This is a genomic window from Arachnia rubra (assembly GCF_019973735.1).
GTDB classification, from domain to species: Bacteria; Actinomycetota; Actinomycetes; order Propionibacteriales; family Propionibacteriaceae; genus Arachnia; species Arachnia rubra.
On record NZ_AP024463.1, the window covers coordinates 1,935,833 to 1,992,263 of the forward strand.

Annotated in this window: 55 protein-coding genes and 2 riboswitches (1 of these 57 only partly in view); of the genes, 14 read left to right on the forward strand and 41 right to left on the reverse strand. The window is 64.0% G+C overall.

All coding sequences use genetic code 11. The annotated features are described in order from the left end of the window. Window positions 1-77 precede the first annotated feature (77 nt). The 5 genes from coaD to SK1NUM_RS08870 form a co-directional block, all read right to left on the reverse strand. Window positions 78-554, reverse strand: a complete 477-nt coding sequence (gene coaD, locus SK1NUM_RS08850; RefSeq protein ID WP_212321243.1) for a pantetheine-phosphate adenylyltransferase — start codon at window positions 552-554, stop codon at window positions 78-80. Continuing rightward, entirely contained in the window at window positions 551-1,129 is a 579-nt protein-coding gene (locus tag SK1NUM_RS08855) for an RsmD family RNA methyltransferase (protein ID WP_212321244.1), read from the reverse strand. Before SK1NUM_RS08855 ends, coaD begins: the two co-directional genes overlap by 4 nt. Continuing rightward, on the reverse strand, window positions 1,126-3,336 hold the full coding sequence (locus SK1NUM_RS08860) for an ATP-dependent DNA helicase RecG (RefSeq protein WP_212321245.1): 2,211 nt from the start codon (window positions 3,334-3,336) through the stop codon (window positions 1,126-1,128). The genes SK1NUM_RS08855 and SK1NUM_RS08860 overlap by 4 nt, the downstream gene beginning before the upstream one ends. Before the next feature lie 76 nt (window positions 3,337-3,412). After that, a complete protein-coding gene (rpmB, locus tag SK1NUM_RS08865; protein WP_212321246.1) occupies window positions 3,413-3,598 on the reverse strand; it encodes a 50S ribosomal protein L28 in 186 nt (61 codons plus the stop codon). 139 nt (window positions 3,599-3,737) lie between these two features. Next, a complete protein-coding gene (locus SK1NUM_RS08870) occupies window positions 3,738-5,414 on the reverse strand; it encodes a ribonuclease J (protein WP_212321247.1) in 1,677 nt (558 codons plus the stop codon). 44 nt (window positions 5,415-5,458) lie between these two features. Here SK1NUM_RS08870 and SK1NUM_RS08875 point away from each other — a divergent pair, with 44 nt between their 5' ends. Continuing rightward, a complete protein-coding gene (locus tag SK1NUM_RS08875; protein WP_212321248.1) occupies window positions 5,459-6,007 on the forward strand; it encodes a GNAT family N-acetyltransferase in 549 nt (182 codons plus the stop codon). Between the two features lie 17 nt (window positions 6,008-6,024). Here the strand turns inward: SK1NUM_RS08875 and dapB are convergent, their stop codons facing one another. The 13 genes from dapB to SK1NUM_RS08940 form a co-directional block, all read right to left on the reverse strand. Further along, window positions 6,025-6,765, reverse strand: coding sequence for a 4-hydroxy-tetrahydrodipicolinate reductase (gene dapB, locus SK1NUM_RS08880; RefSeq protein WP_212321249.1), 741 nt, complete (start codon window positions 6,763-6,765; stop codon window positions 6,025-6,027). A gap of 99 nt (window positions 6,766-6,864) precedes the next feature. Further along, window positions 6,865-9,078: a polyribonucleotide nucleotidyltransferase gene (locus tag SK1NUM_RS08885; RefSeq protein ID WP_212327653.1), complete on the reverse strand. Its 2,214-nt coding sequence runs from the start codon at window positions 9,076-9,078 to the stop codon at window positions 6,865-6,867. 308 nt (window positions 9,079-9,386) lie between these two features. After that, window positions 9,387-9,650, reverse strand: coding sequence for a 30S ribosomal protein S15 (rpsO, locus tag SK1NUM_RS08890; protein ID WP_212321256.1), 264 nt, complete (start codon window positions 9,648-9,650; stop codon window positions 9,387-9,389). A 156-nt stretch (window positions 9,651-9,806) separates the two neighbouring features. Next, on the reverse strand, window positions 9,807-10,685 hold the full coding sequence (locus SK1NUM_RS08895; RefSeq protein WP_223927458.1) for a bifunctional riboflavin kinase/FAD synthetase: 879 nt from the start codon (window positions 10,683-10,685) through the stop codon (window positions 9,807-9,809). 128 nt (window positions 10,686-10,813) lie between these two features. Then, window positions 10,814-11,464 carry a LutC/YkgG family protein gene (locus SK1NUM_RS08900; protein WP_212321266.1) on the reverse strand — a complete coding sequence of 217 codons (651 nt, stop codon included), beginning with the start codon at window positions 11,462-11,464 and terminating at the stop codon, window positions 10,814-10,816. Then, entirely contained in the window at window positions 11,461-12,951 is a 1,491-nt protein-coding gene (locus SK1NUM_RS08905) for a LutB/LldF family L-lactate oxidation iron-sulfur protein (RefSeq protein ID WP_212321268.1), read from the reverse strand. The genes SK1NUM_RS08900 and SK1NUM_RS08905 overlap by 4 nt, the downstream gene beginning before the upstream one ends. Further along, window positions 12,948-13,706 carry a (Fe-S)-binding protein gene (locus SK1NUM_RS08910; protein WP_212321270.1) on the reverse strand — a complete coding sequence of 253 codons (759 nt, stop codon included), beginning with the start codon at window positions 13,704-13,706 and terminating at the stop codon, window positions 12,948-12,950. Before SK1NUM_RS08910 ends, SK1NUM_RS08905 begins: the two co-directional genes overlap by 4 nt. A gap of 89 nt (window positions 13,707-13,795) precedes the next feature. After that, entirely contained in the window at window positions 13,796-15,502 is a 1,707-nt protein-coding gene (locus tag SK1NUM_RS08915; RefSeq protein ID WP_212321272.1) for an L-lactate permease, read from the reverse strand. A gap of 357 nt (window positions 15,503-15,859) precedes the next feature. After that, window positions 15,860-16,615, reverse strand: a complete 756-nt coding sequence (locus tag SK1NUM_RS08920) for a class I SAM-dependent methyltransferase (protein WP_212321274.1) — start codon at window positions 16,613-16,615, stop codon at window positions 15,860-15,862. A 9-nt stretch (window positions 16,616-16,624) separates the two neighbouring features. Next, complete coding sequence (locus SK1NUM_RS08925) at window positions 16,625-17,389, reverse strand: ABC transporter ATP-binding protein (protein WP_212321276.1); 765 nt, start codon at window positions 17,387-17,389, stop codon at window positions 16,625-16,627. Further along, window positions 17,386-18,393, reverse strand: coding sequence for an ABC transporter substrate-binding protein (locus SK1NUM_RS08930; RefSeq protein WP_212321278.1), 1,008 nt, complete (start codon window positions 18,391-18,393; stop codon window positions 17,386-17,388). Before SK1NUM_RS08930 ends, SK1NUM_RS08925 begins: the two co-directional genes overlap by 4 nt. 89 nt (window positions 18,394-18,482) lie before the next feature. Then, window positions 18,483-19,514, reverse strand: a complete 1,032-nt coding sequence (locus SK1NUM_RS08935; protein WP_212321280.1) for an ABC transporter substrate-binding protein — start codon at window positions 19,512-19,514, stop codon at window positions 18,483-18,485. A gap of 22 nt (window positions 19,515-19,536) precedes the next feature. Then, window positions 19,537-20,535, reverse strand: coding sequence for a FecCD family ABC transporter permease (locus SK1NUM_RS08940; protein ID WP_212327655.1), 999 nt, complete (start codon window positions 20,533-20,535; stop codon window positions 19,537-19,539). A gap of 274 nt (window positions 20,536-20,809) precedes the next feature. On the opposite strand from SK1NUM_RS08940, the gene SK1NUM_RS08945 reads away from it, so the two are divergent. After that, complete coding sequence (locus tag SK1NUM_RS08945; RefSeq protein WP_212321282.1) at window positions 20,810-21,511, forward strand: FadR/GntR family transcriptional regulator; 702 nt, start codon at window positions 20,810-20,812, stop codon at window positions 21,509-21,511. A gap of 11 nt (window positions 21,512-21,522) precedes the next feature. Here SK1NUM_RS08945 and truB read toward each other — a convergent pair whose 3' ends face one another. The 4 genes from truB to SK1NUM_RS08965 all read right to left on the reverse strand — a co-directional run bounded on the left by truB (window position 21,523) and on the right by SK1NUM_RS08965 (window position 26,122). Beyond that, the gene (gene truB, locus SK1NUM_RS08950; RefSeq protein WP_212321284.1) at window positions 21,523-22,386 is read right to left on the reverse strand and encodes a tRNA pseudouridine(55) synthase TruB; all 864 of its coding nucleotides are present in this window, start codon (window positions 22,384-22,386) and stop codon (window positions 21,523-21,525) included. Next, window positions 22,383-22,814 (reverse strand): 30S ribosome-binding factor RbfA, encoded by a 432-nt coding sequence (gene rbfA / locus SK1NUM_RS08955; protein WP_212321286.1) that lies wholly within the window; start codon window positions 22,812-22,814, stop codon window positions 22,383-22,385. Before rbfA ends, truB begins: the two co-directional genes overlap by 4 nt. Window positions 22,815-22,828: 14 nt before the next feature. Continuing rightward, window positions 22,829-25,669 carry a translation initiation factor IF-2 gene (gene infB, locus SK1NUM_RS08960; RefSeq protein WP_212321288.1) on the reverse strand — a complete coding sequence of 947 codons (2,841 nt, stop codon included), beginning with the start codon at window positions 25,667-25,669 and terminating at the stop codon, window positions 22,829-22,831. 216 nt (window positions 25,670-25,885) lie between these two features. Then, on the reverse strand, window positions 25,886-26,122 hold the full coding sequence (locus tag SK1NUM_RS08965; protein ID WP_212321290.1) for a YlxR family protein: 237 nt from the start codon (window positions 26,120-26,122) through the stop codon (window positions 25,886-25,888). A 149-nt stretch (window positions 26,123-26,271) separates the two neighbouring features. Here SK1NUM_RS08965 and SK1NUM_RS08970 point away from each other — a divergent pair, with 149 nt between their 5' ends. Then, window positions 26,272-26,919, forward strand: coding sequence for a hypothetical protein (locus tag SK1NUM_RS08970; RefSeq protein WP_212321292.1), 648 nt, complete (start codon window positions 26,272-26,274; stop codon window positions 26,917-26,919). Window positions 26,920-27,048: 129 nt separating this feature from the next. Here the strand turns inward: SK1NUM_RS08970 and nusA are convergent, their stop codons facing one another. Together nusA and rimP are read right to left on the reverse strand one after the other, a co-directional pair. After that, window positions 27,049-28,017 carry a transcription termination factor NusA gene (gene nusA, locus SK1NUM_RS08975; protein WP_212321294.1) on the reverse strand — a complete coding sequence of 323 codons (969 nt, stop codon included), beginning with the start codon at window positions 28,015-28,017 and terminating at the stop codon, window positions 27,049-27,051. A gap of 1 nt (window position 28,018) precedes the next feature. Continuing rightward, the gene (gene rimP / locus SK1NUM_RS08980; protein WP_212321296.1) at window positions 28,019-28,525 is read right to left on the reverse strand and encodes a ribosome maturation factor RimP; all 507 of its coding nucleotides are present in this window, start codon (window positions 28,523-28,525) and stop codon (window positions 28,019-28,021) included. 72 nt (window positions 28,526-28,597) lie between these two features. Here rimP and SK1NUM_RS08985 point away from each other — a divergent pair, with 72 nt between their 5' ends. Next, window positions 28,598-29,491, forward strand: a complete 894-nt coding sequence (locus SK1NUM_RS08985; RefSeq protein ID WP_212321298.1) for a hypothetical protein — start codon at window positions 28,598-28,600, stop codon at window positions 29,489-29,491. 14 nt (window positions 29,492-29,505) lie between these two features. Here the strand turns inward: SK1NUM_RS08985 and SK1NUM_RS08990 are convergent, their stop codons facing one another. Next, window positions 29,506-30,159: a response regulator gene (locus SK1NUM_RS08990; protein WP_212321300.1), complete on the reverse strand. Its 654-nt coding sequence runs from the start codon at window positions 30,157-30,159 to the stop codon at window positions 29,506-29,508. 516 nt (window positions 30,160-30,675) lie between these two features. Here SK1NUM_RS08990 and SK1NUM_RS08995 point away from each other — a divergent pair. Continuing rightward, window positions 30,676-31,197 carry a hypothetical protein gene (locus tag SK1NUM_RS08995; RefSeq protein WP_212321302.1) on the forward strand — a complete coding sequence of 174 codons (522 nt, stop codon included), beginning with the start codon at window positions 30,676-30,678 and terminating at the stop codon, window positions 31,195-31,197. 18 nt (window positions 31,198-31,215) lie between these two features. Further along, window positions 31,216-31,692, forward strand: coding sequence for a hypothetical protein (locus tag SK1NUM_RS09000; protein WP_212321304.1), 477 nt, complete (start codon window positions 31,216-31,218; stop codon window positions 31,690-31,692). A 774-nt stretch (window positions 31,693-32,466) separates the two neighbouring features. On the opposite strand, the gene SK1NUM_RS09005 is transcribed toward SK1NUM_RS09000, so the two are convergent. From SK1NUM_RS09005 to ispG, 4 genes are read right to left on the reverse strand one after another with little or no spacing between them, the layout of a single operon-like run. Then, window positions 32,467-34,224, reverse strand: a complete 1,758-nt coding sequence (locus tag SK1NUM_RS09005; RefSeq protein WP_212321306.1) for a proline--tRNA ligase — start codon at window positions 34,222-34,224, stop codon at window positions 32,467-32,469. A 32-nt stretch (window positions 34,225-34,256) separates the two neighbouring features. Beyond that, entirely contained in the window at window positions 34,257-35,678 is a 1,422-nt protein-coding gene (locus SK1NUM_RS09010) for a hypothetical protein (RefSeq protein ID WP_212321308.1), read from the reverse strand. Then, window positions 35,626-36,459 carry a GNAT family N-acetyltransferase gene (locus tag SK1NUM_RS09015; protein ID WP_212321310.1) on the reverse strand — a complete coding sequence of 278 codons (834 nt, stop codon included), beginning with the start codon at window positions 36,457-36,459 and terminating at the stop codon, window positions 35,626-35,628. Before SK1NUM_RS09015 ends, SK1NUM_RS09010 begins: the two co-directional genes overlap by 53 nt. 1 nt (window position 36,460) lies before the next feature. After that, on the reverse strand, window positions 36,461-37,603 hold the full coding sequence (gene ispG / locus SK1NUM_RS09020; RefSeq protein WP_212321312.1) for a flavodoxin-dependent (E)-4-hydroxy-3-methylbut-2-enyl-diphosphate synthase: 1,143 nt from the start codon (window positions 37,601-37,603) through the stop codon (window positions 36,461-36,463). 168 nt (window positions 37,604-37,771) lie between these two features. Between ispG and SK1NUM_RS09025 the strand changes: the two genes are divergently transcribed. After that, window positions 37,772-38,515: a cobalt-precorrin-6A reductase gene (locus tag SK1NUM_RS09025; protein WP_212321314.1), complete on the forward strand. Its 744-nt coding sequence runs from the start codon at window positions 37,772-37,774 to the stop codon at window positions 38,513-38,515. Between the two features lie 19 nt (window positions 38,516-38,534). On the opposite strand, the gene cobA is transcribed toward SK1NUM_RS09025, so the two are convergent. From cobA to SK1NUM_RS09045, 4 genes are read right to left on the reverse strand one after another with little or no spacing between them, the layout of a single operon-like run. Continuing rightward, complete coding sequence (cobA, locus tag SK1NUM_RS09030) at window positions 38,535-39,260, reverse strand: uroporphyrinogen-III C-methyltransferase (protein ID WP_212321316.1); 726 nt, start codon at window positions 39,258-39,260, stop codon at window positions 38,535-38,537. Further along, window positions 39,257-41,668: a cobyrinate a,c-diamide synthase gene (locus SK1NUM_RS09035; RefSeq protein ID WP_223927463.1), complete on the reverse strand. Its 2,412-nt coding sequence runs from the start codon at window positions 41,666-41,668 to the stop codon at window positions 39,257-39,259. The genes cobA and SK1NUM_RS09035 overlap by 4 nt, the downstream gene beginning before the upstream one ends. Then, on the reverse strand, window positions 41,662-42,273 hold the full coding sequence (gene cobO, locus SK1NUM_RS09040; protein ID WP_212321318.1) for a cob(I)yrinic acid a,c-diamide adenosyltransferase: 612 nt from the start codon (window positions 42,271-42,273) through the stop codon (window positions 41,662-41,664). The genes SK1NUM_RS09035 and cobO overlap by 7 nt, the downstream gene beginning before the upstream one ends. After that, complete coding sequence (locus SK1NUM_RS09045) at window positions 42,273-44,306, reverse strand: putative cobaltochelatase (RefSeq protein ID WP_212321320.1); 2,034 nt, start codon at window positions 44,304-44,306, stop codon at window positions 42,273-42,275. Before SK1NUM_RS09045 ends, cobO begins: the two co-directional genes overlap by 1 nt. A 34-nt stretch (window positions 44,307-44,340) precedes the next feature. Then, window positions 44,341-44,448, reverse strand: a riboswitch (cobalamin riboswitch). A 24-nt stretch (window positions 44,449-44,472) separates the two neighbouring features. Here SK1NUM_RS09045 and cbiE point away from each other — a divergent pair. The 4 genes from cbiE to SK1NUM_RS09065 all read left to right on the forward strand — a co-directional run bounded on the left by cbiE (window position 44,473) and on the right by SK1NUM_RS09065 (window position 47,771). Continuing rightward, window positions 44,473-45,678 (forward strand): precorrin-6y C5,15-methyltransferase (decarboxylating) subunit CbiE, encoded by a 1,206-nt coding sequence (gene cbiE / locus SK1NUM_RS09050; RefSeq protein ID WP_212321322.1) that lies wholly within the window; start codon window positions 44,473-44,475, stop codon window positions 45,676-45,678. Continuing rightward, a complete protein-coding gene (gene cobM / locus SK1NUM_RS09055; protein WP_212321324.1) occupies window positions 45,675-46,421 on the forward strand; it encodes a precorrin-4 C(11)-methyltransferase in 747 nt (248 codons plus the stop codon). Before cbiE ends, cobM begins: the two co-directional genes overlap by 4 nt. A gap of 314 nt (window positions 46,422-46,735) precedes the next feature. Further along, complete coding sequence (locus tag SK1NUM_RS09060; RefSeq protein ID WP_212321326.1) at window positions 46,736-47,134, forward strand: hypothetical protein; 399 nt, start codon at window positions 46,736-46,738, stop codon at window positions 47,132-47,134. A gap of 79 nt (window positions 47,135-47,213) precedes the next feature. Continuing rightward, window positions 47,214-47,771: a DUF1707 and DUF4870 domain-containing protein gene (locus SK1NUM_RS09065; RefSeq protein WP_212321328.1), complete on the forward strand. Its 558-nt coding sequence runs from the start codon at window positions 47,214-47,216 to the stop codon at window positions 47,769-47,771. 73 nt (window positions 47,772-47,844) lie between these two features. On the opposite strand, the gene SK1NUM_RS09070 is transcribed toward SK1NUM_RS09065, so the two are convergent. From SK1NUM_RS09070 to SK1NUM_RS09105, 8 genes are all read right to left on the reverse strand, one after another. Then, complete coding sequence (locus tag SK1NUM_RS09070) at window positions 47,845-48,078, reverse strand: hypothetical protein (RefSeq protein WP_212321330.1); 234 nt, start codon at window positions 48,076-48,078, stop codon at window positions 47,845-47,847. 99 nt (window positions 48,079-48,177) lie between these two features. Further along, on the reverse strand, window positions 48,178-48,987 hold the full coding sequence (locus SK1NUM_RS09075; protein WP_212321332.1) for an energy-coupling factor ABC transporter ATP-binding protein: 810 nt from the start codon (window positions 48,985-48,987) through the stop codon (window positions 48,178-48,180). Then, window positions 48,975-49,733, reverse strand: coding sequence for a cobalt ECF transporter T component CbiQ (gene cbiQ, locus SK1NUM_RS09080; protein WP_212321334.1), 759 nt, complete (start codon window positions 49,731-49,733; stop codon window positions 48,975-48,977). Before cbiQ ends, SK1NUM_RS09075 begins: the two co-directional genes overlap by 13 nt. Continuing rightward, window positions 49,723-50,037, reverse strand: coding sequence for an energy-coupling factor ABC transporter substrate-binding protein (locus SK1NUM_RS09085; protein ID WP_212321336.1), 315 nt, complete (start codon window positions 50,035-50,037; stop codon window positions 49,723-49,725). The genes cbiQ and SK1NUM_RS09085 overlap by 11 nt, the downstream gene beginning before the upstream one ends. After that, window positions 50,034-50,711: an energy-coupling factor ABC transporter permease gene (locus SK1NUM_RS09090; RefSeq protein WP_212321338.1), complete on the reverse strand. Its 678-nt coding sequence runs from the start codon at window positions 50,709-50,711 to the stop codon at window positions 50,034-50,036. The genes SK1NUM_RS09085 and SK1NUM_RS09090 overlap by 4 nt, the downstream gene beginning before the upstream one ends. Window positions 50,712-50,742: 31 nt before the next feature. Further along, window positions 50,743-50,857: riboswitch (cobalamin riboswitch) on the reverse strand. Beyond that, window positions 50,853-52,358, reverse strand: a complete 1,506-nt coding sequence (cobJ, locus tag SK1NUM_RS09095; RefSeq protein WP_212321340.1) for a precorrin-3B C(17)-methyltransferase — start codon at window positions 52,356-52,358, stop codon at window positions 50,853-50,855. It overlaps the preceding riboswitch by 5 nt. Further along, window positions 52,355-53,002 carry a precorrin-8X methylmutase gene (locus tag SK1NUM_RS09100; RefSeq protein ID WP_223927465.1) on the reverse strand — a complete coding sequence of 216 codons (648 nt, stop codon included), beginning with the start codon at window positions 53,000-53,002 and terminating at the stop codon, window positions 52,355-52,357. Before SK1NUM_RS09100 ends, cobJ begins: the two co-directional genes overlap by 4 nt. 8 nt (window positions 53,003-53,010) lie before the next feature. Next, entirely contained in the window at window positions 53,011-54,141 is a 1,131-nt protein-coding gene (locus tag SK1NUM_RS09105) for a nitrite reductase (protein WP_212321343.1), read from the reverse strand. A 61-nt stretch (window positions 54,142-54,202) separates the two neighbouring features. On the opposite strand from SK1NUM_RS09105, the gene lipB reads away from it, so the two are divergent. The 3 genes from lipB to SK1NUM_RS09120 all read left to right on the forward strand — a co-directional run. After that, window positions 54,203-54,865: a lipoyl(octanoyl) transferase LipB gene (lipB, locus tag SK1NUM_RS09110; RefSeq protein WP_212321344.1), complete on the forward strand. Its 663-nt coding sequence runs from the start codon at window positions 54,203-54,205 to the stop codon at window positions 54,863-54,865. 61 nt (window positions 54,866-54,926) lie between these two features. Then, a complete protein-coding gene (locus tag SK1NUM_RS09115; RefSeq protein WP_212321345.1) occupies window positions 54,927-55,880 on the forward strand; it encodes a lipoyl synthase in 954 nt (317 codons plus the stop codon). Beyond that, window positions 55,877-56,431, forward strand: partial view of a DUF4191 domain-containing protein gene (locus tag SK1NUM_RS09120; protein ID WP_396020909.1) — the 5' portion only. It continues 252 nt past the right edge of the window; 555 of the gene's 807 nt are visible here — the first part of the coding sequence; it begins with the start codon at window positions 55,877-55,879; its stop codon lies off the right edge, out of view. The genes SK1NUM_RS09115 and SK1NUM_RS09120 overlap by 4 nt, the downstream gene beginning before the upstream one ends.

Genomic DNA, 56,431 nt, shown 5'->3' on the forward strand with positions numbered 1-56,431 from the left:
TTCCCTTCGTCCGATCGACCATGACCACGTCATGACCGAAGGATCATCTTACCGACTTGGCAATAATTCACCAAACATCACTGCATCCGAAGTCTGGCGGCGGCCTCCACTACGCATGGGGGTACTTGTCCGGCAACATCGCCACCCAGCCTGATGACCTCGCGAATGATGGTGCTGGACAGGGTGACGTTCTGGGCCGCGGCCGGGAACAGGACGGTCTCTAGGCCCGTCAGCGCGTGGTTCATATTCGCCAGCTGAAGCTCGAAGTCAAAGTCGGCACCGAACCGCAAGCCCTTGACGACGGTGTCTATGCCATGTTCTTCGGCGAAATCGACCAACAAGCCGCCCATCTCCTCCACAGTGACCCCGTCGAGATGGGCGGTGGCCTCGCGGACCAGGCTGACGCGCTGATCCCCGAACAGGTAGCCGGACTTCAGGCTGTTGCGGCCCACGGCGACCAGCACCTCCCCGAACAGGTCCCGGGCCCGGGTGATGATGTCAAGGTGGCCATTGGTGATGGGGTCGAAGGAGCCGGGGCACAGCACCTTGGTCATGATTCTCCTGCCGGTCTCGTGGCTGCGAAGTAGAGACGGGTCTCACCGTAGTCGCGGCACCAATGGTCGTCGAGTTCACCGGGCCACGATGGAGGGGTGGAGCGTTTCGAGCGCTCCACAACGACGAGGGCCTGGGGATTCAGCATCCCGGAACCGAAAAGCGGCGCCAGGGCCCTGTCCAGGCTCGCCGAATCCAGTTCGTAGGGAGGATCCGCGAAAACCAGGTCCCAGGGGCCGGGCGGGAGCCGTCCCTCAACTCTCCCTGCCCTGGCCTCGACGCGGAGTCCTGCTTTGCGGGCGTTCCCCGAGATCAGGGAGGCGGTGCTGGTGTCAACAGCCACCACCTGCGCTGCCCCCCGGCTCGCCGCCTCCAGCGCCACCGCCCCGGTGCCGGCATACAGGTCGAGGACCGCCATGCCCTCCAGATGTTCGGCAGCTGGCTGTTCCGCGGTGCCGAACCAGGTCGCCAGGCTGGAGAACAGAGCCTCCCGGACCCGGTCACTGGTGGGGCGAGTCCCAGAGCGGGGTGAGGCCAGGTGCACTCCCCGGGCCCGGCCGGCAATGATCCGGGTCATCCCTTCTCCAGCCACTCGCCGGCAGCTGCCTGCTCAGCCTGATCAATCAGGTCGGCGAGCAGGGGGTCCTGAGCGGCCCGGGAATCCGCGAGTATCTCGGCTGCCAGTTCCTTCGCCTGTTCGATCACCTCACGGTCCCCCAGCACTCGCAGCAGCTTCAATGACGAGGCTCCGGACTGGGCCGCACCAAGGACGTCGCCCTCACGCCGCAACTCCAGATCCCGCTCCGCGAGGTCGAAACCGTCAGTAGAGGCCACCAGCGCATTGAGCCGTTCGACTGACCCGAGGGCCTCCGGCGTGGGGGCGGCGAGCAGCAGGCACAGCCCGGGATGCGTTCCCCGGCCTATCCGTCCGCGTAGCTGATGCAGCTGGGCGATGCCAAAGCGATCGGCGTCGAGGATGACCATCACTGAGGCGTTCGGTATATCCACCCCAACCTCGATCACGGTGGTCGCCACCAGGACATCCAGCTCCCCTGCTGTGAAGGCCTGCATGGCCTGGTCGCGCTCGGCTGCGGCCTGTCGGCCGTGCACCATCCCGACCCGCAGCCCCTTGAGCGGACCCTCGGCGAGCATGGGGGCGACCTCCATCACCGCGCTCAGCCCAGCGCCAGCCTCCAACTCTCCTTCGGTCTTGTTGCCAGAGATCGCCGGGCAGACCACGAAGGCCTGCCGTCCCTCGGTGACCTCCTCACGGATCCGTTCCCAGGCGCGGTCCACCCAATGCGGATTGCGGGCGGTGTCGACGAAGACGGTCTTGACCTCGGCGCGCCCAGCTGGGCGGTCCCTCAGCTCGATGGTCTCCAGATCCCCGAACACCGTCATCGCCACGGAGCGCGGGATGGGGGTGGCGGTCATCACCAGCGTGTGAGGCTGGCGCTCGGATTTCGCAGCCAGCGCAGCCCGCTGCTCGACACCGAACCGGTGCTGCTCGTCCACCACGACGAGCCCCAGATCGGCGAACTCCACCCCCTCAGAGAGCAGCGCATGGGTACCGATCACCAGCCCTGCCTCACCCGAGGCCACGGCCGCGCGGGCGCTGCGTCGGCCCGCAGCAGTCAGACTGCCGGTCAGAAACGCCACCTGGGTGGCCTGCGGATGGGCTTCCAGCATCCCAGCGGCCCCCAGCTCACCAAGCAGAGCTGTGATCGATGCGTAATGTTGCCTGGCCAGCACCTCAGTGGGAGCCAGCAGCGCGGCCTGGCCTCCTGCGTCAACGACCGCGAGCATGGCGCGAAGCGCGACGAGGGTCTTGCCCGAGCCGACCTCTCCCTGCAGGAGGCGATGCATCGGGCGCTCGGTGGCCAGCTCTGCGAAAAGTGTCTCCCCCACCCTCTGCTGCCCAGCAGTCAGCTGGTACGGCAGCGAGGTATCGAAAGCGGCGAGGATCCCGTCGATGCGGCGCGGCCGGGGAGTGGTGGTGCGTTCGGCGAGGACGGCCCGCCGCCTGGCCATGGCCAGCTGCATACCGAACGCCTCATCGAACTTCAGCCGGGCGATGCCCCGCTTTGCGTCCAGCTCGGTGACGGGCTCGTGGACCTCCCGCAGCGCATCCGGGAAGGCAAGCACACCGGCTCGTTCCACCACCCACCCGGGAAGCGTGTCACCAAGCGGCAACACCTGGGGCAGCGCCAGCGCTATCGCATCAGCGATCTTCCAGGTGACCAGCTTCGAAGTGGCCGGATACAGGCCGACCAGGCGGGCACGCTGGATCACCTTGACCATCGCTGCCCGCGCATCGGCTTTACGGCCTGTGATGGCCCCGAATTCATCAATGATGACGTAATCCGGGTGCGTGAGCTGGAGCTGTCCCCTGAACTCCCCCACCTTGCCGACGAAGATGCCGCGGGCCCCCGGCGCCAGCTGCCCAGCCCAGTAGTTGGCGTACCGCGGGCGTTTCTGGGGCACGAAGAAGGCAGCCCTCAACTCCCCGTGCCCGTCGGTGAGCACGGTCTCCACCCGGGTGGTACGGCCATCCACGATGGTGGTCGCCACCACCTTCGCCACGACAGCAACGTCCTCGCCGGGATGAAGCGCCCGGAAATCGCTCATCTCGGTCCCGGCCAGGTAGCGGCGCGGCACATGCCGCAGGAGGTCTCCCAGGGTGACTAGCCCCAGCCGGGCCATTTCGGCAGCGGAATCCGCACCCACGACGTCCCGTAGCCTGCGGCTCAGCTCGCGATGTATCGGGGTCCGGAATCGGCTCATGGCTTGAGCCTACCGAGATGCGGCGACGAAAAACGGCTCGCAGCCTCAGCCGCGAGCCGTTGCCTGAACTCCTCGGTCAGCGGGTGACCTTCCCTGCCTTGAGACAGGAGGTGCACACGTTGAGACGCTTGGGGGTACCGTTGACGGTCGCACGGACACGCTGGATGTTCGGGTTCCAGCGACGGTTAGTCTTCTTCTTCGACCAGGGCACGTTGTGACCGAAGCCGGGTCCCTTGGCGCAGATATCGCAGACGGCAGCCACTGGAATCTCCTTGTTGCTTGGGCCAGACGCGCCTAGGCAGCGCCTGGTTCGATCATTGGGTTCACCCGCCGCAGCGGGCAACCGGTAGATGATAACCCGAGATGGCACAGATCCTCAAACTGATTGTGTGAGAGAAGCATCAGGTGGCTACCACCACGGGAACAATCATGGGACGGCGGCGCAGCCTACGGGAGACCCAGGCACCGATAGTACGCCGTATCACCTGCTGCAGGCGGTAGATGTCGTCCACACCGTCGTCCAGGGCCCGTTGCAGATCCTCGCGGATCTGTTCCCGGACCGCATCGAAGACCGAAGGCTCCTCCGCGAACCCCCGGGCGTTGATGTCCAGGTCGCCGATCACGGATCTGGTGTGGAGGCTGACCGCGGCCACAACGGAGATGAACCCTTCCTCCCCGAGGATGAGGCGGTCGCTGATCGAGTCGGTGATGTCCCCCACGGTCGAGCCGTCCACGAAGACATAGGAGGCATCCACGCGCCCAACCTTAGAGGCGCGGCCATCGGCCAGGTCCACCACGTCCCCGTCCTCGCAGACCACGGTGTTCTCAGCTGGGACCCCGGTGGAGATGGCCAGTTTCGCATTGGCGATCAGGTGCCGGATCTCACCATGGACTGGCATCACGTTCCGCGGCCTGAGGATGTTATAGCAGTACAGCAGCTCGCCGGCTGAGGCGTGACCTGAGACGTGCACAAAAGCATTGCCCTTGTGCACCACCTGCGCCCCCAGTTTCGTCAGGCCGTTGATGACCCGGTAAACCGAGTTCTCATTGCCGGGAATCAGGGAACTCGCCAGCAGGACAACATCACCTGGCCCCAACTCGATCACAGGGTGTTCCCGGTTGGCTATCCGGCTGAGTGCCGCGAGTGGCTCACCCTGCGACCCGGTGGAGATGATCACCACCTGGTCATCGCGGTACTTGTCGATGTCCTTCATCTCAATCAGGACGTTGGCCGGTACGTGCAGATAGCCCAGGTCCCGGGCAGTTGTCATGTTACGCACCATGGAGCGGCCGACGTAGGCCACCTTGCGGCCATGTTTCACCGCCAGATTCAGCACCTGCTGCACCCGGTGCACGTGCGAGGCGAAACAGGCGACGATCAGTTTCTTCTCCGCCTGGTCAAACACCCGGGCGATGGATGGCTCGATGTCCTTCTCCAACGGCGTGAATCCCGGGGTCTCGGCGTTGGTGGAGTCCGGCATAAACAGGTCCACCCCCTCATCGGCCAAGCGGGCGAAAGCCCGCAGGTCCGTGATCCGGCCGTCCAGGGGCAGCTGGTCCATCTTGAAGTCACCGGTGTGCAGGACGGTGCCCGCGGAAGTATGCAGGGCAACGGCCAGCCCGTCGGGGATGGAGTGGTTCACCGCGAAGAACTCCAGGCCGAAAGCACCGGCCTGGTGGCGCTCCCCCTCTTTCACCTCAATCAGGCGGTAACCGCGGATACGGTGCTCCTTCAACTTGCTTGCCACCAGGGCAAGGGTCAGCTTGGAACCGTAGACGGGGATATCCGTACGCTGCTTCAGCAGGTACGGAACAGCTCCGATGTGATCCTCGTGACCGTGGGTGAGCACCAGCGCACGGATATCGTCCAGGCGGTCCGACAACAAGCCGAGAGCCGGAAGAATCAGGTCAACACCCGGGTGACGGTCCTCGGGAAACAGGACACCGCAGTCGACCAGGACAATCTCACCGCCGATCTCGAAGGATGCACTATTGCGGCCCACATCACCGAGCCCTCCCAGAGGTGTCACACGAAGGGTTCCAGGCTTCAAAGGCGGGGGGGTACGCAGTTCACTCACCTGCCACAGGCTAGTGCACAACCGTCGTCACTACACTGGCGGGCATGCCCGTTCCCGACTCTGTGAGACTCGCCATGCCGGCTGAGGCGGCCGACATAGCGCGGCTCCAGCGCAACTCCTGGTCCCGGCAGCCAGGTATGGCCCCAGCCCTCGCGACGATACCCGCCGATCAGGCAGTGCGCACCTGGCATGAAGCCATCGTCAGGCCTCCGCTCGCACACTGCCGAGTGCTGGTGGCCATCTCCCAGGGGCAGGTGGTCGGTTTCACCGTCACGGGACCAAGCAACGACCCGGATGCCGACGTTGCCGATGGCATGATCGCGGAGTTCATCACGGCGAGGGACGACCTGGGCGACCACGCCGCCCGCCTGGTAAACGCCGCAGCCGACACGCTGCGGGCCGACGGCTATGAGACCGCCACCTGGTGGATACGCAGCGACGACGACGCGCTCCGCAGTTTCCTGATGGAATGCGGCTGGGGAGCAGACGGTGCCCATCGGTCCCTGGGGATGGAGGACGAGGCGGATGCCGTCAAGCAGATCAGGCTGATGACCAGGATCGCAGATGAGGGCTCCTCAACCGGCGACGGCTGACCGATCCCAGATCCCTGTCAGAGCCCAATCACTGTTTCAATGCCCTCGGTCAGGCCAGGATGACCGACGACCCACCGCACCCCCGCCAGGACACCTGGCATGAAGCTTGCCCGGTCAAAACTGTCATGCCGGATCGTGAGAGTCTCCCCGCTGGCGCCCAGCAGCACCTCCTGGTGGGCGACGAGCCCCTGAAGCCGGACACCATGGATGTGGATGCCGTCGACAACAGCTCCGCGAGCCCCGGCATCGTGCACCGTCGCGTCCGGTACCGGCCCCATGCCAGCAGTGGCACGGGCAGCGGCGATCCTCCCAGCGGTGGTCGCAGAGGTGCCCGACGGCGCGTCAGCCTTGTTCGGATGGTGCAGTTCGATGATCTCGGCACTCGGGTAGAAGGGAGCTGCCTTGGCTGCGAACTGCATCATCAGCACCGCGCCGATGGAGAAGTTAGACGCCACCAGCACACCGGTCCCCGGGCTGGCGGAGCAGAGCTCACGCACCCGGGCAATCCGCTCCTGGGTGAACCCCGTGGTACCGATCACCATGCTGATGCCGCGGGGCACACACCACTCGATGTTGCCCATGACCGCGTCGGGATGGGTGAAGTCCACTGCCACCTGGGCAGCCGCGATCTGCTCGCGCTGCCCACCGAGGTCGACGCCCCCGATGACCTCCAGGTCGTCCGTGGCCCCGGCCGCTTTGCGCACCTCACTGCCCATCTTTCCCTCAATGCCGAAGATGCCAACCCGGATCCTGCTCATCGTCTACGTCCCTTTCCCTTTTTTGACACCATACATCTGTACCGGACAGTAGTGGCCAGCCCACTAGGTGGGCCGGCCACTACTGTCTTGCTCAGCGGATCAGGCCTTCTGAGCCTCGGTTTTCTCCTCGGCCTCCTCGATCACAGGGACCAGGCTCAGCTTGCCGCGATCATCGATGTCGGAGATCTCCACCTGGATCTTCTGACCCACCGAGACGACGTCCTCGACATCCTCGACTCGCTTGCCGCCGGCAAGAGCGCGCAGCTTGCTGATGTGCAGCAGGCCATCCTTGCCGGGAAGCAGTGAGACGAACGCCCCGAAAGTGGTGATCTTCACCACGGTGCCGAGGAAGCGCTCCCCCTTCTCCGGCATGTGCGGGTTCGCTATGGCGTTGATGGCAGAGACCGCCGCCTCTGCTGCCTCCCCAGTGTCAGCGCCGACGTAGATAGTACCGTCGTCCTCGATGGCGATGTTCGCACCCGTGTCGTCCTGGATCTGGTTGATGACCTTGCCCTTGGGGCCGATGACCTCACCGATCTTGTCGACGGGAATGCGCAGCGTCACGATGCGGGGCGCGTAGGGGCTCATCTCGTCTGGGACGTCGATGGCCTCGCCCATCACCTCGAGCAACGTGTGCCGGGCCTCGCGGGCCTGCAGCAACGCCTTTTGCAACTCGGCGGCCGGGATGCCGTTGAGCTTGGTGTCGAGCTGCAGGGCAGTCACGAAGTCACGGGTGCCCGCGACCTTGAAGTCCATGTCGCCGAGAGCGTCCTCAGCTCCCAGGATGTCTGTGAGAGCGATGTAGCGAGTCTGGCCGTCGATGTCCTCGCTCATGAGACCCATCGCGATGCCCGCGACAGGCGCCTTCAGAGGCACGCCTGCGTTCAGCAGCGATAGCGTGGAGGCGCACACCGACCCCATCGATGTGGATCCGTTGGATCCGATGGCTTCGGAGACCTGGCGGATGGCGTAGGGGAACTCCTCCCGGGTGGGAAGCACCGGGAGGATGGCGCGTTCGGCGAGGGCCCCGTGACCGATCTCGCGGCGCTTCGGGGAGCCGACGCGCCCCGTCTCACCGGTGGAGAACGGTGGGAAGTTGTAGTTGTGCATGTAGCGCTTGGTCGACTCCGGGGAGAGGGTATCGATCTTCTGTTCCATGTCCAGCATGTTCAGGGTGGAAACTCCCAGGATCTGGGTCTCGCCACGCTGGAACAGGGCCGAGCCGTGAACTCGCGGGATCACGGCGACCTCCGCGGACAAGGTGCGGATGTCGCGCGTACCTCGCCCGTCGATACGGACCCCCTCGGTCAGGGTGCGGTGCCGGACAATCGTCTTGGTCAGCGACTTGAGAGCCGCCGCGATCTCGTTGGCACGCCCCTCGAAACGCTCTGCCAGCGCCTCGGTGACGTCCTGACGGACGGCGTGGGTGGCATCGTCACGGTCCTGCTTGCCCGGGATCCGCATCGCCTCCGAGATACGGCCAGATGCCAGCTCCTCGACGGCGGCGTAGACATCGTCCTCGTAGTCGAGGAAGACGGGGAAGTCGAAGGTCTCCTTGGGCAGCTTCGCCTTCAGCTCGGACTGTGCGTCGCACAGCGTCTTGATGAATGGCTTGGCCGCCTCCAGACCCTGTCCAACGACCTCCTCGGTGGGCGCGACCTTCCCGGCGCGCACGTTCTCCCAGGTGGACTCAGTCCCGCCGGCCTCCACCATCATGATCGCGACGTCCCCGTCCGATAGGACGCGGCCGGCGACAACCATCTGGAAGGAGGACTTGGCTACCTGCTCAACGGTCGGGAAACAGACCCAGGTGTCATCGATCAACGCAACGCGCACCCCACCGATGGGACCTGAGAACGGCAACCCAGCCAGAGTGGTCGACATCGATGCCGCATTGATGGCGACCACGTCGTAGTAATGGGTGGGGTTGAGCGAGAGCACATCGACGATCACCTGGACCTCGTTGCGCAGTCCCTTCACGAAAGCGGGCCTCAGAGGGCGGTCGATCAGGCGTGCGGCGAGGATGGCACCCTCGCCGGGGCGTCCCTCGCGGCGGAAGAAGGAGCCGGGGATGCGTCCCGCGGCGTACATCCGCTCCTCGATGTCGACGGTGAGCGGAAAGAAATCGATGGCGTCCCGAGGGGTTTTCGCGGCAGTGGTGGCGGCGAGGAGCATGGTGTCGCCGTCGAGATAGACGGCGGCCGACCCGTCTGCCTGCTGCGCCAAGACGCCGGATTCGAAGCGAATGGTGTGGCGGCCATATTTGCCGTTATCGATGACGGCTTCAGAGAATTCGAGACCAGGCCCTTCCATGGACAAGACTGGCTCCTTTCGGTGGTTTGGCTGCCGCAGGGCGCGGTGCGCCGCCAGTACCACCGGTCTTCGATCGAGACCCGCGGGAGATTCGGCACCCGAAGGCCACTACCGAGGACCAGGTGAGACCCCCTGGCAAGCAGCAAGATATATAGTTGACTGAAATTGATGTCAATGCTACCGGTTTAGCCCCGGACAGCATAGGAAGCAGCCCCGCGTGTGCGGGACTGCCTCCCATGACATTGTGTTCTTTGCATGCGACAAAGACAGCACCGCGCACGGGGCTGTCTTTGGGCAAGTTGAAGCGGTCAGCGGCGCAGACCAAGCCTCGCGATGAGTTCGCGGTAGTGCTCGACGTCCTGACGGGCGACATAGTTGAGCAGACGGCGACGCTGGCCGACCATCAGCATCAGGCCACGGCGGCTGTGGTGGTCGCCCTTGTGCACCTTGAGATGTTCAGTCAGGTGGGCGATCCGCTTGGTGAGCAGAGCGATCTGCACATCGGGCGAACCGGTGTCACCCGGCTTTGTGGCGTACTCTTCGATGATCCTCGTCTTCTCTGCAGCATCCATTCTGGGGCTCCTTCCGGTTCGCTGCACGGCGCCCCGGTCGCGGGTGCAGTGGGGGCTCTTCCTAGTCCGTGGCCGATCAACGGCAGCTGTGAGAATCTACCACCGCTGCTCGCCTAAAGCCAAAACCGACCGGTAACAGACCCCAGGATCTCGTCCCTACCGGGTGAGGATGTGGCGGCAGTTCTCAACATCGCGGTTCATCTGCGCGATCAGGTCTTCCCGGCCGTCAAAGCGCACCTGGCCGCGGAGCCGCTCGGTGAAGTCAACGTCGATCTGCAGCCCGTAGAGCTCCAGGTCGCTGCGATCCAACACATGGGTCTCAACCCGCCGGTCAACCCCGTCAAAGGTGGGATTCGATCCGACCGAGATCGCAGCAGGCAGGGCGGTGCCTCCCGGAGGGGTGAGCCAGCCCGCGTACACTCCATCCGCTGGGACCGCCAGTTCTGCCGGGATCGCCAGGTTCGCCGTCGGGAATCCCAGCTCTCGTCCGCGCTGATCCCCCACCACCACGACGCCGCTGAGCCTGAACTCACGGCCCAGGTGCTGGGCTGCCAAACCCACGTCACCACGGTCCAGGGCCTCCCTGATGAGGGTGGAGCACGTGGTCTGGGCGTCGATGGCGGAAAGCCCGAGCGCACGCACGTCGAAACGCCCAGCGGCCAGCTCCCTGAGGGTCGCCACATCGCCGGACGCACGGCGGCCGAAACGAAAATTCTCCCCCACCACGACCACCCGCGGGGCAAGTGGGATGACGAAGCGTTCGACGAACTCGGCTGGGCTCATGGCAGCCACTTTCTCGTCGAAACGCACCACGCGCACCTCGTACGCGCCGGCCTGTTTGAGCAGGTCGATCCGGGCAGGCAGGTCGCTCAGTAGGCGCGGGGCCCGTCCCGGAGCAAGCACAGACAGCGGATGTGGCCAGAAGGTGATCACCGCAAGCTCACCATCACCCCGCTCAGCCTGGAGGACACTCCGATGCCCGAGATGCACTCCATCAAAATTGCCGATGGCCACGACCCTGGTTCCGCTGTTCACGATAGAAAGGTTAGCGACGGGCCACGCCGCATGCATAAGACTGCCTGCCAGGCGGCGGCAGCCAGGAAAACAGAAAGCCAGCTGCCTGGCGCCAGTCCTGGCACCAGGAAGCTGCGGGGTTCTGGCTGTCAGTCCTCCTCAAGGATCACGAACAGCTTCCGGGGCCCATGGACCCCTTCCACGCGCGAGAGCTCGATGTCGCTGGTGGCGGAACCGCCACTGATCCATGTGATGGGCCGGCCTGCCTGCACTGATGACTTGAGACGGTGTACGGCCTCCGGCACGTCCGAGACAACACTGTCGGCAGTCACCACGCACACATGACGATCGGGAACCAGGGTCAGGGCACGCCTTCCCTGGTCCTCCGCATGGTCCAGGCAGATGGTTCCCGTCTCGGCCATCGACACCCGCGAACCTGTGAGAACGGCGTCAATGGAGTTCAGCTGCTGATGGCTGAGTTGCTGGTCACGGATCACCTCAAGACCCCCAGCGGTGACCGCCGCCACCCATGAGGCTGGAGCCCCATCGGGAACCACCACCGTCTGCGCCCCAAGTTCCCTGAGGGCTGCGACGATGGCGTCACCAGTGCCGTTCGCCGGCGTGCGCACGATCTTGGCCTTGTAATCGAGAATGTTCTCCACGAAGGTTTCGAGAACGTCGTCCAGCGGTGTGGGCTGATTGTAGGCCCAGGTGATGGGAACGTCCTTGGCCGGATCCTTCTCTTGGATGTCCTGGGTCGCGGCCCGGACACGTGCCAGGATGTCGTCACGCGCGCTCATTTCGAAGCCTCCTCCTGCTCTCGCTTGTCCCACCAGGCACGGAAGGTCTCGCTGGGGGGAACCGGCAGGTCGCGGGACCTGCTCCACGCAGACGCCGGGAACGGCATCGGGCCGAAGTGACTCCGCTTCTTGAAAAGCCTCCCGGCGATCCGGGCGAAGAATTGCACAAACGCCAGGTTCCGGCCACGCGCCATGATCCAGCCGACCACCTTGAAGATCGTGGACTCCATGGTGGGCCGGTGTGCGGTCTTCTTCTGAACCACCTTGTTGCGCATGTGCACCAGGATGTCCGAGATGGGGATCTTGACGGGACACACATCGTTGCAAGCACCGCACAGACTGGACGCGTACGGCAGTGACTTGTCGACCTTGGAGGCGACGCCCCGAAGCTGCGGCGTCAGGATCGCACCGATCGGCCCAGGGTAGACGGAACCATATGTGTGGCCGCCCACGCGCTCATAGACGGGACACACGTTCATGCAGGCTGAGCAGCGGATGCACCGCAGCGCCTCACGGCCAACCGGGTCGGAGAGCACCTTCGTGCGTCCGTTGTCCAGCAGGATCACGTGCAGGTCCTGAGGACCGTCCCCCGGAGTGACACCCGTCCAGATCGAGGTGTAGGGGTTCATCCTCTCCCCTGTCGAACTTCGGGGCAGCAGCCTCAGGAACACCTCCAGGTCCTCCCAGGTAGGCACTAGCTTCTCGATGCCCACCACGGAGATCAGGGTCTCGGGCAGCGTCAGGCACATCCGTCCGTTGCCCTCGGACTCCACGATCACCAGCGAGCCGGTTTCAGCAACGATGAAGTTCCCGCCCGAGACCGCGACCTTGGATCGCAGGAACTTCTCTCGCAGATGAACACGGGCGGCACCGGCGAGTTCCGGCGGGTTGTCGCTGATCCCCTCAGGAGCGGGGGCACCCCACAACCCCATTTCCTCCTTGAAGATCTCCCGGACCTCCGAACGATTCCGGTGGATAGCGGGCACGAGGATGTGAGACGGACGGTCATGCCCAAGCTGGACGATGAGTTCTGCGAGGTCAGTCTCCCAGGCTGCGATCCCAGCATCCTCCAGGGCCTCATTGAGTTCGATCTCCTGGGTGGCCATCGACTTGATCTTCACCACCTCGTTCGTGCCCTTGGCGCGGGCGAGGTCGATCACGATCTGGTTCGCCTCTTCGGCGTTCCGGGCCCAGTGGACGGTGATGCCAGCCTCCGTCATGGCCTTCTCCGCTTGGACGAGATACTGGTCCAGATGCCTCCCAAGGCGGTTCTTGATCTGCTCGCCGGCGACCCGCAGTTCCTCCCAATTGCTCACCTCGGAGGCGCGGATGGCGCGCTTGCTACGGATGACGGTGGTGGCGTGCCGCAGGTTCTTGCGGAGCTGCTGATTCTGCAAGGCACCCTTCGCGGCCTTGGGAAAAGCAGGCATCCCGAGATAGGTACCCTGAGGCGGGGCCGGGGTCAGGCGTTCGCGCGTGATGGTCATGCGTTTGCCTCCTCGGTGTGGGCCAGGATCTCGGCCAGGTGAATGGTCTTGACGCCCATATTCATGCGATGCATGATCCCGCCGATGTGCATCAGGCAGGCGTTGTCGCCGGTAACCAGGTACTCCGCCCCAGTCGACATCACATTGCGGGCCTTGTCAGCTCCCATCGCCACGGACACGTCCGAGTTCTTCACGCAGAAGGTGCCGCCGAAGCCACAGCACTGATCAGAATCGGGCAACGGTACCAGGTCGATGCCGCGTACCGCATTCAGCAGCTGGTAGGGTCGGTCTCCGACGTGGGCGATACGCACCGAGTGACACGTTGGGTGATAGGTGACGCGGTGCGGGAAATAGGCTCCGACATCCGTCAGCCCCAACACATCGACGACGAACTCGGTGAAGTCGTAGGTACGCTTCACCAAGGCCTCAGAGGCTGCCTTCAACCCTTTGTCGCCAGCATGCTCAGCGAGCATCGGATGCTGGTGCCGGACTGCCCCGATGCAGGAGCCCGAGGGACCGACGACATAGTCGTAATCCTCGAAGGCACGCACGTAGCTCTTGACGCTGGGAACAGCTTCCTTGAAGTAGCCGGTGTTCGTCAGCATCTGCCCGCAGCAGGTCTGCTCTTTGGGAAACACCACCTTGCACCCCAGGCGCTCCAGCACTTTGACCACCGCTATGGGCGTTCCGGGGAACATCGTGTCGTTTATGCAGGTGGCGAAGAGCGCCACCGTTTTACCCGTTCCGGGTGCCATGTCTCTCTCCTTAAACGACGAGGCAATCCTTATCGGTTTATTCAGTTCATTCGGTTTTCAGTGATCACAGGTGTCAGGACAGCACCTGGTCACTGGCTGACGGGAACCATCCAGCCAAGCACCGGGGTGGACATCAGTCCAGCCAGCAGGCAGAGCAGGAAAAGCAGGATGAAGCTCCACGCAATAGTCCGGCGCAGGATCGCCGATTCACTGCCTGCCAAGCCGATGGCGCTCGCGGCGATCGCCAGCGACTGGGGCGAGATCATCTTGCCCACGACGCCACCAGAAGCGTTGGCTCCGACCAACAGCTGTCGCATCCCCTCCACACCGAGCATGGAGCCATTGCCGATCTGCTCACCGACACTCGATTGAAGGCCGGAGAACAAAATGTTGGCGGAGGTGTCCGAGCCAGTCACGTAGGTGCCGATCCAGCCGAGCACCGGAGCCAGGAAGGGATAGATCGCGCCTGCCCCGGCGATAAACATGCCCAGCGCCAGAGTCTGCCCGGAGTCGCCCATCACATAGGCCAGGGCAACCACCGATCCGATAGTGAGCATCGCAAACTTCATTTTCACCACGTTCACCCACAGCTCTTTGAGCGCGTCCTTCAGGGAGACCCGGTAGATGGCGGCGGTGAGCAACGCGACGACGGCCAGCAGGATGCCAGGAGTCGAGGCCCACTGGAACGTGAACTTCTGGTGCGCAGACGCCTTTCCGGCAGTGTCCATCAGCTCGCTGAGCCCAGGCCATGCGAAGGAGACATCCCCTACTTTGAGGAAGTCCTTGACTGCAGGTATGGCGGCGATACCGAAGACCACAATGACCAGTAGGTAGGGCACCAGGGCCATGAAGATGCGACCGCCCGTGAGCCCGGAGGTGTCCGCAGCCTCCACCTTGACCTCCGCGGTCTCCAGTTCCCTATCCACAGGCTGCCCGATGCGTCCGACAGCCTCCGCTGCGCCCTGCGGCCTCCAGATCCGGGTGAAGACGATGGCCACGCCGACGCTGACCACTGCTGCTATCAGTTCAGTCAGGTTGTACAGCGGGCTGGCGGAGACGATCCACTTGACAATGCCGAAGGTCACACCGACCACCAGGCCAAACGGCCAGCACTCCTTGACCCCCTTCTTGCCATCCATGACGGCAAGAAGCAGGAACGGCACCACGAGGCAGAGCATGGAGGTCAGCTGCCCGGTGATCGGGGAGATCTTGAGTACGTCGTCGCCGAAACCACCGACCTTCGCAGCCTGGATCACCGGCAGGCCGACCGCCCCGAAAGCGACGGGGACTGTGTTGGCCAGTAACGCGATCAATGCAGACCGGATCGGCGAGAAACCTATTGCCACCAGCATCGCCGCGGCGATGGCGACTGGGGCGCCAAAGCCTGCGAGAGCCTCCAGGAGACCACCGAAACAGAAAGCGATCAGCAACCCCAGGACCCGGGGGTCATCGCTGATGAGGAAGAACGTGTTGCGCAGGTCCTCGAACCTGCCAGAGATGACGGTCACCTGGTACATCCAGATGGCCATCAACAGGATCCACACAATCGGGAACAGGCCATAGACGAAACCGTGGATGCTCGTGGAAATGGCCATCAGAGCAGGCATCTTGAACGCCAGGATGGCGACCAAGAACGCCAGGGCCCAGGACACAGCCCCGGCGATATGCGCTTTCCAGCGCAGTGCCCCGAGAGTAACGAGCATGCACACGATGGGGATGACGGCCACCAGAGCCGAAAGCCACTGTGCACCCAGCGGGTCCGCAGAAGGCTGAAATACCTCCAGGAGGGATGACATGTCGGGAACTCCATCGTCCAATCGGGCCCCAGGTCGGGCCCTCTTTGGTCCGACCATAGCACATCATTGCGACGGGGTGTCCAGGGTTCTACGCAACGGTGTACAGGAATGCAGCCGTCGAGGAATTTTCTGTGAAGGCTGACGACAACCCCTCGTTCTCCTCGGGGGAGGAACGCTTTCAGGGTGAGCGGCGCGGAGAAAGATTTGCCGGCGAGACCATGTCGCCCCGGGACGGATGGTTGCAGCACTGGACAGCTTGCGAAACCTGGTACGACCGCGCCGTGAGCAACACTGGACTCAGGCACGGCCGCCCCAGGGCACGAAACCGCCAAGCGGGATCCGGCATACGGAATCAGCTCAGGGAAGCCGCGCGAAGACCACCACGTCGTCAAACCAGCGGTAGATGTGGCTGGTCTCCACGAAGCCGGCAGCCCGGAGGGCACTGAGATGGAATTCGAGACTGACCTTCACCGTAGGGGACTTGTCAGCCCAGCGCCGCTCCCATTCCCTGGCCTCGGCCTCCCATCCCGGCATGGAGCGCGCCGCATCCCACCAGGCGTCCCAGGTCATAGCGCCCGCTTCGATGGCGGAAAGCCGGAATCGTTCTCGCTCCGTCTCCGCCACCTCCCTCAGGAAGGACTCGGCCGTGTCATCGAAGTAGAGATGATCGGCATTCAGGAACACCCCACCTGGGTTCAGCACCTGTGGAAGCGCGACGTAGAGCGCGGCCAGCTCAGCAGGGCTGAGCCAGTGGAGAGCCGTCGCGCTGACGGCCGCGTCGAACCGCTCCGGCCCCAGCTGCTGAGCCCATCCCGGATCAGCCAGGTCAAGGTCCACAAGACGCATCCTCTCGCCGTGCCGGTTGGTATCCCGGCCAAGGCGTAGCAGGATTGGGTCACGATCCACGCCCACCACCTCAGCATCAGGGAAACGATCCGCCACAGCGTCACAAAGGGAGCCGGGACCGCATCCCAGATCCAGCACCCGTAGCGGCCGGTCCTGAGGCTTCACGGCAGCCAGTACCTCCAGCATCGCCCGCACCCGCTGGTCACGGAACTCGATGAAGGCGGTCTGCTGGGCATGCCAGGCAGCCAGTAGTTCTTCTGGGCTCATTCGTTCTCCTTACTTCTCTGCTTCAGGGGTGAAGATCAGGTGCGGGCGCCCCTCATGTATGAGGCGGTGCACCCGCAGGTGGTAGATGGGCTCCAGAATCTCCGGGGTCAGGACCTCCTCCGGGGTCCCGCTGGCCACAACCTGCCCGTCGTTGATGACGAGCAGCCTGGTGCAGAACCGCGCCGCCAGGTTGAGGTCGTGCAGCACCATCACGACTGCACAGCCAAGCTCAGTGACCAGCCTCAGCAGAGCGAACTGGTGATGCAGGTCGAGATGATTGGTCGGCTCGTCCAAGAGCAGATGGCTGGCACGCTGGGCGATGGCCCGCGCCACCAGCACGCGCTGGCGTTCTCCGCCAGAAAGCTGGGTTATGAGCCGGTCCGCCAGATGCGTCGCCTGGACCTGCTCCAGGGCATCATTGATCAGCACCCGGTCCGAGGCGTCTCCGTATGCCAGCAGGGTACGGCTGGCTAGGCGGCCAAGGCCCACGGCGTCACGAACCTTGAGGGGTAGGGCTGTCTCGGAGTCCTGGGCGACCACGGCGACACGGCGCGCGATCTCCTTACGTGGGAGCCGGGAGAGGTCGTCCCCATCGATCACGATGGTGCCCCCGCTGGCGCGGAGTGCCCGGTTCAGGGCAAGAAGGAGAGTAGTCTTCCCCGAACCGTTAGGGCCCACCACCCCGACGACCTCACCCGGCTCAGCGGTCAGGTGGGCCCCCGCGAGCACCACCCGGCCGCCACGGGCCACACTGACCTGATCGGCGACAATCACTTGCTTGCCGTTTTCTCCGCCAGCATGGCAGCGCCCTCGACAGAGAGCACGTTTGGTGGATCAGTGAGAACAAACGGGACCACGACCACATGGTTGTCGATCACCGCTTTGAGTTGCTCAGCCCCGTTGTAGGACATGAAAGTCTGTATGGTCTCCTCATCGCTGGCCCCAGAAGAAAGCAGCACGATCCATTCCGGATTACGCGCCAGCAGGTCCTCCATGGAGCCGTCGAACACTCTGGAGGTGTTGCTGGCGTAGATGTTGGTCAGCCCGTTGGCCTCGAAGATCGGCTGAACCATCGAGGAACTGCCGTAGGCGCTGAACTTGGTTCCTCCCGCCAGCAGGTAGAGAGCCGCCCCTGTGCCCCGGCCTGAGGCCGCATCCGCTTTGATCTTCTCGACTTTCGCATGGATGTCCGAGATGACGGCCTGCGCCTTGTCCTGAACCCCTAAGATCTTGCCCAGATTGCTGACCTCGGTGTCGATCAACTCCCAGGACGCCTTGTCGACGGAGTACTCGGGGCAGTAGGCCTCGGGTGAGTAGAGCTGGACACCGGCTTTGGCCAGCTGCTCCCGTTCGACTCCCTTGTCGTAACCGATCACCAAGTCAGCATGGGAGTTCAACACCGTCTCGGTGGCTATCCTGACCCCTCCCGTGTCCGTTTTTCCGGCCTCCACGGACTTGATGGCGTCATACTTTGCCTGAAGCTGCGGAGCGGCCGCACCGAACTGAGCCTGCCCGGCACGCAGGGATATCCGCTCCAGCAAGCCGAGCGCATCCAGATTAGAGACCTCGGTGTCCCCCAGCACAAGGACCTTCTTGGGAGGGGCATCAAAATGGAGTTTCTGCCCACAGCTGACGATATCCAGAGGGTAGCCGCCCTCCGCTGAAGCGGCAGAGCTGGATCCTGCGCTCGGGCTCTGGGTCGCACGGTCTGCGGCTGAGGTCCCGCATGCCGTCAATAGGAGGGTAGCGGCCCCCGCCAGGGCGAGGAATCGTCTCATGAATCACCTTTCAGATGGTTGTTGATCTTCGCTTCCCCAGCCACGGTCGGGCGCCCCCTCAAGCCACCCGACCACGCCATGGGACACAATCAGTTGTTTGCGATTTCCTGCGACAGCTGGGTGGCGCCCTTGACCGACAGGGTCGTCGGCGGGTCAGTCAGCGAGAACGGGACCACCACGACCTGGTTGTTGGCCACAGCCTTGAGCTGGTCAGCGCCGTTGAAGGCCTTGAACGTCTCCAGTGTCTGCTCCTTGGTGGCCTCCAGCGAGAGCAGGACGATCCAGTCGGGATTCCGCTTCAGGATGTCCTCCATCGAGCCGTCGAAGACACGTGTCGTGGTGTCGTCATAGGAGTTCTTTAGCCCGTTGGCCTCGAAGATCGGCTGAACCATCGACGAGGTCCCATAGGCGTAGTAGTTGCTCTGGCCAGGAGTGATGTAGAGGGCGATGGCGGTGTTCCCCGCTGCCTTGCCCTTGGCGTCCAGGGCCTCGACGTCTTTCTTGCGCTTCTCGATCACGGAAGCGGCCTGGTCCTTCACCCCGAAGATCGAGGCCAGGTTGTTGACCTCGGTGTCGATCAGGTCCCACGTGGCGTGCTTGACGTCATACTTGGGGCAGAAGGACGCCGGCGAGTACAACTGCACCCCGGCCTTCTTCAAGGCCTCGCGATCCACGCCTTCGTCGTAGCCGATCACCAGGTCCACCTTGTTCTCCAGGACGACCTCAGTCGACACCTTCACACCACCGGTGTCGATGTTGCTGGAGGCCACTGCAGGGATCGCATCGTACTTGGCCTGCAGTTCCTCCTGACCGGTCCCGAAGTTCTTCTCCCCCGCGCGCAGAGAAAGCTTGTCAAGCACTCCGAGAGCATCGAGGTTCGGCAGGCTGGTGCCGTTGAGGATGAGGACCTTCTTCGGCGCGGCGTCGAAGTGAAGTTTCTCACCGCAGCTGTCCACCTCGGCAGGAAAACTTCCCTGCTGCGACGCACCAGCCGATGAGTCCGCCGCCTGGCTGCCGGACGCCGAGGCGGTGGCACTCTGAGAGGCACGTTCAGCAGCGGATGTGCCGCAGGCGGTCAAGGCGAGAGCCGCAACTGCGAAGGGAACCAGAAGTTTTCTCATGAGTTTCCTATTCTTGTTGGGTTCAGAGACTGTGGCCCTGACGTCGGACCAGCAGCACCAGCCAAGGCGCCCCGATCAGGCCAGTGACGACACCGATGGGAACCTCGGCAGGAGCGAATGCAATGCGGGCGAAGGCATCAGCCCAGACGAGGAAAAGCCCTGCCGCGAGAGCTGACCCGAGCACGAGGAGCCGGTGGGCAGGACCTATCAGGGACCGGACAAGATGAGGCACCACAAGTCCGACGAACCCGATCCCGCCCGCGGTGGCAACAGCCAGGGCGATAGCGGCGGAAACCGGGATCAGGAGAAGGATGCGCGCTCGGGCAGGTTCGACCCCCACAGCCTGAGCGGTGCGATCACCACTGGCCAGGGCATCCAGAATCGGCCCGCAGAGGACCATCAGGATGGTGAGCAACAGTGCAGCAACCGTGATCACGGGGATCGACTCCCAGCCGACCCGCGCCAGGGAACCAAGAGTCCAGAACATCACGGCACGGGCCGTCTCCGGCGAATCAGAGGAGAAGATGATGAGATTCGTGAGAGCTTGAAAACCAAATCCAACCCCCAGCCCTCCCAGGATCAGCTGCAGCGGCGACTGGGTACGGCCCGCGACAGCCAGCACGAGCAGGGTCGCCAGCAGCGCACCCCCGAAAGCCAGCAACCCGACAAAAGCCGCGGCGGAAGTTCCCAGGATAATGATAGCGAAGGCAGCGCCAGATGATGCTCCGGCGCTGACACCGAGCACATAGGGCTCGGCCAGAGCGTTCCGGACGACGGCCTGCAGCACCACGCCCGAGACGCCCAGGATCGCGGCGACGGCAACCCCAGCGATAATCCTGGGAAGCCGTGTGTCCCAGACGATGGCGTCAATGGAGCGGTCCCAGGTGATCTGGACATCAAGACCAGGGACATGACTGGCCAGAACCCCGATGACCTCACTCAGCGGCACCGCAGCGGCACCGATCGTCACAGTCAGGGCTGGCGTCAGCACCAGGGCCAGAGCCAGCAGGACAAGACGCAACCCAGCCTTGTCACGAGTCTGGAAACGAGTGGTGCTGGACAATGGGGTGGCTTTCCGTGATGGGCCGTTGCGCGCGGCCGGGTCGCTCGTCCCCGACAGCATTCGGACTCGGAAGAACTTCCTCACCGTTGCGCGTCAGTCCCGGATTCGCACCGGAGTTCCCTGGCGGAGACGGGAGGATTTTAACAAGAATCGAGAATCGCTGTCACCTACCAGCCGGGGATTCACCCTGGCTGGGCTCTGCGCCACACGAAACCAGTGAGACAATGGCCGCATGCTGCAGGAAGACGACCGCAAGGCGCATCAAATAGCGCTGGACCACATTGAGGCGTCGCTGCTAAACGGGGTCTACCAGGTCGGGGCGAAGCTGCCTCCCGAGCGTGACCTCGCCAGGGAACTGGGTGTCAGCCGCGGAGCCGTGCGGGAAGCCATCCGCATCCTGCAGGCTCAAGGGATACTAGAGTCACGCCCCGGGCCTGGGCGTGGTACCCGGATCATCGCCGGTCACACAGAGGCGCTGGGCCGTCTTTTCCGCCTACATCTGGCGCTTTCCCCCACGTCGGCAAGCGACCTGACCGACACCCGGGTGGCGCTGGAGCGTTCCACCGTGGCGCTAGCCTCCCGCCACTGGGATGATGAGGCGCTGAACCGCCTGGGCACCCTGGTGGACCGGATGGACCGCGAAACCACTCTCGACCAGTTCAACGCGCTCGACACCGACTTCCACGTGGAGATCGCCCTGACAGCCCACAACCCTTTCATCGGCGATCTGACGTCCGCCATCCGGCAGGCGATGCGCGCCCCAATCCGGGATGCCTCACTAGCAGTCGACGGCTGGCAGACGCTCCGGACCACCCTGTGCCAGCAGCATCGAGCGATCTTCAACGCGATCGAAAGCCGGAATGGAGATGAAGCGGCCACGCTGATGGAAGCGCACATCCGCACTGCATACCGGGCCCTCAAACTGGGAATCTGAGCCCAGACTCCTCAGACCAGCACGGCAACGGGACGAGAGCCCTCTCCATCAGGCCGGTAGAGGGCGAGCAGAGCACCTTCCGGCGAGATGATCCCAGTCACCCCGGCTGGGACGGAAACATCCAGGCGACGCCCGAATCCCACGTCAGCAGCCCTGCGAGAATCCACCGTGACGCACGGGAAACTGCGCCTGGCCGCTTCGGCCATCGGCATGAGTCCCGGAGGCTCCTCCCCCAGCGTTACAGCCTCTGACAGGTCATAACCGCCGATGCGCACACGCCGGAGCGAGACCAGATGCCCACCGACGCCGAGGCTCTTCCCCAGGTCCCGGGCGATAGCACGTACGTAGGTGCCAGAGGAGCACTCCACATCGATGCCGACGTCGAGAACCCCGTCTCCGGGGCAGCAGGACACCACCTCCAGGCGGGAGACCTCCACCTCACGCGCATTGAGGTTCACCTCGGTTCCCTGCCGCACCAGGTCATAGGCACGCTTACCGCCCACCTTGATGGCCGAGACTGCCGATGGCACCTGCCAGATCTTGCCGCGCAGAGCAGCGAGTGCCGACTCCAGCGCCGTTGTATCCAGGCCGGAGGCATCTGCCACCGCGACGACTTCGCCGTCCGCATCATCCGTCGTGGAGCTCTGTCCGAGGCGCACCGTGGCCAGGTATCGCTTGTCGTGGAGAGCGAGGTGCCCGAGCAGCCGAGTCGCCCGGTTCACCCCAAGGATCAGCACCCCGGTGGCCATGGGATCCAGCGTGCCCGCATGCCCGACTTTCCTGGTGCCAAGCAGTCGGCGGAGGCGCCCCACCACATGGTGGGAGGTCACCCCCGCCGGCTTATCGATGATGACGATGCCGGATTCGGCGCTCACTCGTCCTCGTCGAGACGTGGTTTCCGGTAGGGATCAGGCTCACCCGCAAAGGACTTCCCCACGGCCCGGGCCGCGGCCTCAGCATCCTGAGCCTGTGCCCTGGCGAGAAGATCCTCGATGTTGCGAGCTGACTCCGGAGTGGCGTCCAGTACGAAGGCAAGCGTTGGGGTGTGCCGCAGCTTCAGCTGCGACCCCACCGCAGTGCGCAACATACCTGTGGCCGATGCGAGAGCCGCCGCCGTCCCCGCCCTGGCTGAGTCATCACCCATCACCGTGTAGAAGACGGTGGCTTCCCTGTTGTCGCCGGTCAACCGCACATCAGTCACGGTGATGAACCCCAGTCTGGGGTCCTTGACCCGCCGCTCCAGGGCGGTGGCGAGAATCACCTTGATCTGATCGGCCAGTTTGGCATTCCTAGGATTGGGCATCTTGTCACCTCCGGTCAGGACCGCTCGCGTTCGACCATCTCGAAGGTCTCGATGACATCGCCGATACGGATATCACCGTAGTTGCCCAGCGTCATGCCGCATTCGAAGCCCTCACGAACCTCAGTGACATCGTCCTTTTCCCGTCGCAGGGATGCGATGGAGGTCTCCGCCACCACGACTCCGTCACGCAGCAACCGGGCTCTCTGGTTCCGCTTGATGGAACCATCGATGATCATGCAGCCCGCGATGTTGCCGAACTTGGAGGAGCGGAAGATTTCGCGAATCTCGGCTTGGCCACGAACCTCCTCGGCGAAGATCGGCTTAAGCATACCCTTCAGGGCAGCCTCGATCTCGTCGATGGCGGCGTAGATGACCGAGTGGTAGCGGATATCCACGTTCTCGCGGTCGGCGAGTTGAGCGGCATGAGCTGTGGCGCGGACATTGAAGCCGATGATGACGGCCTTCGACGCGGCGGCCAGCGAGACGTTGGTCTCGGTGATGGCGCCGACACCACGATCGATGACGCGCAGGCTGACCTCGTCGCCGACATCGATCTGCGACAGCGCATCCTCCAGGGCCTCGACGGAGCCAGCCCCATCGCCCTTGAGGATGAGCAGGAGCTCTTGGGCCTCGCCCTTCTGCAGCTCATCGAACAGCTGGTCGAGAGTCTTGCGGCGACTCGTCTTCGCCTGCTGGGCAGCACGCATGCGCGCCTCACGCTTGTCGGCGATCTGACGGGCCTTCCGGTCATCCTCGACGACCAGGAAGTTGTCGCCGGCACCAGGCACCGCGGTCAACCCCAGCACCTGCACGGGCATCGACGGCAGGGCCTCGGTGACGTTGTCGCCCTGATCATTGATGAGGGCACGCACCCGGCCATGCGCTGAACCGGCGACGATGGAATCACCGATGCGGAGCGTGCCGCGATGCACCAGAACCGTCGCAACCGGGCCGCGCCCTTTGTCGAGGTGAGCTTCGATGGCAACGCCCTGGGCAGGCATGTCCGGATTGGCCCGCAGGTCGAGCGCAGCATCAGCGGTCAGCACGATGGCTTCGAGAAGACTCTCCAGCCCATCACCGGTCACGGCAGAGACATCGACGAACTGGGTCTCGCCGCCATACTCCTCAGGCACCAGGCCGAACTCAGACAGTTGCCCACGGACTCGCGCCGGATCTGCTGCGGGCTTGTCGATCTTGTTGACGGCAACCACGATGGGCACATCCGCGGCCTTGGCGTGGTTCAACGCCTCGATGGTCTGAGGCATCACACCGTCATCGGCGGCAACCACCAGCACCGCGATATCCGTCGACTTGGCACCACGGGCACGCATGGCCGTAAACGCCTCGTGGCCGGGGGTATCGATGAAGGTGATAGCACGCTCTTCGCCGTCCACCTCGGTCTCAACCTGATAGGCGCCGATAGCCTGCGTGATGCCACCGGCCTCCCCCGCCACCACGTTGGTGTGCCGCAGAGCATCGAGGAGTTTCGTCTTGCCGTGATCGACATGCCCCATGACGGTGACCACGGGCGGTCGGGGCCGCAGGTCCTCCTCACCACCGATGTTCTCCCCGAACTCCAGGTCAAAGGATTCGAGCAACTCGCGATCCTCGTCCTCGGGGGAAACCACCTCGATGTTGTAGTCCAGCTCGGCGCCCAGCACCTCGAGCGTGTCATCAGCCACTGACTGCGTGGCGGTGACCATCTCGCCCAGGTGGAACAGCACTTGCACCAGGGATGCGGGTTCGACTCCGATCTTCTCGGCGAGGTCGGTCAGGGAGGCACCCCGGCGAAGCCGCACGGTCTGCCCGTCCCCCTTGCGGAGCCGTACGCCACCGATGGTGGGGGCCTCCATCTGGTCGAATTCCTGCCTGCGCTGCTTCTTGGACTTGCGCCCGCGCCGGCCGCCCGCACCACCACGGCCGAAGGCACCTTGAGTACCGCCGCCGCGGCCGCGGCCACCACCGCGGCCACCACCTGGCCCGCCCATCGGTGGCCCACCGAAACCGCCGCTGCCGGGCCGTCCCTGCGAGCTGGGACGGCCACGTCCTGAACCGCCGGAACGGCCTGGAGCCGACCCGCGGACAGCGGTCTGGCCAAGCGTGGAGTTCTGGGTCTTGGGCATCATCGCGGGATTGGGGCGGGGCAAACCTCCTGTCCCTCCCGGACGTGGCATCCGCTGGTCACCGCCCTGGCGAGAACCCGGATCACGCCGCTGCGCTCCAGGACGCCCGACGCCCATTCCCTGGGAGGCCGCGAACGGGTTGTTGCCAGGACGCGGCGAACCGGGACGCCGGGACGACGAGGACCCCTGCCCGCCTGAGCCTCCGGGACGCGGACCTGGCCGAGCCCCCGAGCGCGAGGCGGAGCCATCCGCCCCTTTGGAGGCGGACTTCGCTCCGCCAGGACGCGGGGCGCCGGGGCGCGGAGACCCACCCGGACGTGGGGCGGCCGGCTTGGGTGCCGAGGCTCCGGGACGAGGTGCGCCGGGTTTGGGAGCCGGGCGACCAGGCGAGGGCTTGGGTGCGGGACGCGCAGGTTCGGACGGCACCGCTGATGACGGGGTTGGGGCCCCGGGGGTCACGACGGGTTTCGCCGCGGCGGGAGCAGACGGCGCCTGCCCCTTTGCGGCGGGACGCGGCGCTGGTTTGGCTGCTGGGGGTTTCGGGGCTGCGGGTTTGGCAGCCGGAGCCTCAGTTTTGGGCGCGAACGCTTCGCGCACCTTGCGCACCACTGGCGCTTCAAGGGTGGACGAGGCGCTGGAAACGTACTCGCCCATGTCGGTGAGCTTCTTCAAAAGCTCCTTGCTTGTGATCCCGATCTCTTTGGCGATCTCGTGGACGCGGGGCTTGGCCACTACTCTCCTTCGACAGGGCCGCCGACGCACGCGCGCACCATTGGCCCACTAGCTGGTTGACTGGGTCATCTCATGTACTCATCGAGTGGTCATGAGCGTTAACTCACTTTCTGCGGGACACGGCCTACAAGGCCGCGCATCAGGATACAGCCCTGTGAACACACGAGGGCCAACGAGGATTCTACCGCGCCCGCCACCTTAGATGCCAACCGGATCCTACGGCGTCAACAACATGCGCACAGCATCCGTCAACGCGGCTCCCGGGCCAAAGATGCGACGGAAGGCCTGGCGTTTCTCCGCAGCCGCCAAGCATCCCGCATGCAGGTAGGCGCCACGCCCGGGCAGGCGAGGCCTGGTGGCATCAACGATCTCATCCCCGGCGCGCACCAACCGCACCATGCTGGATTGATGGTCGCGGCCTCGGCATCCGATGCAGGTACGTTCGGGTTCCATACGCTCAAGGGTTCCACATCTTTATTTTTATTAGGACTCCACACTTTTTCTCAGAGACCCCGAGGTTGCACCACAGTCTTCTGACAGCTTGGGCCCTGAACCTTATCTCAGGTGGCCGGATGAACCGGCCGGGAAAGGAAATCAGGACAATGAAAAAGATTGTCATCGGGGGTGCTGCCGTCCTCGCCACCGCAGGTGTGGGGCTGGGCCTGAGTCAGTTGGCCAACGCGGACTCGGCCTCTCCAGACCCGACCGAGAGCTCCAGTGTCTCCGTCGCGACGGGGCAGGCAACCGCTCAGCAGGGCGGTGGAGTCGTGGGAGGCCAGCCAGGTGGACCGGATGGAGGGATGGGCCTGCGCGGCGTCGAGACTGCCGCACTCGCCCAGAAACTCGGCGTGGAGGAATCGAGGCTGCAGCAGGCGATCGAGACCGTCCGGCAGTCTCAGGCCCCGGCTGGCAAACCTGGCCGAGGAACTTCCTCCGGCAAGACGACAGACGGCAGCCAGAGCCAGCAGCCTGGCCAGGGGGACAACTCCGATCAGCCTCCTGCTGGACCCTCGGGTAATCCGGGGGACATGGATTCGGACTTCGCCAAGGCTCTCGCCCAGGCTCTGGGACTCGATGAGTCGAAGGTGACCAGTGCCATTGAAGAGGTCAAAACGGAGGCCGACAAGAAAGTCCTCGACCAGGCAGTCGCCGACGGCAAACTCACCCAGGAGGAGGCAGATGCTGTCGCGAAGGCCTCGTCCGCGGGCATCGCCGAGGTCCGGGGAACCGGCGGCCACGGTCCCCGCTGAAAGCTCCCGCCGATGGGCACGACGGCGAGACGAGCGCCGACCAGGTGCTAAGTTGGCACGGCCAGAGGCCTGCCTGGACGCCTCGGCTCAGCCCGGTCCCTCTGCCGATGGGACCTCCGGGACAGTGGCTCAGGAATTCACGTCGGGCTGGATGTCGATTCGCCAGCCCGTGAGCCGGGCCGCCAGCCGCGCGTTCTGCCCCTCGCGCCCGATTGCCAGTGAGAGCTGGTAGTCGGGCACGACGGCGCGGCAGGCATGTGCAGCCTCATCGACCACTGTGACCGAGAGCACCTTCGCAGGTGATAGAGCCGCTGCGACGAACCGTCTGGGATCCTCCGACCAGTCGACGATGTCGATTTTCTCGTCGTTGAGTTCGTTGGTGACCGCCCGGACCCGTTGCCCCATGGGACCAATGCACGCTCCCTTGGCGGAGACGTCGGGATTCTTGCTGTCTACCGCGATCTTGGAACGGTGTCCCGCCTCGCGTGCCACCTCCTTGATCTCAACCACGCCCTGCGCGATCTCCGGGACCTCCAAGGCGAACAGTTTGCGCACCAGGTTCGGATGGGTGCGCGAGACCACGACCTGCGGCCCCCGGAGCTCCCGCCTGACCGACACCACATACACCTTCAGGCGCTTCCCGTGGGAGTAGTCCTCCCCTGGGACCTGCTCGGCCAGCGGCATGATGGCTTCGAGAGAGCCGAGGTCCACCCGGACAGCGCGAGAGTCACGATCTGCCTGGATCACCCCCGTGAGGATGTCACCCTCGGTGCCTGAGAAGTGCCCGTACTTCTGATCGTCCTCAGCCTCCCGGATACGCTGGAAGATGACCTGTCGGGCAGTCGAGGCAGCCACTCTCCCGAAATCGTCAGGGGTGTCATCGTAGTAGCCGATCACGTTGTCGTCGTCATCAAACTCCGGGGCCAGGACGGCGACCCTGCCGGTCTTGCGATCAATCTCGACTTTCACCCCCCGCAGGGGATTGTCGGTTTTCTGATAAGCGTTGAGCAGAGCGTCCTCAAGGGTCTTGATAAGGTAATCCATCGAGATGTCCTTGTCGCGCTCGATGGCCCGTAGAGCTGCCAGATCGATGTCCATTTCAGGCTTCCTCCTCGTTGCCAGCCTCTTCGCCCTGCGAGGCGAATTCCTTCGGGGGATTGAGCTCCACCTGCACCTGCGCCTTACGCACCTGGTCGAACGGCACCTTGCGGACCACGCCGTTCACCTCTATTTCAACACCGGTGTCACCCACCCGGATGATGCGCCCGGTGATCTGCTCTTCCGCAAGGCGGAGACGGACAAGCCGGCCACGGTTGCGCCGGTAGTGCCTGACATCCGTGAGAGGTTTCCCAACGCCGCGGCTGGTCACCTCCAGCGTGTAGGGGGCGTTGCCGACCGCCGCTGAGGCATCGAGCGCCGCCGAGATACGCGCCGATGCTGCAGAGATATCGTCCAACACCGGGCCACGTCCCCTCGGACCGTCACCATCGACGGTGATACGCAGTAAACGTCGTTTGCCGATTGGGGTCACTTCGAGGCTGTCCAACTCCAGCCCGGCTTCTGCCAGGATGGGCTCGACGAGCATCGCGAGCTGTTGTTCTTGCATGAAGTCTCCGAATTCGGTTGTGGGCTCGGTTGTGACAGCAATCCTACGTTGGATGGAGGCTAGACTTCGGGCATGCCTCTGACCCGCCGTCATGTGCTCGCCGGGATGGGAGCCCTGGTAGTGACCTCCTGCGCCCCTGGGCCTGAGGTCAATGAGCCTTCGGCCGAAACTCCCAAGCCGACCCAGGCCCCGGGCGTGTCGGCACTTTCCACAGCTGTCTCAGAGCTATCGAGGGCGATCACGCTGCAGGAAGACCCGTGGCGTTCCGCCGCCCTGGCGCAGGCAGGCGCCTGGCAGGCGCGGCTGCTGGCCGCCGACCCTCTAACGGGGGGAGAAGCGATTTTCCCAGAGTCCTCCCCCTCACCCTCCCCGTCTGCTGGTTCCAGCGTGACGCCTGCCGTACAGCTGGTGTCAGAGGCAGCCACGGAGGCGCTCAGCGGCACCGAGGATCAGCCCATGAGGCTGTTCCACCTGTCCATTCTCCTGGGGGTAACAGGTTTGGCAGACCTGAACTCGCTCCCGGCTGAAACGACGGATGAGCCCACTCGATACCCGGCTGTGGCGGCCGATGCGGCGCTCGGAGTGGCGCTCAGCCATGTGTGGACATTACTACAGGCGATTGAGAAGGGGCTGGGGGTCATCCCCGCAAAGGATCCGGAACACGAGGCACTGCTGGCGAGGCACACCGGCCTCAAGGGGCTCCGCGACCGGCTGATAGCAGCGCTGGGCGCCAACCGGCCCAGGCAGGATGGCCATTACGATGTGCCCGCAGTCACCGACACAGCCAGCGTCAGGGCAGCCCGGGCGGAGCTGGAGTTGAGACTCCTGGACGGCTTGGCGGGGGTGGTGGCCGCAACCGGTACAACCGGTGAGGAGGACTGGCTCGCCGACGCGACCGCTCAGGTAGTCCAGGTCCAGGGACAGGGTGGGCGGCTGCCCCGCTGGCCCGGCTGGGTGAAGTCCTGAACGGCTGAGGCTAGTCAGACTAGCCTGAGTTGTTGTGCCCGTACCGCCGTGGACACACGCGACGAGGTACCCAGTTTCGACGACAGCCGTGAAAGACGAGACTTCACCGTCGACTCGGCGATGAGAAGCTCCGCGGCGATCTCCGGATTCGTCCTTCCCCGGGCCACCAGGGAGAGCACGTCCTTCTCACCGCTGCTCAGGCTCGCCTGCACGGAAAGGCTTTCACCGGATGGGAATAGGTCTTGGATGATCTCTCCGGAGAGCACTTTCACACCGGCGGCGATGCAGCGAATGCTCTGGGTAATTTCCTCAGAGTCAGCATTCTTCAGTAAGAATCCTCCAGCCCCCAGGCCCATGGTCATTCTTATCGTCTCATCATCCGCGGATGAGCCGAGCACAAGGACATCGACACCTGGAAACTCCTGCAGCATTCCAGTCATCCCCGATAGCACATCTGCAGCAGGGATTCCTATACCCATGAGAACGACATCGATAGGTTCGCGCCTTAAGATGTCAAAAGCCTCTGAGCAGCTCTGCATTGCCGCCCGAACAGTGATTCCCTGAGCTTCAGAGAGCATGCGGGAAAGCGTTTTACGTACAAAGAGGTCGCTATCGATGATAAGGACGCTCAGAGGCCTGTAAATATCAGCCCCAGGTCTTGATCCCATAGTAAATATAACCCCATCACTTATTATGATTTATGATCGACGCCCCTACGCCATATATATTGCGCTGCTCGAAAAACCCGGCGTTCCCCCTGGATGAAGCCCCACCCCAAGCCTGGCCCTCAGGCGTCTTCTTTTCACTTAAGAAGTAACGGCACCATGCTAGAAAATCCCACCCTCGTGATCAAGACCTAGGCCTTGACTGGGCGCTGACTAGGGCATACAGCATGAGTTTCATCTGGTGTGGCAGAATCGCACCAGCGCAGAGTGCTGACGATCACCTCAATGTCACCCAGCTTGGGGCTAGCTCCCCAAAAGATCGGACCTCGCAGGCAGCCGGGCGACATGAGCATGACCGATCGGGCATGCTGTAGGCCGAAGTCTAGCCGGATGGCCACACTGAATGGACGAGACCACCCGATCGCATCTGGCATTCGGTACGACAGGCCATTGCACACACACCACAGATCCCATGACACTCAAGGAGACATACACAACCCACCTACATAAGGAGTTGACATGGCAAAGACGCACACACTCCGCCTTCGGGTCACGAAGGCAGCAGCCGGGACTCTGGCGGCAGCAACCCTGTTTGGCGCTCTGGGCATGAGCGCCGAGAGCGCCGCTGCAGCCCCCAGCGAGTCCACCGTCACGACCACCCCCACCAGCGAGGGGTTCGGCGGTCTCACCGCCTCCCAGTGGCAGGAGATCGCCGCAGCGGCTGAACGGGCCGGCGACCACGAAAGCGCCCAGGCCGCACGGAAAGTCGCAGAAGAATCAGCATCTGGCCAACTGAAAACTGGGACTCAATCAGATCCAGAAGTCCTCAAGACGATCGTCAAGAAGCTCATCAAAATAGCTCTGAAACAAGGGCGCCCTTTCCTACCCAAGCCGGTGCGAGATTGGGCCGACAAGATTTATGATCTAATCGATTTCTTGGACACCTCAACCGAGCTAACGATTGCAACTTTCCTTATGCATAATGGGATACCAGCCGATGTGGCCCTGGATATTGCACGGTGGATAGTACTATTCGCATAATCCGAGAGGAGCCAGAACATGCCATCTAGATCTAAAGATCAGCCCATAACACCTTGGGGCGCTTTTGCCATGTTCTGGATCCTACTCGCCGCCATCGCTGCCTCCAGCATCCCCATGATGCTCGGGGTGGCAATCACAGCCCCCATACCCTGGCTTGGGGAGCTAAAGAGTTTCACACCTTGGCATATCTTTCATTTCTTATGGATGTATCCCATCCTCTGGTGCACAGGGGCAGTCTCAGAGCCAACAATAAAATACCTTTTCTCTGCCAATCCAGATAGCAGGCTTGCCCAGTTCATTGACGATTCGATCAGCTGTCTGGCTATTGCCTTCATGTATTACATAGTCTTCTTCCAACACCCACTGGGAGCAATATTCGCTGCAATAATTTCATTCCTATTGATGAAAATCTATGTCGAATGGTCAGAAAAGCGTTCCCCACCAGACGAGTCAGAATCAGATGAGCCAGAAACAACCGGAACTGGCGATAGCTAAGCAAAGAAATTATTCACGAGCAGCTTTCATTTCGCCAGACATCCTCGCCACACCAGAGTTGCTTGTGAGCCCGAATGATCTTCCAAGGTATTATAGCCCCCTTAAAACAAAACCTGCCGTCTTGAATGCACCAAGCCCCTGTCGCATGGATCTGAAAATCAGGGAAACATTTAGATTTTGTTAAATGCGAGCTATAGGAACCAGAAAAGCATGCCATCTAGATCTAAAGATCAGCCCATAACGCCTTGGGGCGCTTTTGTCATGTTCTGGATCCTGCTTGCAGTTATCGTCTGCGCCGATATCCCCATGGCAGCGGGGGTGATAATAACAGCCTTCATACCCTGGTTCGGGGAATTAAGGGAGTTCAACCCCTGGCTGCTTCTGCATATCCTATGGATCTACCCAGCTCTTTGGTTTGTCAGTCTTCTCGCAGGGGGATTTTCAAGCACATCTTCGGCACCGGGGCGGGCCGGAAGGTCGGTGAAGCCCTAGAAGACATCACCTGTTGCCTGGCGGTCGCCTTGATGTATTACACCGTCTTCTTCCGTGACCCGCTGGGGGCAATATTCGCCTCCCTCGTCTCGTTCCTGTTGATGAAGCCTCTCGTCGACTGGCTGGAACGGCATACCCCACCAGATGACCCAGAGGACTCTTCAGAACCAGAGAGGGCAGGCCCAGACGACAGCAATGCGCGTTAAAAGAAGATGCCCGCTAAAACAACAGGGAGCAGGTATCCATCCGTAGCCAACAGGCGGGTTTATCCGCTCCCCTGCCTCAGCGCCCAGTGAGTTCCCTCACCGCGGTGACGGCCTCGGCCACGGGGACCTCGCGGCGCTCGCCCGTGCGGCGGTTGCGCACCTCGACGACTCCGTTCTTCAGTCCCCGGCCAACCACAACCGCGATCGGCATGCCCAGCACCTCAGCGTCAGTGAATTTCACGCCAGGGCTAGCTTTGCGATCGTCGTAAAGGACGTCCAGGCCGACCCCGGACAGCTGTCCGGCCAAGTCCTCCGCGGTCTGGGACATCTCCTGGTCCTTGCCGGTGACGAGCACCTGAACCTGGTAGGGGGCCAGCTCCAGCGGCCAGGCGAGCCCCTTGTCATCACAGGTGGCCTCCGCAACGGCAGCCACCGCACGGGAGACACCCACGCCGTAGGAACCCATAGTGACGGTGACCAGTTTTCCGTTGGAGTCAAGCACCTTCAGCCCGAGGGCCTCCGCGTATTTGCGGCCGAGCTGGAAGATGTGCCCCATCTCAATGCCGCGCGCCAAGGCGAGGGGACCGGACCCATCTGGCGCCGGATCACCCTCGCGCATCTCCGCCACGTCGATGAAACCATCCGGGGTGAAGTCGCGGCCTGTGACCAAGTGGAGCACGTGGCGACCCTGCTCATCGGCCCCGGTCACCCAAGATGTGCCGGATGAGACGCGTGGGTCGACCAGGTATTTCACCTTTGACGGCGACTCTTTCCCCAGCGCCCCGGGCCCGATGTAACCCTTGACGAGCGCCAGGTGGGCCGCGAAGTCAGCCTCCTCAAAGGGAGCAGCCTCGGCAGGAGCCAGCGCGGCCTCCAAGCGTTTGGGATCCACCTCGCGGTCACCCGGCAGGCCGATTGCCAGGGGCCACGTCTCCCCGGTGGGTTCAGTCACCTTCAGCACCACATTCTTGAGAGTGTCGGCGGCGGTCCATTCGCGATCCCCGCGCGGATACTCCGCGTTCAAGACAGCCACCAAAGACGCAATCGTCGGAGTGCCAGGTGTGTCGACGACTGTCGCCTCAGGGGCATCCGTGAAATCAATGGCCGGAGCCGGGGCGACGGTGACAGCCTCGACATTCGCGGCATAGCCGCCCGGGGAGCGCACGAAGGTGTCCTCGCCAGCGGGCAGCACAGCCAGGAACTCCTCGGAGGCGGAACCGCCCATGGCCCCCGATGTGGCCTTGACAATCACATACTCCAAGCCAAGACGGTCAAAAATGCGGATATAGGCGTCGCGGTGCGCCTGGTAGCTGGCCGCCAGCCCCGCATCGTCGACATCGAAGGAATAGGAATCCTTCATGACGAACTCGCGGCCCCTGAGCAGCCCCGCCCGGGGACGGGCCTCGTCACGGTATTTCGTCTGAATTTGGTAGAGCGACAGCGGCAGGTCCTTGTAGGAGCTGTACAGGTCGCCCACCATCAGGGTGAACATCTCCTCATGGGTGGGGCCGAGTAGCATGTCGGCGTCCCTGCGGTCCCTGAGCCGGAACAGATTCTCGCCGTATTCGGTCCACCGGCCGGTGGTCTCATAGGGCTCACGCGGCAACAGCGCGGGGAACCTGACCTCCTGGGCACCCATCGCCTCCATCTCCTCGCGGACGATGGCCTCGACTTTCTGCAGCACTTTCAGCCCCAGGGGCAGCCAGGAGTAAATGCCCGGAGTGACGCGGCGGACATACCCGGCACGCACCAGCCAGCGGTGACTGGACACCTCGGCATCCGCTGGGTCGTCGCGAAGGGTCCTGACGAACAACTGGCTGAGGCGCGTGATCACGTGGGGTCCTTCCTGTCCGAGACAGGGGAACTCTACTCCTCCTGCCCCTCGGGTTTGATTCCAAGCCTGGCCGCCTCCTCATGGACGAACGACATCGAATCCATGACCGATTTCTCCATGGCCACGATCCTCTGCAGTACCCGGCGAGGATTCAGGCGGTGGAAATCCTGAACAATCAGCGCGCTGCTCAGCTGGGAATCCTCAAACTGCCCCACTGCCTCTGGGGAATTAGCCTGCTGCCGCCACCACCGACCATCAGGTCCGCCAGTGGGTGAGTACCGGCCAAGAGTCGGTAGCCAGAAGACTGCAGCCCCAAGGGCCAGGCAATAGGCCACGAAGAACACCATCGTCCATCTGCCCTGGACCTCGATCAGCACCAATTCGAAGTTCAGAGACACCAGGAAGATCAGGGCCAGCCACAGCCCCCGCTGCAGGAGGGTCCCACGTTGCCACGAGACGGAGGCAAAATGCCTGATGTGATAATCCAGCTCTCCCCTGCGGCTGAACTCACAACCGATCACAGCCAGCAGACCGACGATCGGGAAGCCGAACATCAGGACTTCCAACGCAAGTGAGGGCTCCCCGTCCAGGTTGGAGGGGATCCAGGCTCCAACGGTCGCCAGCAGCACCACCACGACCAGAAGGAATTCCCCCCAGCGGCGTGCGAACTCATACGCACGCCGGCGCTCTGTGAACGGTTCCTGTTCCCCTGCCATTTCCTCCTGGCGCGTCTGTTCAAGCTCGTCCCGCAGTAAGCGGAGTCTGGCGAGCCGCTGCCTGGAATCCGTCAGCTGCTGGAGCACACCGCCGGGACCAGGCACCACAAAAGTGGCGATGACAGCGCACAACGCTGTGCCGAACAAGCTAAGGAAAACCGCTTCCGCTCTGGGAAATTTCTCCGAGGCATCGGGCAGGCCCGAGAACAGCGCCACCGTCCTGAGGACGATCAGCCAGACCGACCGGGCCAGCACCGCGCCGCCCACCATCACCACGTTGTTCACCAGGCCCATCACCCGTTCATGACGCAGCTCGGAGCGGGTGGGGCGAGAGCCCTTCCTCTCCGCAGACCCCACGAAAATCACCGCCAGAAAGAAAGCAGCGACAACCTGCAGCACGGAGAGCGTGAATGCGGTATCAGGAATATTCACCGTCGCAGCCCACCGCCTGACCCCGGAGAAAACCCCAGCCCAGGAAGTGACGTCGTCCGATGCCTCGAAGACCATGATGGACAGGACCTCGAGATACACCAGGATCAGTCCCCCGACCACCACGAAGAGCCAGCGGTAGCCCGGACGGGAGTTCCAGAACTCAACACGTTCTTCCTGTACCAGAACCGTTCTCCTCCCAAGACGTTCCAGGCCACGTTCCGGATCCGCAGCAGGGAAACGATATGCAATGGGTTCAGTAGTGGATCGTGGACAAACTACCGACCTCCCGGAAACCCAGCCGCTCATACAGCCGGATGGCCGGTGTGTTGAAGTCATTGACGTACAGGCTGATCACCGGATGGGTTTCCTGGGCCTGGGCCAGCATTCCGGCCAGCAACGCCGCAGACTGTCCCTGGCCGCGCAGCGCGGGTTCGAGCCATACTCCCTGAAGCTGTGCCTGGGGTCCGACTTTGGGTCCGAGGTCAGCTTTGAAGATCACCCGTCCCTGCTCCACCACGCCCCAGGCCTCCCCTGCCCTCAGGCGGTCCTTCACATGCGCGCCATAACCCGGTCCATGCTTGTACGGGGAGGCGCCTATTTCGTCGGTGTACATTGCCACCGACGCTGCCAAGTAGGAGTCAAAATCCTGGGTACCGAGTTGTCGCACACGCGGGTCCGGGACAACCAGCGGCGGCCCGGTCAGGACCATCAGCGGCTGGGTCTGCCGGACGTTGACCACATTGGTCCATTCACCCTGGAATCGCGTCGCCAATCCCAGGTACACACCCAGGGCCATCATGCTCGGACCAAGGATGGAGGCGCAGTGACGACTTTGACCGACAGCGCCGACGAAGGCCGGAATAGCCTCCGGATCAATCCCTGCAGGGAACAGCGTGCCTCCGTCCATGCAGACCGCGGTCAGTTCTCCATCCCGCTCGAAGCCGTGGAAGAACCCGAGAGCGCGTTCATCTAGCCCATACTGACGCAGTTTGTGGGCCAGGAAAAGATTCTCTACGGGACGCTGTGACAGCAGCTCCTGAATGGCCGGCAGGTCTTGGGGGCCGAGAACCCGAAGCCTCGTCGTCATGCTAGGAAACCGACACCTCGGGTTCGCCCACCTCACCCATCTCAGCCGCCATACGATGCGCCTCCGACAAGAGGGTCTCCACGATCTGATCCTCCGGGACGGTCTTGATCACCTCACCGCGCACGAAAATCTTCCCTTTCCCATTGCCGGAGGCCACGCCCAGATCAGCTTCCCGGGCTTCACCAGGGCCATTGACAACACACCCCATGACAGCCACCCGCAGCGGCGCGGTCATCCCCTCCAGTCCCTTCGTGACCTGCTCAGCCAGAGTGTAGACATCCACCTGCGCACGACCGCAGGACGGGCAGGAGACGATGTCCAGCTTGCGGGGACGCAGATTCAGGGACTCCAGGATCTTGGTGCCGACCTTAACCTCCTCGGCAGGCGGCGCGGACAGGGAGACCCGGATGGTGTCACCGATTCCCTCACTGAGCAGCGTCCCGAAGGCCACCGACGATTTGATAGTGCCCTGGAATGCGGGACCAGCCTCCGTCACGCCGAGGTGCAAAGGGTATTCACACGCTTCCGCGAGCAGCTCATAGGCACGGACCATGACGACGGGATCGTGATGCTTGACGGAGATCTTGAAGTCGTAGAAACCCACCTGTTCGAAAAGCGAGGCCTCCCACATCGCCGACTCCACCAGCGCCTCCGGAGTCGGTGAGCCGTACTTGGCGAGCAGCCTCTTGTCCAGCGAACCGGCGTTAACACCGATGCGAAGCGAGACACCCGCTTCAGAAGCGGCCTTGGCGATCTCCGCGACCTTGTCGTCGAACTGCTTGATGTTCCCAGGATTAACACGTACCGCAGCACAGCCGGCGTCAATGGCGGCGAAGACGTACCGCGGCTGGAAGTGGATGTCCGCGATCACAGGGATCTGCGACTTCATGGCGATGATCGGAAGCGCCTCCGCGTCATCAGCGCTGGGAACCGCGACCCGGACGATGTCGCACCCAGAGGCAGTCAGCTCGGCGATCTGCTGCAGCGTGCCATTGATGTCGGTGGTTTTGGTGTTGGTCATCGACTGGACAGAGATTGGCGCGTCGCCTCCCACGTAGGTTGACCCAACCTTGATCTTGCGGGATTTCCGGCGGGGTGCAAGCACCATGGGAGGTGCTGCGGGCATGCCAAGGCTCACAGTCATGGGGCCAGAGTACTAAGAGATCCTGCGCATAGGGATCAGATGTCTCGTCAGGCAGCAGCCACAACTGACTTTGAAGAACACAGCGGACGCGGTCTCCTCCGCGCTAACTCCTCGCAGCGACGTGCCCGCCCATGCCCGGACGAAAAGCCGATGCTGTTGAATAGCAGAGTGAAAATCCTCATTCTTGGCGGCACCCGGGAGGGCCGAGACCTGGCAGAACTACTCGTGGCTGGAGGCCATGACGTCATCACTTCTCTGGCAGGCAGGGTGACCAGGCCTGCGCACATCGCAGGCGAGGTCCGGGTCGGCGGCTTCGGCGGCGCTGAGGGGCTGGCCGCCTGGCTACTGGACAATGGGATTGAGCGAGTGGTCGATGCCACCCATCCGTTCGCCGAAAAGATCAGCGCCAACGCCGTGACAGCCTGCCAGCGGACGGGAATCTCCTTGCTGCGGATTGCACGGCCCAGCTGGGAATCGCATCCCCTAGCGGGCACCTGGACCTGGGTCGATTCCCACGACGCGGCGGCCGCTGTGGCTGCTCAATACCGGAAGGTGCTGCTGACGGTGGGACGTCAGCAGCTGGACCACTACAGGAGCCTGCAGTCGGCTGCGGCACGCATGGTGGAGCTTCCTGAAAACCCGCTACCGGATTCGTGGCAGCCTCTGCTGGAACGTGGTCCATTCACAGTGGAATCCGAGAAGAAGCTGCTGCGCGATCTGGGTGCTGAGGCACTCGTGACGAAGGACTCAGGCGGTTCCCTGACCGCTGCAAAACTGACGGCCGCCGATGAGCTGGGGATCAGGGTGATCGTGGTGCGCAGGGCCGAGGTCCCTGAGGATGTGCCGCAGGTGTCGGCCCCAGAGGATGCGGCACGTCAGCTCGGCATCGCTGCTCACCAGACCTCCGGATAGGCAACCGGCCTACAGTAGGTCAGGCGCCAAGACCAGCAACATCCCCGATGATGGTGACCGCCGGAGGACGGATGCCCTCAGCTTGAGCCGTCTGGGCGACTTCGCCGACGCTGGAGCGCACCAGCCGCATCTGGGGCAGGCCCGCGTTCTCCACCACAGCGGTGGGGGTCCTGGGATCCAGGCCAGCGGCGATCAAGCGTTCGGTGATCTGTGGGAGATAGAGCACGCCCATCATGATCACGAGGGTGAGCCCGGAACCGGCCAGGTGGTCCCAGTCGATATCACAGCGCTCGTCGCCCGGCGGAACATGCCCACTGACCACGGTGTAGCCCTGGGTGATTCCGCGGTGCGTGATCGGGATACCGGCCAGCCCACCGCCCGCGATCGATGACGAGATACCAGGCACATAGGTGACGGGAATTCCCGCCGCTGCGCAGGCCAGCAGTTCCTCGTAGCCGCGGCCGAAGACGAACGGATCCCCGCCTTTGAACCGCACCACGGTCTTTCCCGCTGACGCGTGCTCGACGAGAAGGTCGTTGATGCGTTCCTGTGGGGTGAATTCCCCGCGCGGGGTCTTGCCGACAGGAATGATCTTTGCATCCTTCCGTGCCTCGTCCAGGAGAAGTCCCGGCACCAGCCGGTCGGTGACAATCACATCAGCATCGCGCAAAGCCTTCAGCCCGGCGACGGTGATCAGATCTGGATCGCCCGGACCCGCACCAACGAGGACGACACGACCACTCATTCCATCTCCTTGCCCAGCGCGTCGAGGAAACGGGCCAGCAGCCCGGGCTCAGGAACGCGCATCCTGAACCAGTCAGAACCTAGCCCCGGGAAAGTATCACCCCTGCGAACCCCAAAGCCACGCCCCCGCAGTCTCTCGCGCAACCCTACAGGGCCTCGTACGAGCACGAACGGAGCCTTAGACTCGACGACACGAAGCCCCAGCTGCCGCAACCCCGCCACCAAGGCGTCACGGTTTTCTCTGAGCTCCTCCTGCCAGGCCCTGGTCTCAGAACGTGCCTGGTCCGAACAGACTGCGCGGATAGCGGCCAGCGCAGGAGTCGATACCGCCCACGGGGTCTGGACGCGTTGAAGCTGCCGCACCAGTGAGGGGTCGCCGACGACATAACCGACCCGCAGCCCTGCCAGCCCCCAGGTCTTGGTGAGCGAACGGAGCACAATCAGTCCTGCGAGATCACCGCTGAGCAACGACTCAGACTCCCCCAGCACCGCATCCATGAAGGCCTCATCCACCACCAGGACCCGGCCTGGCCTCACGAGCCGCCGGATCTCACGGGCGGGATGCAACACCCCCGTCGGATTGGTGGGGTTCCCGACGAACACCAGGTCGGCCGCTTCAGGGACCCTTGTGGACTCCAGACGGAAATCATTCTCCGGCCATAGCAGGACCCGCTGCGGCACCACCCCGGCCGCGCGCAACGCGGCCTCAGGCTCAGTGAACTGGGGGTGCACCACCACAGGATGCCGGTACCGCAGGCCGCGGGCTATGAGTGTGAACGCCTCGGCAACCCCGGCGACGGGCAGCACCGACTCCAGCTCTACCCCATGCCACCGCGCCAGCACCTGGATGGTCTGGCTCGCATTGGGGTAGGCAGCCACGTCCACGGCCGCCAGCTTGGCCGACAACCATCCGGGAGGAGAGCTCAGCCGCACGTTCACGGCCAGATCCTCAATGCCTTCCGCCAGCTCCGCATCCCCGTGATGGTCGAGATCGATATCCCCGGGAAACACCATTTCCCGCACCCGCCTCTTAGGGAATGTGGTGGCGCCAGGCCGGTGAGCGTGTACCGCTTCCGCGAATCTCTGCGCCAGCTGGGGATAGCCGGCCCAATGCACGTGAAGGTAGGAGGCGTGCACATTGGCCTGGGACCAGCCATCAGTCTTCATGCCGCTCGTGGTCTCCCAGGCCCAGCCCGGCTCGCTGCCTGGTGGGAATTGCGTGGCGGTGCGGTGGAACTCGTGCCCCGTGATCTCCTCACCGCGGCGCGCATAGAAACCGTCGCGGGTCGCCATCGCTCTGCGATAGCCGAGCGTCAGCCGCGGCCCCATGGCGGCCACCCCGGGAATGGCGCCCACCATGCCTGTGGCATCGACGCTGTCTGATAGGTACAGCATCCCGGCGCACTCTGCTACCACGGGGCCGCCGGAGACCGCGAACTCCGCGATTTCCCGGCGTAGACCAGCCCGCGACGTGAGGGCAGCCGCATGCACCTCTGGGAACCCGCCTCCAAGGTAGATTCCAGCGGTGCCCTCAGGCAGGCGGTCGTCGGTGGCGGGATCGAACACCTCCACCTGGCAGCCAGCTGCCGCGAGCAGCTCCACCGTCTCCTGATAGCGGAAGGTGAAAGCCCTGCCCCCCGCCACGGCCACCACCGGGCGGCGGTCCGTCGGGGCGGTGACCTCAGCCACCGGATCCCATGGGACAACGTCCAGCTCTGGGGCTGCCTGAGCGGCGCTGATCAGTGCATCCAGGTCGATATGGGCATTGACCTGCGCCGCGAGCCGCTCCATCGTCGCCTCCGCGTCAGCCCGTTCCTCCACAGGAACCAATCCCAGGTGACGTGACGGGGCCTCGATGGCCGCGTCACGCGGGAGCACGCCCAGGATCGGCAACCTCATGCCCTCCAGCGCCGCCAGCACCTCCTCGCGATGCCTCGGTGAGGCGACCTTATTGATGATCACCCCCGCAAAATTCAGCGCCGGATCGTAGTGGGTCAGGCCCAGCGCGACCGCCGCAACTGAACGCGAGGCATGGGAGGCATCCAGGCAAAGCACGATAGGGGCGTCCACCAAAGCGGCAACGTGTGCTGTCGACCCGAAACCGTGGGCGCCGAGCTGGCCATCGAACAGGCCCATAACCCCTTCGATGACAGAGATGTCAGCTCCCCGGGCTCCATGCGCCAGCAACGGCGCAATCCGCTCCTCCCCCACCAGGAAGGGGTCCAGATTACGGCCCGCCCTGCCGGATGCAAGCGCATGATAGCCCGGATCGATGAAGTCAGGACCGACTTTGAAACCTTGAACGGCCATGGAGCGGGCGGCGAGCGCCGCGATAATGCCTGTCGTGATGGTGGTCTTACCCTGCCCCGACGCGGCCGCGGCCACGACGACACGAGGCAGGCTCACCATTCGATGCCTTTCTGGCCCTTCTGGCCCTCATCGAAGGGATGCTTGATCTTCGTCATGTTGGTCACCAGGTTGGCTAGCTCGAGGATCGGCCCAGGACAGCGGCGGCCGGTGATGACCACATGCTGGAATCCCGGCCGGTTCATCAGGGTCTCGACAACCTCGTCGGCATCAATCCACCCCCATTCCACCGGGTAGGTGAACTCATCGAGCACGTAGAGCCCGTGGATCTGCTCAGCCAGGCGCCGTTTCACCTCGCCCCAGCCGTCGCGGGCAGCCTGCGCCGGATCATCCTCGGAACCCTTGCGCGTCCAGGACCACCCTGAGCCCATCTTGTGCCACTCGACGGCCCCTCCCTGACCGGTCTCCTCATGCACCTTGCCCAATGCCTCCAGAGCGGTCTGCTCGCCAATGCGCCATTTCGCCGACTTCACGAACTGGAAGACGCCGATGCTCCAGCCCTGATTCCAGCCGCGCAGGGCCATCCCGAAGGCCGCGGTGGATTTTCCCTTGCCCTCCCCCTGATTGACGATCACCATGGGCCGGTTACGACGCTGCTTGGTGGTCAACCCGTCATTGGGCACAGTCTCTGGGGTTCCCTGAGCCATCAGGCCACCTCCTTGGACTGAAGGCTGCCTCGTACCACATCGGTGATGGCAGCGGGGTCAAGTTCGGACATGGGCACCAGCTCGGCACCAAGACGGACCGCTAGGTCACGAGCCAGGCCGAGCCGCATCGGGCCGGTCTCGCAGTCGATCACCACACAGTCGAGGCCGCGCAGGGCCAGGGCATCGGCTGCCGCCTTGGAGCGACCCAGGGCTCCTTTACCCGCCGTCGCACGACCGTCGCTGAGCAGCACGAGGATGGGGCGTCTGGTCGGGTCTTTCACAGCCTCTGTGGCCAGCACCTGGGCTGCACACTCCAGCCCCTCCGCAAGCGGCGTGCGCCCCCCGTGAGGCAGCTCGTCCAAGCGCACCGCCGCCGCCTCGATAGAGCCCGTGGGAGGCAGCACCAACTCCGCCGAATCGCCACGGAAGGTGATCATCCCCACCTTGTCGCGGCGCTGATAAGCGTCGAGCAGCAGGGAGAGCACAGCGGTCTTGACAGTCTCCATACGCCGCCTAGCCCCCATGGACCCGGAAGCGTCCACGACGAAGAGCACCAAGTTCGACTCACGGCCCTCGCGCCGCGCACGCCGGACGTCGTCACCAACAATCCGGAGCCGCTCACCGGGTTCGTGACCTCGCTCGGCCTGGCGGGGAGCCGCAGCCTTGATGGTCGCCGGCACATGCCAAGCCCCGGTCCGGGCAGCCGGGTCGACCCCAACCACGCGCCCGTGACTGGTCAGAGCCCGGCTACGCCGGCCCGGCGAGCCCTCACCAAGACCTTTGGCACGCAGCACTCGCGGTTTGTAGGGCTCACCCGCGATGCTGATTCCGACGGGGGCCTGGCCTTGCTCAGGTGATGGGGGTGAAGGCTGTTCCTGGTCCCTGGCGTCGGTTTGCTCCGGGGCAGGTTCAGGCTGCGAGGGCGGAGGCTCAGGAGTGTTCTCAGGACTGGAATCACCCGGGCTCGCGGTCTCGTCGTCAGGACCGGGCTCAGGCTCAGGTTCCGGCTCGGGGTCCGGCTCAGGCTCGGGGTCGTCTTCTCCCAGCAGCTGATCAAGCAGCTCCTCGTCGAGGCCGGGCGCATCGAAAGGCTTACGCCGGCGACGATGCGGCAGGGCCAGCAGCGCCGCGACACGGATATCAGCCCGCGTTACGCGGGTCCTCCCCTCCCAGGCGGCGTTGGCCCGGGCAGCACGAGCGGTGACGATGTCCGCGCGCATGCCGTCGACATCGAAGCCTGCACACACCTGGGCAATCTTGCGCAGCATGGAGTCCGGCAAAGCCACATCGCCGACCGTCCGCTGGGCCGCGGCGATCCGGGACGCCAGCTCATCTTGTTCCTTCTCGTGTTGGCTCCGGAATCCGGCGGGGTCGGAGTCGAATGCCATCCGGCGGCGAACGATCTCCACGCGCACATCCGGGTCACGCGGGGCGCTGACCTCCACAGTCAGGCCGAAACGGTCCAGTAGCTGAGGACGCAGTTCACCCTCTTCCGGGTTCATGGTCCCAACCAGCATCAGGCGCGCGGCATGGGCGACGGAGACGCCGTCACGTTCCACGGTGTTGCGCCCCATAGCGGCGGCGTCGAGGAGAAGATCCACCAGGTGGTCGTGGAGCAGATTGACCTCATCCACATACAGAATCCCCCGGTGCGCGGCGGCCAGCAGGCCTGGCTCGAAGGATGTCTGTCCCTTGCCCAGCGCCGCCTGGAGATCCAACGACCCGGTGACACGGTCCTCGGAGGCGCCGACCGGTAGCTCAACCAGCGGCACCGGAGAGTGGTAGTGCTCCGGGGAAGGGTGCGGGCCATCGAGGCAGTCGGGGTCAGGCCGGGCGGGATCACAGCGGAAACGACAGCCGTCGACAACATCCTGGCGGGGCAGCACCTCGGTGAGAGCCCGCACCATGGTGGATTTCGCGGTGCCTTTCTCGCCGCGCACCAGCACACCACCGATCTCCGGGGAAATACTGGCCAGTATCAGCGCGCGCGCCATGTCCTCGGCCCCGAGGACCGCGGTGAATGGGAACTTCATGTGTTTGGGGAATGCCTTCCTGTGGATCCGCGCCCACGTCGCAGTTGGCTGGGTCGATGACCTGGCTCACCCTATGGGGTACACAGTGGCGGGACCGCTGCGGATTCGCACCGCATTCCGCACCCAGCAGACCTATTGTTCCACAATCCAGATAAGCTCTCTCACCGTGATCGATGTCGTTGGCGTGCCCGCGTCTGGGCTCAGTGATTTGCCCGCGGGCTTGCGGGAACTCGTGTCCTCAGCGCCGGTGGTGGTCGGCGGGGCAAGACACCTGAGAATGCTGCCCGATCCCTCACGCGGAGTGCCCTGGCCCTCGCCGCTGCGAGCGGGGCTGGCCGACCTGTTCGGAGGACTCGGCGACGACGTGGTGGTGCTGGCGTCCGGCGATCCCCTGCTCTCGGGGGTGGCGACCACGCTGATGGAGGTGCTCGGGGCCGAACGCATCCGGGTGCATCCTGCGCTGTCCTCGGAAACCCTTGCCCGGGCGAGGATGTTGTGGCCCGCCGAGACGACCGACTGGGTCTCGCTGGTCGGGCGCGACCCCCGCCGCGTCCTAGCTCTGGCAGCACCGGGCGAGCGGGTGATCGCCCTGTCAGCAGACCAGACCACGCCAGTGGAGCTGGCACGCATCCTGGTGACAGCCGGCTGGGAGACCTCGGCCATGACGGTACTCGGCAACCTTGGCACGCAGCAGGAGTCACGCCAGGAGTTCACAGCCGGAACGCTCGCGACCCACCATGAGGAGCTGCCGCGCCTGAATGTCGTGGCAATCGAGTTCGGAGCCGGCGGGAATTCAGTCGTGGCGGGGCCGCTGTTGCCCGACGACGCCTTCGTCAATGACGGACAGTTGACGAAGCAGGCGATGCGGCTACTGGCGCTCGCGGCTCTGGCCCCCGCCCGGGCACAGGTGCTGTGGGACGTGGGCACTGGCTCGGGCAGCATCGGCATCTCCTGGTGCCGCAGCGCACCGGGAGCCTCCACCATCGCCTTCGAGAAACGTGGAGATCGCGCTGCCAGGGCCCGCGGCAATGCCGCAGCCCTGGGGGTCTCCGACCGTTTCGAGGTGCGGGTGGGCGATGCCCTCAGGCTCATGTCTGATCCCTCGCTGCCGCAGCCGGACGCCATCTTCTTCGGAGGCGGAGCCGCCGCCGAGACGTGCCAGGCCGCCCTGGCTGCGCTTCCCACCGGTGGACGGCTGGTGGTCCATTCCGTAACCCTGGAAACCGAGGCCCTGCTGGCAGACCTGCATGCCCGCTATGGGGGCGAGCTGACGAGGATTTCACTGGAAAGCGCTAAACCTCTTGGGTCGTTCCGCGGCTGGCGGCCCTCACGTACCATCACCTGCTATTCCCTGACCAAGGAGACCCCATGACCGTTCATTTCATCGGCGCCGGACCAGGTGCCGCCGATCTGCTGACCCTCCGCGGGGCCGAGTTGCTGCGCACCTCGCCTGTCTGCCTCTATGCGGGAACCTATATCGAGCAGGTACTGGCCCATTGCCCGGAGGATGGCGAGCGAATCGACACTCAACACCTGAACCTGGATGCCATCACGGAACACCTGGTGCGGGCACACCGCGAAGGCAAGGATGTGGCGCGGTTGTGCTCGGGCGACCCGTCGATCTACTCGGCGATCGCCGAGCAGACCCGCCGCCTGGACGAGGCTGGGGTTCCCTGGGACATCACACCTGGAGTACCGGCCTATGCTGCAGCGGCCTCTCTGGTCGGGAAGGAACTCACAGTCCCGGAGGTGGCCCAGACGGTGATTCTGACGCGCGCCCAGAAGGACTCGACGGCAATGCCGGAGACTGAGCGGCTGGACTATCTGGCGGCGTCGAAGGCCACCCTGGCGATCCATCTGGCGATCCGCCACACCGCACGCCTGACAGAGCAGCTGCTCCCCCACTACGGCGCGGACTGCCCAGTCGTGATCGTGGGCAACGCCACCCAGCCGGACCAGCAGCTCATCCGCACCACCGTTGCCGGAATGCACCAGGCAGCAGTCGAGTCAGGACTACGCCAGGCCGCGATCATCCTCGTCGGTGAGGCTCTACGGGCCGAAGACTTCGTGGACTCGCACCTATACAGCTCGCGCTGTGCCCCACAGGCTGACTGATCAGCTGGGCAAGTCATGTCGGCCCGGGACCCGGCGACGGACCAGCCGACTCACACCCCACTAGTTTCCCTGGCTTAATACCAGAGGCCATGTTCTTGTCTGTCCAAGGCTAAACAGACCAAAGACCCGGAGCGGGGGCTGGTATCGTGTGCCGGAAATTCGCCGGGGCTTTCCGCCCCGGAAGGTCCCTCGCCGCGCTCCCCTCTCTCATGGTGCGACCCGGTAGCGTCTCACTCAGCTGCCACGGCACACCATCCGCCCAGGAACCTGCCTCCCACTGACAAACCTCCGGCACACGGCACTAGGCTGACGTCATGAGGAGCACTCGGGTTAACGACGAGCGGGGTGCAATCACCGTCTGGACGGCCGCTGTGCTGACCGGTTTCGTTCTCATCGTCGGGATCGGCGTGGATTTCGCAGGACAGGTGAAAGCCGCCCAGGAGGCCCGCGGCGTGGCGGTCGAGGCTGCCCGTGTCGGGGGAGAACACCTCGGTATGCCAGACGGGCGGGTATCGCCTGACACCAGCGTGGGAAAACAGGCCGCTGAGAAGTATGTGGCTGCTTCCCGCTTCAAAGGCACGGCTCGGGTCAACAGCAGCGGCGTGGTCGAGGTACAGGTGACAGGCGAGTACCGCTGCCTGTTCTTGAACGTGATCGGGATCACGACCCTGCCCGTCACGGCACAGGGCACCTCCGATGTCATCCTGGACTAGAGACCTCCGGGACTTTTCAGGGACTGTTCGGGGCTAGCCCCAATGGTCACATTTTGAGGGCTAGGCTTCAATGGAATACATGAGCACGCAGACGTTCAGCGAAAGCACCCGGGAAAGCGCCGTCAAAATCGTCCAGCGCGCCTACGCGGACGGGCGAATCAACGAACCTGAGCTTGAGCACCGGCTGAGCCTGATCTTTGAGGCAACCTCCTATCCACAGCTGCGGCTTGCGCTGGCAGACCTACCCGCCCCCACGCCGGTCCAGGTACCGTCAGCGTTCAGAACTGCTACGCCCACCGCAGCGCGGTCATCATTCGACATGGCCTCGCTGGTCCATTTCTCCGGCCTGGTCTCGGGGCCCATCGGTCCTGGGGTGGCCTGGCTGGCCACCAAGGGGAATCCTTCGCTGAACCGCGAGACAGCCAAGGCGCTGAACTTCCAGCTCCTCGCCATGGCCGGGTTCATCGCCAGCGGAGTGCTCGGCCTGATCGGGCTGAGGTTCCTCATACCGCTATGGCTCATCACGTGGGCGTCTCTGACGATCATCAGCACTGTGAAAGCCAGCCGAGGCGAAGACTGGCAGAACCCGCTGACGCAGATCACCGGATTCCGTCCAGTGGGAGATTCCAAAGCCTGATCCTGACTCCACTGCGAGCTGTGGAATCAGGCCACTGTCCGCCCGGCCCTGAAGCTGCCCGCAGGGGATCTCCTCAGCTCTCGGCGGCCTCAAATGCCTGGGCATCTGATTCTTCGCCGCCGAAAAGATGCCCAGGCAGCCACATCGGGTTGGCAAGATGCCCTCCGGGGCATTGCTCAATCTGCCCGGCTATCAAATCTGTTTCCTGCTTTTCCCCGGAAACATCTCCCTGGCCCCTCAACACTGTGAGTTTGGCTGGTTTCCGGGAATTCTCCTGGGTGTTAGAAACGTTCTCCTTGATTCTCATGAAAATGACCACTTCTTGTGAAATTCGCTCTACTCATATGTGGAGGACCAAGCTGCTGGCCTGAGCCCAGCAGTGGGTTCAGCAACTGGGTCCCGCGGTTCAGCCGGTAAGCCAGCGTTCCTTGAATTGCTCGATGGTGGTGACGGGGGTTTCCCAGCCCAGAGAGGCTGATAGTTGCAGCAGGATGGGTTGCCGCAGCCTGGCCGCGGCGAGGAGCTCGGCATCACTGAGCAGCTCCACCAGCCCGCCCTGGCGCAGCTTTCCTTCGGTCATCACAGCGGCATGGGTTGCGAAAGCCAGGGCGTTGTCCACCTCGTGGGTTGAGAACACCAAGGTGGTGCCCCTTTCATTGATCTGCACGAGGGTCTGCAACAGCGCCTCCACCCCTGCTGGGTCAAGTCCAGCTGTCGGCTCATCGAGCAGCAGGACGTCCACGTTCATCGCGAGCGCACCCGCTATGACCGCACGCTTCCGCTCCCCATAGCTGAGCTGATGGGTGGGACGGTCGGCCAGATGCTCAATACCCATGGCGGCGATTGCCGCGTCGGTGGCCTCCGCAGCCTGTTCCTCGGACAAACCCAGATTCAGTGGGCCGAAACTGACGTCCTGTCTCACGTCTGCGGAAAACAGCTGATCGTCAGGATCCTGCAACACGAGCTGCACCCGGCGCCGGTGTTCCCTGAGCCCCGCACGATCGAAGCGCACCGGCTCACCGTCCAACAACACCTGCCCGGCCGAAGGCCTGTGCGCCCCCGCCAGTGTGCGCAGCAAGGTTGTCTTACCGGAGCCGTTGGCGCCAAGCAACGCAACTCTGGATCCTGCAGGAACCGTCAGGTCAAGGCCTCGCAGTACCTCACGTCCCTCAAAGCCCGCGATGACCCCCGCCGCCGCCAGTCTCATCGCGTCCATAGTGCGACTCCCCAGACGAAGATCATCCCCGCTGGCACCCAGATCGGCAGGTTTCGGTTACCTCGCCTCGACGGCAGGGTGGCCAGGGCCGACTCATGGCCCCGGATGGCCAGGCCATCAGCCAGCCGGGTGGAGGCCAGCCAAGTCCGTACGGCTACCGCGCCGACCAGGCGTCCCGTCTCGGCAAAGCGCCGCCTCAGCGGACCGGTGCCGCCCAACCGTTGCTGCTGGGCCTGACGCACCAGGACTAGCGAGTTCCAGGCGGTGAAGATCATCCGGTACATCAGAGAGGCGATCTCAATGAGAGACGCCGGAATGTGCAGCTTCCGCAGCCAACCGAGCAAGTCCACCATGGGAGTCGTCATCGCCAGGACCAACACCCCCAAGGTGCCCGCGATCGCGTGCAGCAGCAGCCCGGTCCCCAAGGCCATATCGGCTTCCCGGATCCCCAGCCAGCCCCAGCGCCATCCGGGACCTTCAAAGGCACCGACCGTCAGCGTCGCCGACACCGCCCCCACGACGATGAACACCGCGGGAGCGGTCATGGCTGCAACGACCATACGACCGGGGATCCGGGCGACCGTGAGGGCAGCGACGGCAACCGCTGCGACCAGCACGCAGGTGGGCCACGGACGGGCCAGCAGCGCTGTCAACACCAGCAGCAGCGACAGTGCCACCTTCTGGCTGACCGGAATGGCTCGCCAGGGACTGTCCCACGCCGCGTCGTCAAGACCGCTAATCCTCAACGGAGGTGGGCTTCTGGGCGTCCTGGGCAGCCTTGCGCCTGCCTGCCATACGTCCGAGGCAGTAGAACATGATCCCTGACCCGAGCGCGGCCTGCATGGCGAACAGGCCCGACTCGACCTCAGGACCAGCGGGTTCAGCTATGGGCTTAAACCAAGGCTCCGTGCCGTTCTCCTGCAGGATGTCCGTGACGGCCGAGTCGGTGCCCCCAAACTCGGAATCTGCCGGGGCCGTGTAGAAGGGGATGCAGAACAGCAGGACCAAGACGACGAGTCCGATGACGATTCCCCATTTGTTCAGCTTCATGATGCAACCTCCACGTCTTTGCGGGAGAGGACCCCGAGCTTGCTCAGCTCAGGCGAAGCCACCCGGGTCAGGAAGGAGAACAGGAAGACGCCGAGGACACCCTCGGCGAGGGCCAGCGGAATCTGAGTCAGGGCGAAGATGGTCATGAACTTCACCAGGGTCGCACCGAAGCTCCCATCGGTTCCCGGGTACGCGATGGCGAGCTGAAAGCTCGTCACCACGTAGGTGCTGAGGTCCGCAATGGCCATGGCCAGGAAGATCGCGACCATCTTGTTGATGTTCCTAAACAGCACCCACATCAGGTAGCCGCACCACGGGCCCGCGATTGCCATGGAGAACACGTTCGCCCCCAGGGTCGTCAGGCCGCCGTGTGCCAGCAGGATTGCCTGGAAGATGAGGACTATGGTGCCAAGGAATGCCAGGACCGGTGGTTTGAAGAGCACCGCCCCGGCACCAGTCCCGGTGGGGTGCGATGACGATCCCGTGACCGAGGGCAGCTTCACCGCCGACAACGCAAAGGTGAAGGCGCCGGCTGCGGCGAGCAGGAGCTTGGAGTCAGGGTCCTTACGGACCTGCCTGACTACGGCCACGGCTCCATGGACGACGAAGGGCGCGGAGGCTACGAACCATCCGGCGGCCTGCAGTGGAGGCAGGAATCCCTCTGCTATATGCATGACAAACACATCCCTTCTGCGGAATCATGCGTTCCGCAACGGGGCGTGGGACGAGTTCCTGACTCACCTGGCTTGGCTCACAGTGGCGCGACCGTCCCGGATTCCCACCGGGTTCCTCGTGACAAACCCACGCTTCGTTTCTCACACTACCGGAATGAAACGGGGAGTCCACACCCGCCCGGAAGGCGTCACCCGGGTCAGGGAGGAACCAATAATCACCAAGGTCTTCATGTCCACCTGCCCCGGATCGAATGCTTCCAGGGTGGTGACGGTGCAGGACTCCTCCGCACGTCCGACGTCACGAGCCAGAACGACCACGGTCTCAGGGGAACGCACCTCCAACAGCACGGCTTTCGCGGCATGAAGCTGGCCAGGACGGGCCACAGAGCGCGGGTTGTAGATGGCAACCGCGACATCGGCCCGGCTCAAATGCCGCAGCCTGTCCGCGACGACCTCCCAGGGCTTGAGCCGGTCGGACAGAGACACACACGCGAAGTCACCACCCAGGGGGGCGCCAGCCAGGGCGGCAGCAGCCTGAGCGGCGGTGATCCCAGGCACTACCTTGATCTCCACATCTGCGTAGCGCGGTTCCCCAGCCGCCTCGAAGGTCGCAGCAGCCATCGCGAACACCCCAGCGTCCCCACCTGAGACGATGGCGACTCTCTCCCCGGTCAGCGCCAGGTCCAGGGCCTCCCTCGCACGCTCCACCTCAACCGTGTTACCGGAGGGATGGAGTACCAGGCCAGGTCGGGCCGGTACCCGTCGCACATAGGGCGCATAGCCGAAAACGTGTCCGACCTCAGCCAGCACCGCGCTCGCCTCGGGACTCACCCATCGCTCCGGACCGGGACCAAGGCCTACCACGAAAACGGTGGCCTGCTGTCCGCCAGCCTCAGGGGGGATAGCTGGAACATGCCGCCCCGCGTCATCAGCCCTCCGGTCCTGGCCAGGAACTATCACCATGGAAAAGTACGGGACAGTGGACGGATCCACTCCAGCGACAGGTAGCACCTTCTGCTCTTCCCAGGTGGCCTGCCTCACGTAGATCGCCCGCTCCAGCAGCCCTGCTGAGGCCAGCGCGGCACGCACCTTCGAGAAGTTATGTCCCAGTTTCATCACCACCGCGGCATCAGTCTGCGCGAGTCGCCAGGCCAGCTCTGGCTCACTCATCGTGCCGGCGAGGATGGTGACCACATCCTCGTGACGGCTCAATGCAACCGCAGCTGCGGAGGTGGAGCCCTGGATGGAGGTGACCCCTGGCACGATGCGGCAATCGAGGTCCTCCAGCCGGTCCAGCAGGTACATGTTCGTGGAGAAGAACAGCGGATCTCCCTCAGCCAGCAGCACAACATCACCGGCTGTGAGAAGCTCCCGGAGCCGGCTGGCGGAAGCATCGTAGAAATCAGCCATGGCCCCGTCGTAGCCGGCCACGTGATCAGTGGTGCCGGTTGTCACCGGGTATTCAAAGGTGACCACGGGCGTCCCGGCCGGGATCTGTCCCTGTGCGATGCGCAGCGCAATTGACTGTTTTCCCGGGCCAGAGAAGCAGGCGACTGCGCTAGCGTCGCGGATGAGACGGGCCGCCTTGAGCGTGAGCAGCTCGGGGTCACCGGGCCCCACCCCGACAGCCCATAGAGTGCCGGTCACAGCTCGGACTCACTGGCCAGTGCATTGACCGCGGAAGCGGCCATCGCGGAGCCTCCACGGTGCCCGTGCACCACAAGCCAGGGCACGCCGGTATCCGAGTCCGCCAGAGCCTGCTTCGACTCGGCCGAGCCCACGAACCCGACGGGAACCCCGATGATCGCAGCGGGACGCGGCCCACCGCCGGCGATCAGCTCCAGGAGGTGGAACAGCGCGGTTGGGGCGTTGCCGATCGCCACCAGCGCACCCTCCAGGTCGTCCCCCCACAGTGATACTGCGGCGGCGGAACGGGTGGTTCCCCATTCCTCAGCCAAAGCCGTGGCCTGCTGGTCACGCAGCAGGCACCGTACCTCGTTGTCAGCGGGAAGCCGTTTACGGGTGATCCCAGACTTGATCATGTTGGCGTCGACGAAGATCGGCGCTCCGTCGCGGAGGGCACTGCGCGCGGCAGCCACCAGGCCGGGGTGGAAGGCGATGTGCCGGGGCAGGTCCAGGTCCCCCGCGGCGTGGATCATGCGCACCGCAACCTGGGCCTCCTCCGGAGTGAAGGCGGCAAGGTCAGCGCCCTGGCGGATACGGCGGAATGACTCGCTGTAGATGGCTGAGCCATCGGTCTCATAGGCATAACGGCGCGTGGGCCTCTGCACTCCCCCGCTCATCTGTCGACCACCGTCAGAACACTTGCGGCATCGGCTGGGGCGATGAGCCCCAGATGCTCCCCGCCAGGCTCGCCACAGACCCGGTCGCAACCGGAGATGTGGACGAGGCGCTGGAATGGCGCCGGGTGCTCCGCGGCCACCTCCTCCGCGATGGCACGAGTATCGACCTGGGCGTTGTTGCATGGCTTGCCGTAACAGGCGGTCAGCGTCATCCAGACCGACTCGGGGCGGGTCATCAGACCAGCGGCTGCCAGCTCCTCCAGGCGATCCGCAGCACCGGGAATGACCACACCCCGCCATGGGGTGAACACGAGCTGTCCCTCGCTGCAATCTGCCGCGACCCGCTGCAGCACCTCCGCCTGCCGCAGGGTGAGCAGGCCCAGCGGGACCCCCACAACCGCCGCGCCGGCGACTGCACCGTAGGGAAGAGGACGCTCAGAGCCAGGACGCTGGAAATCTATCTCTCGGCCGATGCCGTCGAGGAGAGTCTCCGGATTGGCCAGTTCCCGCACATGCCAGGCGGGCTTCTCGCCGGACTCCGCGACGTTCAAAAAGCGATGTGCCAGTTCGATGAGGGTCGCAACGGCGTCGGGGGCGTCGATTTCGCGGGCGTCAGGGCAGCCGCCGACGAAAACCACGCCGCGGCCGTCTGGGCGAGCCTGGTACCCCAGATCGAAGGCCTCGCCCAGCACGTCACCGGAGCCATCGTCCAGGACGAACAGGAAACGTCCTGGCAGGTTCGGCAGCTCGGGGTCGGCGATGATGGCGGCATCGAGTTCACGCACAACCCCGGAGAGATCCGCGTTGACGGGAGCTATGGAGGTCAGCGGTGAGCACACGACAGTCCGGATGCGCTCATGCGCAGGGGACGGCATGAGACCGGTCGCGAAGGCGCCGCGCACGAAGGGCGCGGGCACCGGCTCCGGCAGAGCCCGCACCTGAAGGTTGTTGCGACTGGTGATCTGGATCTCAGAGTTCGCGTACTCGGCAGCGAGTTTCGACACCGCAAGCACCTGATCTGCCTGGACAAAACCACCGGGTAACCGCAGGCGCACCATGTTCCCATCCACAGTGTGGTAGGGGCGCAGGAGGCCGGGGCAACGGTCACGTTCAACGGTTCGGATCATGCGAGCCATTCTGCCCGCCCACTCCAGCGGACGAAACCAGGGGTGCCCTATAGAGGTTACGATGTCCGTGATGTTGACCTTCGAGTACCTAGGCCTGGGACCTGCGCGTTTCTGCAGCGCATACCGGGAAACCTGGGACTACCAGCGTCAGGTGCACACCGAGGTGGCGGCCGGAACGCGGCCTGGGCATGTGGTCCTGGTGGAACACGAACCTGTCTACACAGCTGGCCGCGCCACCCTACCGGAGGAGCGCCCCTTCGACGGCACGCCCGTGGTGGATGTGGACCGGGGCGGGAAGATCACCTGGCACGGTCCCGGACAGCTCACTGGATACCCGATCCTTCTCCTGCCCGACAGGGTGGGAGTGGTTGAGCCTGTCCGGCGCTACGAGGATGCTGTGGTGGGCCTGCTCGCAGACTACGGCCTAACGGGCCAGCGGATACCTGGGAGGACGGGGGTCTGGCTGGCTCCCGCCCGGGGCCGGCCAGAACGCAAGATCTGCGCCATCGGCATCCGGGTGGCCCGGCGGACCACAATGCATGGCTTCGCCCTGAACGTGCTACCCAACCAGGGGGCATTCAGCAACATCGTGCCCTGTGGCATCAGCGACGCAGGGGTGACCTCTCTGGCCGAGGAGCTGCCAGGCAACTGGGACGTCGCCGCAGTGGCTCATGACCTCGAACCGCATCTCAGGCAACACCTGGCCGTATTCACACACGAATGATCTTCACGGTTCCGGCTGGATTGGCCACGCGGCCGGTATCTCAGCAGGTATCATCCCCCAGGTGACTGCTGTACATCCGGACGGACGTCGACTGCTACGCATTGAGGCCAAGAACGCCGAGACCCCAATCGAGCGAAAACCCGGTTGGATACGCACCACCGCCCGCACAGGGCCCAATTACCAGGACCTTCAGCAGATAGTCCAAAAAGCGGATCTCCACACCGTCTGCCGGGAGGCGAACTGCCCCAACATCTTCGAATGCTGGGAGGACCGCGAATCCACCTTCCTGATCGGCGGCGATCAGTGCACCCGGCGCTGCGACTTCTGCCAGATCACCTCCGCGAAACCGGAAGGATACGACCCGGCCGAGCCAATGCGTGTCGCCGCATCGGTCAAGAAGATGGGATTGCGTTACGCCACCGTCACCGGCGTGTGCCGCGATGACCTTCCCGATCAGGGAGCCTGGCTGTATGCCGAGACCATTCGCCAGATCCACGCGGTCAACCCCGGGGTGGGAGTGGAGATGCTGGCTCCCGACTTCTCCGCGAAAGAAGAGCTGGTGAGCCAGGTCCTAGACACCCGCCCTGAGGTATTCGCTCACAACGTGGAGACCGTGCCACGTATCTTCAAACGCATCCGACCCGCTTTCCGCTACGACCGTTCTCTTGACGTGCTGCGTATGAGCCGTGACGCCGGGCTGGTGACGAAGTCGAACCTGATCCTAGGAATGGGCGAGACTCGCGAGGAGGTGTCCCAGGCATTGGCCGACCTCTACGACGCGGGAACCGAGTTGATCACCATCACGCAGTACCTACGCCCGAATGCCACTTTGCACCCGATCTCCCGGTGGGTGCCCCCTGAGGAATTCGACGAGCTCGCCGAGGAAGCGAAACAGATCGGTTATTCTGGCGTGCTGTCCGGGCCTCTCGTGCGTTCATCCTATCGAGCGGGCAGGCTCTACAGGACCGCGATGGAAGAACGGAAGAAGGCCGCTCGGAAGGCCGGGAGCAAATGATGGCACGCAGTGAGAGGGCCCAGCAGCTGGCCCTGAAACAGAAGGAGCAGGCACGGAAGCAGAAGGAGAAAGCCCGGGCCGAGAAACTGCGGCGTAAGAACTCCAGCAACCCAGCCGACTGGGGTCAGCTCCGTCAGATCAAGGAGTCCTACAAACTCACCAAAGAGCAAGACCCTCTGCTTCCCTGGATCCTGCTGCTCGCGGGCCTCGGGCCGTTCGTGGCCTTGCTGCTCCTGGGTTTCGTGCTGCAGGCCCCGCTGATGTGGGGGTTACTCGGCGTTTTCACCGGTCTGTTGGTCGCGATGCTGGTGTTCGCGCGCCGCGCGAAGCGTGCGGCTTACAGCCGCTATGAGGGCCAGGCCGGATCAGCCGAGCTGGCGCTGACCAGCCTCGGCAGGAAGTGGAAACACACCCTGGCGGTGGCAGTGAGTCGGAACCGTGACTCCGCCAACGTGGTACACCGTGCGCTGGGCCCGGGAGGCCTTGTACTCATCGGCGAGGGCGATTCGAAGGGGCTCAAGACGCTGCTCGCGTCCGAGAAGAGAAAGCAC

Bases quoted from the DNA above. Each gene is read 5' to 3' on its own strand.
- rbfA (WP_212321286.1), bottom strand. From the start codon at position 22,814: ATGCCCAATCCTAGGAATGCCAAACTGGCCGATCAGATCAAGGTGATT.
- SK1NUM_RS08910 (WP_212321270.1), bottom strand. From the start codon at position 13,706: ATGGCACCCGGAACGGGTAAAACGGTGGCGCTCTTCGCCACCTGCATA.
- SK1NUM_RS08945 (WP_212321282.1), top strand. From the start codon at position 20,810: ATGCTGCAGGAAGACGACCGCAAGGCGCATCAAATAGCGCTGGACCAC.
- SK1NUM_RS09010 (WP_212321308.1), bottom strand. From the start codon at position 35,678: ATGAGCGGCTGGGTTTCCGGGAGGTCGGTAGTTTGTCCACGATCCACT.
- SK1NUM_RS08860 (WP_212321245.1), bottom strand. From the start codon at position 3,336: ATGAGCCGATTCCGGACCCCGATACATCGCGAGCTGAGCCGCAGGCTA.
- SK1NUM_RS08905 (WP_212321268.1), bottom strand. From the start codon at position 12,951: ATGACCATCACGCGCGAACGCCTGACCCCGGCCCCGCCTCAGGGTACC.
- rpsO (WP_212321256.1), bottom strand. From the start codon at position 9,650: ATGGATGCTGCAGAGAAGACGAGGATCATCGAAGAGTACGCCACAAAG.
- SK1NUM_RS08930 (WP_212321278.1), bottom strand. From the start codon at position 18,393: ATGAGACGATTCCTCGCCCTGGCGGGGGCCGCTACCCTCCTATTGACG.
- SK1NUM_RS09085 (WP_212321336.1), bottom strand. From the start codon at position 50,037: ATGAAGCTGAACAAATGGGGAATCGTCATCGGACTCGTCGTCTTGGTC.
- SK1NUM_RS09105 (WP_212321343.1), bottom strand. From the start codon at position 54,141: ATGATCCGAACCGTTGAACGTGACCGTTGCCCCGGCCTCCTGCGCCCC.
- SK1NUM_RS08985 (WP_212321298.1), top strand. From the start codon at position 28,598: ATGCCTCTGACCCGCCGTCATGTGCTCGCCGGGATGGGAGCCCTGGTA.
- ispG (WP_212321312.1), bottom strand. From the start codon at position 37,603: ATGACTGTGAGCCTTGGCATGCCCGCAGCACCTCCCATGGTGCTTGCA.
- coaD (WP_212321243.1), bottom strand. From the start codon at position 554: ATGACCAAGGTGCTGTGCCCCGGCTCCTTCGACCCCATCACCAATGGC.
- SK1NUM_RS09035 (WP_223927463.1), bottom strand. From the start codon at position 41,668: ATGGTGAGCCTGCCTCGTGTCGTCGTGGCCGCGGCCGCGTCGGGGCAG.
- SK1NUM_RS08900 (WP_212321266.1), bottom strand. From the start codon at position 11,464: ATGAGCGCGCGTGACGACATCCTGGCACGTGTCCGGGCCGCGACCCAG.
- SK1NUM_RS08855 (WP_212321244.1), bottom strand. From the start codon at position 1,129: ATGACCCGGATCATTGCCGGCCGGGCCCGGGGAGTGCACCTGGCCTCA.
- SK1NUM_RS08875 (WP_212321248.1), top strand. From the start codon at position 5,459: ATGCCCGTTCCCGACTCTGTGAGACTCGCCATGCCGGCTGAGGCGGCC.
- SK1NUM_RS09060 (WP_212321326.1), top strand. From the start codon at position 46,736: ATGAGGAGCACTCGGGTTAACGACGAGCGGGGTGCAATCACCGTCTGG.
- SK1NUM_RS09015 (WP_212321310.1), bottom strand. From the start codon at position 36,459: ATGACGACGAGGCTTCGGGTTCTCGGCCCCCAAGACCTGCCGGCCATT.
- SK1NUM_RS09090 (WP_212321338.1), bottom strand. From the start codon at position 50,711: ATGCATATAGCAGAGGGATTCCTGCCTCCACTGCAGGCCGCCGGATGG.
- SK1NUM_RS08915 (WP_212321272.1), bottom strand. From the start codon at position 15,502: ATGTCATCCCTCCTGGAGGTATTTCAGCCTTCTGCGGACCCGCTGGGT.
- SK1NUM_RS08990 (WP_212321300.1), bottom strand. From the start codon at position 30,159: ATGGGATCAAGACCTGGGGCTGATATTTACAGGCCTCTGAGCGTCCTT.
- SK1NUM_RS09070 (WP_212321330.1), bottom strand. From the start codon at position 48,078: ATGAGAATCAAGGAGAACGTTTCTAACACCCAGGAGAATTCCCGGAAA.
- SK1NUM_RS08935 (WP_212321280.1), bottom strand. From the start codon at position 19,514: ATGAGAAAACTTCTGGTTCCCTTCGCAGTTGCGGCTCTCGCCTTGACC.
- SK1NUM_RS08995 (WP_212321302.1), top strand. From the start codon at position 30,676: ATGGCAAAGACGCACACACTCCGCCTTCGGGTCACGAAGGCAGCAGCC.
- SK1NUM_RS08965 (WP_212321290.1), bottom strand. From the start codon at position 26,122: ATGGAACCCGAACGTACCTGCATCGGATGCCGAGGCCGCGACCATCAA.
- SK1NUM_RS08920 (WP_212321274.1), bottom strand. From the start codon at position 16,615: ATGAGCCCAGAAGAACTACTGGCTGCCTGGCATGCCCAGCAGACCGCC.
- SK1NUM_RS08970 (WP_212321292.1), top strand. From the start codon at position 26,272: ATGAAAAAGATTGTCATCGGGGGTGCTGCCGTCCTCGCCACCGCAGGT.
- lipB (WP_212321344.1), top strand. From the start codon at position 54,203: ATGTCCGTGATGTTGACCTTCGAGTACCTAGGCCTGGGACCTGCGCGT.
- rimP (WP_212321296.1), bottom strand. From the start codon at position 28,525: ATGCAAGAACAACAGCTCGCGATGCTCGTCGAGCCCATCCTGGCAGAA.
- cobM (WP_212321324.1), top strand. From the start codon at position 45,675: ATGACCGTTCATTTCATCGGCGCCGGACCAGGTGCCGCCGATCTGCTG.
- cobA (WP_212321316.1), bottom strand. From the start codon at position 39,260: ATGAGTGGTCGTGTCGTCCTCGTTGGTGCGGGTCCGGGCGATCCAGAT.
- SK1NUM_RS09065 (WP_212321328.1), top strand. From the start codon at position 47,214: ATGAGCACGCAGACGTTCAGCGAAAGCACCCGGGAAAGCGCCGTCAAA.
- cobO (WP_212321318.1), bottom strand. From the start codon at position 42,273: ATGGCTCAGGGAACCCCAGAGACTGTGCCCAATGACGGGTTGACCACC.
- SK1NUM_RS09000 (WP_212321304.1), top strand. From the start codon at position 31,216: ATGCCATCTAGATCTAAAGATCAGCCCATAACACCTTGGGGCGCTTTT.
- nusA (WP_212321294.1), bottom strand. From the start codon at position 28,017: ATGGACATCGATCTGGCAGCTCTACGGGCCATCGAGCGCGACAAGGAC.
- dapB (WP_212321249.1), bottom strand. From the start codon at position 6,765: ATGAGCAGGATCCGGGTTGGCATCTTCGGCATTGAGGGAAAGATGGGC.
- SK1NUM_RS09075 (WP_212321332.1), bottom strand. From the start codon at position 48,987: ATGGACGCGATGAGACTGGCGGCGGCGGGGGTCATCGCGGGCTTTGAG.
- SK1NUM_RS09045 (WP_212321320.1), bottom strand. From the start codon at position 44,306: ATGAAGTTCCCATTCACCGCGGTCCTCGGGGCCGAGGACATGGCGCGC.
- SK1NUM_RS08885 (WP_212327653.1), bottom strand. From the start codon at position 9,078: ATGGAAGGGCCTGGTCTCGAATTCTCTGAAGCCGTCATCGATAACGGC.